Consider the following 57671-nt stretch of genomic DNA (forward strand, 5'->3'; position numbering starts at 1 on the left):
GTACTGCAGGGGGGACCCTGTGGGAGAGTAGGACACCGCCGGACTTCCTTTAAACGAAATGGCCACCCAACGTTGGGTGGCCATTTCGCGTTAACAACACACCCACGCACAACGTGGGCTGCACAGTGATTGCCCGCACGTAGCGGGTAGCGGGAGGATCAGATCATGGCCGACAACACGTCCGACGTACCCGACCGCGATCCATCCCGCAGTTCACGCCCTCCGCGCGATGGGCAGCGCTCCACGCCGCACGGCGGTTCACGTAAGCCGTACGCCAAGCGCGACGGCGACCGGAAGCCTTACGAGAAGCGTGACGGCGACCGGAAGCCGTACGAGAAGCGTGATGGTGATCGGAAGCCGTACGAGAAGCGTGATGGTGATCGGAAGCCGTACGCCAAGCGTGACGGTGATCGCAAACCGTACGACAAGCATGATGGTGATCGGAAGCCGTACGCCAAGCGTGATGGCGACCGCAAACCGTACGAGAAGCGTGACGGTGATCGGAAGCCGTACGCCAAGCGCGACGGTGACCGCGGACCGCGGCCGACTCGCGGCGGCGCCGGCCGTCCTGACCGACAAATGCGCGAGGGCGAGATTCGTCCCATGCGTCCGCGCTTCGATGCTCCGGAGATTCCCGAAGAGATCACAGCCCGCGACTTGCACCCCGCCGCTCGCAACGAGCTCAAGACGCTCAGCAAGGACAACGCCGATGGCGTCGCGCGCCACCTCGCGATGGCTGCGCGCCTGATCGACTCGGACCCCGAGCTTGCGCACCAGCACGCGCTTGCGGCATCGCGCCGGGCCGGTCGGATTGGCGTGACCCATGAGACTCTCGCCATCACCGCATACGCAACAGGTGACTTTGCGCTGGCGCTTCGTGAATTGCGCACTCACCGGCGCATCACGGGTCGTGAGGACCATGCGGCGCTTATGGTCGACAGCGAGCGTGGGATCGGTCGCCCTGACAAGGCGCTCGAGACCGGTCGCGCGGTCAACCGTGCCTCTCTTCCGACAGACGCGCGCGTCCAGCTGGCGATCGCGATGTCGGGTGCCCACCTCGATCAGGGGAACGCCGCACAGGCGCTTCGCGAACTCGACATTCCCGAGCTCGACCCCACTCGTGCGTTTGAATGGTCACCCGCGCTGTTCTCCGCCCGCGCGACTGTTCACGAGGAGCTGGGCCAATCCGAACTGGCCGACCAGTGGCACCACCGTGCAGAAGTTGCGGCAGACGCGCTGGACGCTGCCGGCGGTGACCAGGAGACGATCGAGGTGATGAGCATCGAGACCGCGGCCATCGATATCGTCGACGTCGAAGCGGTTGCCCGCGCCGACGAGGGTACGCCTGTAGCTGACGACGTCGAGCGCGCCGACTGATGCCGCTCTTCAGCCGCCGCGCCGCAGAACCCACGCCCCTCGATGGTGTCGACACTGTGCTCGCAGACCTCGACGGTGTGGTCTATGCCGGAGCAGGTCCGATCCCTCACGCCGTCGACAGTGTTACCCGTGCGCGGGAAGACCGGACGCTCGGGTACATCACGAACAACGCTTCGCGGACAGACGCGTCCGTGGCATCGCACCTGACGGAGCTCGGTCTCCCGACGGCCGCACACGAAGTCGTCACCAGTCCGCAGGCGGCCATGCGGCTCCTCGCCCAGCGCGTTGCTCCGGGCTCGACCATCCTCGTCGTCGGTGGCGAAGGACTCGTTGTCGAGGTCGAGAAGGCGGGATTCGTCGTCACACGCAGCGCCGACGACACACCCGCAGCCGTCGTGCAGGGATTTGCTCCCGAGGTCGGCTGGACACAACTCGCTGAAGCTGCCTTCGCGCTCAAACTGCCCGAAGAAGAAGGCGGCATCCCCTGGATCGCGACTAACACCGACTGGACGATCCCGCAGTCGCGGGGTGTCGCGCCCGGGAACGGCACACTCGTCTCCGCCGTGCACACCGCCATCGGTCGCTTGGCGACCGTCGCGGGTAAACCTGAGGTGCCGATCTTCGAAGAAGCGGTGGCACGGTTCGGCGCTCAGCAACCGCTCTTTCTCGGTGACCGCCTCGACACTGACATCCTCGGCGCAAATCGCGCCGGTATCGCCTCGGCGCTGGTGCTGACCGGAATTGACCGGCCTAAGCACGTACTCGCGGCATCACCAGACTCGCAACCGCGGTTCATCCTGGGTGATCTTCGCGAACTGCACGAGCCGTACCCTCGTGTCATCGTCGAGAACGGTGTTGCGACCGTCCGCGGCGCACGAGTCGCGATTGACGGCCCGGACGTGCGCATCGTCTCGCCCGGTGACCGCCCTATCGATCTGCTGCGCGCGGGCGCGGCAGCGATCTGGTCGACGGGCCGCGCGATTTTCGGGTTCCGCGTCCCTGAGGAGCTGTACGCGGATCCGTTCCATCGGCCGTGACATCCGGTCGCTCGCCGTTGCCCTGCGTATCCTGGGGGAATGGACGAGCGCAATCCCTCCGCGTCGAGTGACCTGCTGAGCAAACTCGAAGTCATCGAGGCCCAGCCGCTTGCCACGCGTGCGGCTGCCTACGAGTCGATTCACGATGCCCTCGCCCAGACCCTCGAGTCTGGGCCTACGGGCACACCGTGACGACGCGCCTCGATGCCGCCCTCGCGGCGCGGGGTCTCGCGCGATCGCGCACGGTCGCGGCATCCCTGATCGCACAGGGGGTCGTGAGCGTGGATGGGCGCGTTGTTGTGAAGGCTTCGGCGCAGGTCGCTGACGACGCCGACATCGCGGTCGCGGCATCCGACCATTACGTCAGCAGGGCAGCCCACAAGCTCATCGCCGGACTCGACGCGTTCGGGGTCGACGTGTCAGGGCGCGTGGCTCTCGACATGGGTGCGTCGACGGGCGGATTCACCCAGGTGCTGCGGGAACGCGGTGCTGATCCGGTCATCGCCGTCGACGTGGGTCATGGCCAAATGGCCGCCGACGTGGCATCCGATCCCGGAGTGCGCGCTGTCGAAGGTTTCAACGTGCGTTACATGACGCGCGCGTCGCTTGCCGAGGCCAGCGGCGTCGAGGTCGCACCCGAGGTGATCACTGGTGATCTTTCGTTCATTTCGTTGGGGCATGTCCTCCCGGCAGCGCGAGATGTCGTCGCACAGGGTGGCGAGCTCGTGCTGCTGATCAAGCCGCAGTTCGAGGTCGGACGCACGGCGGTCAAGGGTGGTCTGGTGACGAACCCGGTCTTGCGTGCGGATGCCGTGGCCACCGTGCTGTGGCGCGCATGGGATGTCGGGATGGGCACGGCGGGCATCGTCTCCTCCCCAATCGTGGGTACTCACGGAAATGCGGAGTTCATCGCCCACTTCGTGCCGGGAGGCGGATCGAATCCGACAGAATGGTTGAGCACCGTGAACCGACTGGCGGGGAGCACATGAACAACGCCGCACCGAACGCGACGCGCAACATCCTGGTGGTTGCGCATGCGCAGCGGGTCGACACGGTCGACGCCGCCGAACGCGTGGTGACCGCGTTGCGAGCAGCGGGCGCGCGTCCGGTCATCGCTGACGATCGCAACGAGCTTGCCGAGGTGCGGCCGAGCTTGGCTGACGTCGCCACGCTCGATGACGTCGACATCGCCGACATCGAGTTGGCGGTCGTGCTCGGCGGCGATGGCACGATTCTGCGCGCGGCCGAGCTCGTGCGAAACGGCACCGCGCCGGTGCTGGGCATCAATATGGGGCACGTCGGTTTCTTGGCTGAGATCGAACGCGACGACATGGACGATGCCGTTCGGCGCGTGATCGCCCGCGACTATGAGGTCGAGGAGCGGCTCGCCCTGCATGTGGAAGTGCGGGATGCCGCAGACGCGACGATCTACTCGACGTGGGCACTCAACGAGGCCACGGTCGAGAAGGCGAGCCGTGAGCGGATGCTCGAAGTGGTGGTCGGCGTCGATGGGCGACCGCTGTCGTCGTTCGGTTGCGATGGTGTGGTCATCTCGACGCCCACCGGGTCTACCGCCTACAACTTCTCCGCCGGCGGGCCGGTAATCTGGCCGACGGTTGAAGCGATCTCGGTCGTTCCCCTCTCGGCGCACGCGCTGTTTGCACGCCCGCTCGTCGTCGGGCCCGAGCACACGGTGTCGATCGATGTGCTCGAACGCACCGATGGGACCGGCGTGCTGTGGTGCGACGGACGACGTTCGCATGATCTCCCGCCCGGAGCCCGTGTCGTCGTCGGGCGATCGAACGTTCCGGTGCGCCTGGCGCGGTTGCACCCCGCATCGTTCACCGACCGCCTGGTGCGTAAGTTCCAGTTGCCCGTGGACGGATGGCGAGGTCCGGCCGCCGCGGTGGAGGCTCCGCAGTGATCGAAGAGATGCGCCTGCGTGACCTCGGTGTGATCCAGCAGGCCGTGCTCCCCATCGGCGCCGGCTTCACGGCGATTACCGGCGAGACGGGCGCGGGAAAGACCATGGTCGTCACGGGCCTCGGGCTGCTGCTCGGGCAGCGCGCCGACTTCGGAGCTGTGCGTGCCGGTGCGACGCAGGCGACGGTCGACGGCGTCTGGAATGTTCCCGACAGCGGACCAGTGGTCGAGCGTGTGCGCGACGCGGGGGGAGATATCGAGCCTCTTCCCGGGGGGCGTGCCGAGCTGTTCTTGGGGCGGTCGATCTCCTCGGAGGGACGCAGCCGCGCGTCGGTCGGCGGTCGTTCGGCGCCCGCCGGCGTGCTCGCCGACCTCGCGGACGAACTCGTCGTCGTGCACGGCCAGTCCGACCAGCTGCGTTTGAAGTCCGCGACCGCGCAGCGCGACGCCCTCGACCGTTTCGGTGGCGACGACGTGGCTCGCGCGGCGACGCAGTATCGCGCGGCGTACGAGACGCATCGCGCTCTGGCGAATGAGCTCGACAAGCTGACGACTGATCGAGACGCCCGCGCGGCCGAGGCGCAGAAGCTGCGCGAGGAGATCAGCGAGATCGAATCGGTTGCCCCGACCGCGGGGGAGGACGACGAGCTCGCGAAACGCGCGGAGCGACTGTCGCACGTCGAAGAACTGCGCGCCGCGGCGGCGCTCGCCCACGATGCGCTGTCGGGCGATCCGAACCTGCCCGATGTCATCTCGCTCGCCGCAGACGCGCGTCGCGCGCTTGAGCGCTCGGGTGACCGCGACGCGACGCTCACCGACTTCGCCGCGCAGGCGGCCGATATCGGGTACCGGGCAACCGACCTTGCGGCAGCCCTTGCTGGCTATCTCGCAGATCTCGACGACTCGGGCCCCCATGAACTCGCGGCTGTCGATGAGCGCCGCGCGCTCCTCGCGGGCCTCGTCCGCACCCATGGTTCGTTGGGTGCCGCGATCGCGCTGCTCGACACGGGTTCGGCGCGGCTGATGGAACTCGATGACGACGACGACCGGATTGTGCGGTTGACGGCCGAAGCCGAGGCGGCGGCATCCACTCTCGACGACGCCGCACACGCACTGACGCAGGCGCGCACCGAAGCGGCGGGCCGGTTGGGCGCCGCGGTGAGCGAAGAATTGCGCGCGCTCGCGATGCCGGATGCCCGCATCGAGGTGACCGTGTCGCCCGGTGCAGAGTCGGCTTCGGGCCGCGACGACGTCGCGATCCTTCTCGCGCCGCATCCGGGCGCCGAGCCGCGGCCGGTATCGCGCGGTGCGTCGGGCGGCGAACTCAGCCGTGTGATGCTGGCGATCGAGGTGGTGATCGCCGCTGTCGACCCCGTTCCCACGTTCGTCTTCGATGAGGTGGATGCCGGAATCGGTGGCGCAGCCGCGATCGAAGTGGGCCGGCGCCTGGCGCGGCTGGCCGAATCATCCCAGGTGATCGCCGTCACGCACCTCGCGCAGGTGGCCGCCTTCGCCGGGAATCACCTGTCGGTCGTGAAAGAAAGTGACGGGTCGGTGACGGCGTCGAGCGTGCGACGCCTGGACGGCGACGAGCGCGAAGCCGAGATGGCGCGCCTACTGTCGGGTCTGTCAGATTCGGATGCCGCGCTCACCCACGCGCGGGAGTTGCTCGCCCTGGCCACCAGCGACCGCTGATGGCGGTCGATCGCCCGGGCAACGAGCAGGACGCGCCGCCCGAGGGAGCGCGCCCGATCGAGCGGCCGCAGCCGACGCCGTTGTATGCATGGCTGTCGCGTCGTTTGCTCCGGGCGGAGGCATGGGCGCGCTCGCGCGGCTCACGCCGCGTGCGACGCGCGACCGCGGCGATATGGGTGATCGTCGCTCTCATCGGCGCGATTCTGCTTGTCGGGCCGGTGATCAACAAGCCGGCGACCCTGGAAGACATCACCACCGCGGCATCCGAGGTGACATCCGATTGGATCGCGCGCTCGTTCGACGCCGAATACACCATCAGTCGTGACGACGAGGGTCGCATGCAGGTCGAGGTGGTCGAGACGATCGACGCTCTGTTCCCGGACGGCGTCGAACCCGAGCCGATTGCCCGTGTGATCTCAAGTCAATACGAGGGGCACGACCTGCAGCCCACCCTCACCGCGGCGACCGTTGATGGCGCGGCCGTCACGCCGGGCATCGTCACACGGCCCACCACGACCACTTTCGTCGTGCCGGTGGGGGACACGGGCACGCGCGAGTACACGGTGGTCTTGACCTACACGTTGAGCGATGTCGCCTACCGGGCGTACGACGATTCCACACGGCTGACCGACGATCTGCTCGAGTGGGATGTGCTCGGCGGGGGATGGGCGCAAGGCATCGCGGAGAAGTCTCTGTCGATTACGCTCCCGCGCGACCTCGACGATGCGATGACTCGTCAGCCGACGGCGTCGCTCGCGTGGTTGTTGATCGGTGACACCCAAACGCTGGAGCCCGACAGCGAGACTGCGGCATCCGTCACGTACGTGGTCACGAACGACCAGAACATGCCGCCGTACTCGCAGTTCTGGTTCACGATGCATTTTGCCGACGGCACGTTCACGATGCCGCCGGAGTCGTGGATCTATTGGGTGCAGGTGATCGGCCCGTTCGCGCCCCTGATCCTGCTGGGCGTGGCACTGCTTTTCGCGCTCGCCGCGCGGGCCGTCGCGTGGAGCGACGCGCGGGGCAGGGCGTGGTTTGTTTCGCAGTACGCGCCGGAGCCGGACGTCTCGGTGCCGCTGGCGGCGCGGTTGTGGCGCGCGCCGCTGGCCGCGCCCCTCATGAGGGCGCTCGAAGAGTATCGCCGGCATCCGAAGACGGGCTCGGCACGACGTGGGCTGGTGCGCGAGGCGCGCCGCTTCAATCGGGTCGGCAACATCCCGCTGGCCTGGGGCCGCTACCTGGGAGCGGCTGAGTGGGCGGAGCAGTTCCGGCGCGGGTTGCGCCGCGTACCGCGCGGGTTCGTGCGCGACATGTTCATCGGCGCATCGCTCGCGCTCACGCTCGTGCAGTGGGGACTCGTGCGGCAGTTGTCGTACCAGTTCTCGCTCACCGAGTACTGGTGGCCGGTTGTCATTGTGTTCGCGTCCTCCGCGCTCGCCGCCGTGGTGCTCGTGATCGCGCTCAGTGCACGGCCCCTCACCAGACCGGGTGTGTTCGCGCGCGAACATCTCATGGGGCTTGAGCTATACCTCGAGCAGACGCAAGCGATCGAGCGCACCACCTTGCGTGACCCGCTGCTGCCGTACATCGTGATGTTCGCTCCCCGCCGGCGCGCCAAGCGCACGGTCGCGCGGCTGATCAAAGAAAACGGGCTCGCGCGCGAGGTCTCGCACGATCCCCAGTTCCTCACCGCTGGCCGCCTCGCGGTGCGCGGCATGTCGGTTCTGGCGCTGGTCGCCGCGATCGCCGTGGCGATCTGGGTTCCTGCCAGCACCACGTATCGCGACGAAGACGCGGTGTACTCCGGTGACCTGCCCGGCGACTACGGCATGTTCGTGCACACGTTCGACGCGCAAGCCATGGCGGACGTGGCATCCGATTCCTCCGTCTCGATCACCGTCACCGAGACGCTCGAGGTGAACGTCGGGTCGGGGTTCCGCGAGGTGCCCCAAGTGCTGCGGCAATGGCAGGATCGCGTGGACGGCCACGACACGGGGCTGACTGTCACCGGTGTGACCGTCGACGGCGCCGACGTTCCCTACACGCAGAGTCGGATGCAAGGGCAGGCGCTGCTGCAGACGCAGATCCCCGATGAGTGGCCGGGCGAGCACACCGTCGTGATCAATTACCGGATCGCGGATGCCGTCGGGACGACCGTCGACGGTGGCGAGCGACGCGATCAGGTGCGATGGGCCGCGCTGAACCCGGGATGGTCGTTCGCGTGGTCTGGCGTTGATGACGATGTCGAGCGGGTGCGGGCGCAGCTGACCGTCCCCACAGCCCTTGCGGACGCGATGATCGGCGACAGCGGCCCCCTCGACTACACGCTGTACAACGACGACGGCGTGCGGGTTCGCGAGTTCGACACGGTGCGCACCGCGGGAGATCAGGTGGTCTTCACCGAAGAGCGGGCGACCGAAGAAGACCACGACTGGCTTGACGACAACACGTTCCTCGGGTTCCAGATGCAGTTCGTCTCGGGCACATTCACCGGGGGAGGGATCGTCGAATGGTTCGGATTCGCCTTCATCGACACGATGCCCGTGTGGCTTCCGCTGACTCTCGGCATCGGCGCGATCGGGTTCGCCGCACTGGGTGTGCTCATCCAGCGCGTCCGCCCCGCGGCCGTTGCGCAGAGCGGATTGCTGCGTGACAGCATCCGCTGGATTCCGCCCTGGTTCACGGCGGCGCAAGTGGTGACGCTGTTCTGGGCGACCCTGACGCAACAAGGAGACGAGCCCGAGTTCATGCTTGCCATGACCCTGCTTGTGGTGAGTATCGTGGCATCCATCGTCGTACTCATCTCGACTCGGCGCCGGAATCCTCAGCGTTCACGCTGAGACGTGGGATAGGATCGAAGCCCGTGACGGACACTTCTGCAGCGGGACCACTGAGCGACACCACCAAGCACATCTTCGTGACCGGGGGTGTCGTTTCTTCGTTGGGTAAGGGCCTGACGGCCGCGAGCCTCGGCAACCTCCTGACGGCGCGCGGACTGCGCGTGGTCATGCAAAAGCTCGACCCGTACCTCAACGTCGACCCGGGCACCATGAACCCGTTCCAGCACGGTGAGGTCTTTGTCACCGACGATGGTGCCGAGACCGATCTCGACATCGGGCACTACGAACGCTTCCTCGACATCGAGCTGAGCCAGGCCGCGAACGTCACCACGGGCCAGATCTACTCGCAGGTGATCGCCAAGGAGCGCCGCGGCGAGTACCTGGGCGACACCGTGCAGGTGATTCCGCACATCTCGGACGAGATCAAGCGTCGCATGCGCCTGCAGGCCGACGAGACACCGAAGCCCGACGTCATCATCACCGAAATCGGTGGCACCGTCGGTGACATCGAGTCGCAGCCGTTCATCGAGTCGGCGCGCCAGATTCGTCACGAACTCGGCCGCGGCAACGTGTTCTTCGTGCACGTGTCCCTCGTGCCGTATATGGGCGCCTCGGGTGAGCAGAAGACCAAGCCGACGCAGCACTCCGTCGCGACGCTGCGCTCGATCGGCATCCAGCCCGACGCGCTCGTGCTGCGCAGCGACCGCCCCGTCACCGAGTCGAACAAGCGCAAGATCGCGCTGATGTGTGACGTCGACGAAGACGCGGTCGTCAACGCGACCGACGCGGCGAGCATCTACGACATTCCGACGATGATCAACCAGCAGGGCCTCGACGAGTACATCGTGCGCGCGCTCGGGCTCGAAAAGGCCAAGGACGTCGACTGGTCGCGCTGGCAGCGTGTTCTCGAGGCGGTGCACAACCCCAAGCACGACGTGACGATCGGCCTCGTCGGCAAGTACATTGACCTGCCCGACGCGTACCTGTCGGTCACCGAGGCACTCAAGGCCGGCGGGTTCGCGCAGGAGACCAAGGTGGCGATCACCTGGATTCCTTCGGACACGTGCGAGACGCCCGAGGGTGCCGCCAAGGCACTGAGCGCCGTGGACGGCATCATCGTCCCCGGCGGATTCGGCATCCGCGGCATCGAGGGCAAGCTGGGTGCGCTGAAGTTCGCGCGCGAGCAGGGCATCCCCACGCTCGGAATCTGCCTGGGCATGCAGTGCATGGTGATCGAGTATGCGCGCAACAAGGCGGGGCTTGCGGGAGCATCTTCGAGCGAATTCGACCCAGACACCGAGTTCCCGGTCATTGCGACGATGGCTGAGCAGGTCGACATCCTCGAAAGCGGCGATCTGGGCGGAACGATGCGCCTGGGCCTGTACGAGGCCGCGCTCGCCGAAGGGTCTCTCGCGGCAGAGCTGTACGGCTCGAACACGTCGCAGGAGCGTCACCGTCACCGCTACGAGGTGAACAACCGCTACCGCGACCAGATCGCCGAGGCGGGCATGGTCTTCTCGGGCCTCAACCCCGAGCTCGATCTTGTCGAGTACGTCGAGTTGCCGCGCGATGAACACCCGTTCTACATCGCCACGCAGGCGCACCCCGAACTGCGCTCACGCCCGACCGACCCGCACCCGTTGTTCCGCGGACTGATCGGCGCCGCTCTCGAGCGTCACCGCTCGAGCGAACTGTTCGACGTCGAGAATGACTGAAGCGCGCGTGTCGCAGGGCCTCCTGACCGACGACCCGGTGAGCGCCGAGGTCGCCCGCTCAGAGACGGTGTACGAGGGTCGCGTGTGGAACATCCGCCGCGATGAGGTGACCTACAACGGTGACACCATCGTGCGCGAGTACATGGATCACACCGGGGCGGTCGCCGTGCTCGCGCTCGACGATGAGGATCGCGTGCTGCTGATCAAGCAGTACCGGCACCCCGTGCGCGTGCGCGACTGGGAGATCCCGGCCGGCCTGTTGGACATCGCCGGTGAGAACCCGCTCGACAGCGCGCGGCGCGAACTCGCCGAAGAGGCCGACCTGGTCGCCGACCGGTGGAACGTGCTCGCGGAGTTCTACACGACACCGGGCGGGAGCGACGAGGCGATCCGCATCTACTTGGCCCGCGGCCTGTCGCCGGCGAGTGAGACCTTCGCGCGGGAAGATGAAGAGGCCGACATCGAGGTGAAGTGGGTTCCGCTCGACGAGGTCGTGGAGGCGATCCTCGCACGTCGCGTGCAGAACCCGTCGCTGGTGGTCGGCGTCCTCGCCGCGCACGCGTCTCGCCGGGACGGCTGGGTGAGCCTCGGCGCGCCCGACGAATCGTGGGAGCGTCGCACGCGACCGGTGGGTGTCGGCACGGAATGAAGCTCGATCGAGCGGTGGACGCATACCTGCGTCACATCTCGATCGAACGCGGTCTGTCCTCGCACACGGTCGAGGCGTATCGACGTGACCTGACCGGCTACGTTCGTTGGCTGCACGACCATGATGTCGACGACGTCGAGGGCGTCACCGATGCGTTGGTGTCAGAATTCGCGGCAGAACGCGCGTCGGCGCAGCCCGCACCCGCGGCATCTTCCCTCGCACGATTGCAGTCGTCGGTGCGCGGGCTGCACCGCTTTCTCGTGCGTGAAGCAGTCACCGATCACGATCCTGCGGGGCGTCTGCGCCCGCCGAAGCAGCCCGCTTCGTTGCCGAAGGCGCTCACGATTGCGCAGGTCGAATCACTGTTGGATGCCGCGGGCCCGGCGCCCGACGCGGTCGAAGCCGCCTCGCTCACGGCGATCCGCGACCGCGCTCTGCTCGAGCTGCTCTACGCCACCGGGGCGCGCGTGTCGGAGATCGTGCAGCTCGACGTCGATGACGTGATCGACACCGACGTGCTGCGGGTGCGAGGCAAGGGCTCGAAAGAGCGACTCGTGCCGGTCGGATCGTTCGCGCGCGCGGCGCTGGATGCCTACCTCACGCGCGCGCGGCCGGCGCTCGCCGCCCGTGGGCGCGCGACGCCGCGCCTGTTTCTCGGGGCCCGTGGCGCCCCGCTGTCGAGACAGAGCGCGTGGCTGTTGATCCAGGCCATCGCCGAGCGGGCGAAGCTCAGCGCCCATGTGTCCCCGCACACGCTGCGGCACTCGTTTGCTACGCACTTGCTGCAGGGCGGTGCGGACGTGCGTGTGGTGCAGGAGCTCCTCGGTCACGCGTCGGTGGCGACGACGCAGATCTACACGCACGTGAGCATCGATGCGCTGCGCGATGTCTATGCGACGTCGCATCCGCGCGCGCGGTGACTTCCCGGTTGTGCACGTCCCCGCGCCGCCTCGCGGGGAACCGGCGCGGCGTGGCTAGAATCGAGCGAACGACGTGAAGGCAGGAGAGTTCGTGGCGGGCAGTAAGCAGGGCGCGAAGACGACCCCAACCGGTGACACCCCGATGGGTCCGACGGGTCGCCCCTATCAGGGCTTCCCGACCCCGACGAAGCTCGACCGGCACGGCCCCGCCCGCATCATTGCGTTGTGCAACCAGAAGGGCGGTGTCGGAAAGACGACGACGACCATCAACCTGGCCGCCTCTCTCGCCAACTACGGGCGCAAGGTGCTCGCGGTGGACTTCGACCCGCAAGGCGCATTGTCTGCCGGGCTCGGCATCCAGACCCACGAGATTCCGACGATCTACGACCTGCTCGTCGACTCGAAGCGCGACCCGCGTGATGCCATCGTGAAATCGCGAGTGGAGAACCTCGACGTCATCCCCGCGAACATCGACCTGTCGGCCGCCGAGGTGCACCTCGTCAACGAGGTGGCGCGCGAGCAGACGCTGTCGCGCGCGCTGTTGAAGGTGACCGGCGACTACGACGTGATCCTGATCGACTGCCAGCCGTCGCTCGGGTTGCTGACCGTCAATGCGCTGACTGCCAGTCATGGCGTGGTGATTCCGCTCGAGTGCGAGTTCTTCGCGCTGCGCGGTGTTGCGATGCTCATCGAGACCATCGACAAGGTGCGCGACCGGCTGAACCCCACGATCACCCTCGACGGCGTGCTCGCCACGATGTACGACGCCCGCACCTTGCACTCGCGTGAGGTGCTCGAGCGTGTGGTCGACGCGTTCGGCGACGACGTGCTCGAGACGGTGATCGGCCGCACGGTGAAGTTCCCCGACGCGTCGGTGTCGGGCATGCCGATCATCGAGTTTGCGCCGGAGCACGCTGCCGCCCAGGCATACCTGCGACTGGCGCGGGAGCTGGTCGCGCGTGGCGCCGTCGCCTGACGACACTGCGTCGGCCCCGGAGGGCACAGCGGCGCCGCTCGAGGACAGCGGCTTCCGCGTCACGCTCGGCGTGTTCGACGGGCCGTTCGACCTCTTGCTCAGCCTCATCTCGAAGCACGAACTCGACATCACAGAGGTCTCACTGTCGAAGGTGACCGACGAGTTCATCGCGTACCTGCGCCAGCTCGGCCCCGACGAAGAGCTCGACGAGGCCTCGCAGTTCCTGGTCGTGGCCGCGACTCTGCTCGACATGAAGGTCGCCGGGTTGCTGCCGCAGGGGGAGTTGGTGGATGCCGAGTCGGTGGCGCTCCTCGAAGCACGTGACCTGCTGTTCGCTCGCCTGCTGCAGTATCGGGCGTTCAAAGAGGTTTCGGTGTGGTTCTCGCGGTGCCTGCAGCGCGAAGAGCGCCGGCACGCGCGCGCCGTGCGGCTCGACGCGAAGTACCGCAATGCGGTTCCCGAGCTCAAGTGGACGCTCAGCGCCGATGACTTCGGCGCGCTGGCGTTGCTGGCGATGACGCCGAAAGAGATTCCTCATGTCGGCCTCGATCACCTGCACGCGCCACTCGTAAGCATCCGCGAACAGGCCGCGATCGTGGTGACGCTGTTGCGGGATGCCGGAACCTTGTCGTTCCGTGAGCTCGTGGCCGGTGTCAGCCAGACCGGAGTCGTGGTGGCCCGGTTCATCTCTGTGCTCGAGCTCTACCGGCATGCGGCCCTGTCGTTCGAGCAGCTCGAGCCGCTCGGTGAACTGACGCTTCGGTGGAGCGCGCAGCGGTGGAGCGACGAGAACTTGGCGACGTTGGGAGCCGACTATGACCGATGATGACCTGACCCCCGAGCGGGTGGCTCGCCGCCTCGAGGCGATCCTGCTGATCGTCGAAGATCCGCAGAGCGTGGTGGCCCTCGCCGCCGCCGTCAACGCACCGGTGCCTACGGTGAAGCAGGCGATCGATGACCTGGTCGCCGATTACGACGGCGCGGCTGGCGGTCCGGTGCGAGGGTTCGAACTGCGAGAGGTGGGCGGCGGCTGGCGCCTGTACGTCCGCGAAGACTACGACGACCTCGTCAGCGAGTTCGTCAACCAGCAGGCGCCGTCGCGTTTGTCGCAGGCAGCGCTCGAGACGCTTGCCGTGATCGCGTACAAGCAACCGGTCACGCGCAGCCAAGTGGCATCCATTCGCGCCGTCAACGTCGACTCGGTCGTGCGCACTCTTGTTGCCCGGGGGCTCATCACCGAACTGTTCGCCGACGCCGAGACCGGCGCGATCAACTACGGCACCACCGATGCGCTGCTGACCCACTTGGGCATCAACTCGCTCGATGAGCTGCCCCATATCTCGCCGCTGCTCGATGACGGCGCCGACGGATTCGCAGAGGAGATCCACCGATGACCGATCCATCGACGGGCGATGCCACCGAGACCGTGCGGTTGCAGAAGGCGCTCGCGAACGCGGGGGTGGCCTCGCGCCGCGTGGCCGAAGACATGATCGTCGCCGGGCGCGTGCGCGTAAACGGCGTGGTCGTGACCGAACTGGGCTCGCGCGTGAACACCGACGTCGATCTGGTCGATGTCGACGGCACCGCCGTGCAGTTCGACCAGTCGAAGCGCTACGTCATGCTCAACAAGCCGACGGGCGTCGTCAGCTCGATGAAGGACGATCGCGGACGCCCCGATCTGCGCCGCTTCACGCGCGAGTTCGACGAGCGGTTGTACAACGTCGGTCGATTGGATGCCGAGACCAGCGGTCTGCTCGTCCTCACCAACGACGGTGAACTGGCGCACATTCTCGCCCACCCGTCGTTCGGGGTGACGAAGGTGTACATCGCCAAGGTCGAAGGAACCGTCACCCCGCAGACGATCCAGAAGCTCACGCGAGGGATCGAGCTCGAGGACGGGTACATCGCCGCCGACAAGGCGCGTCTGCTGTCGAGCTCGGCCGAGGGTGGTGGGTCGCTGGTCGAGCTGACCCTGCACTCGGGGCGCAACCGCATCGTTCGCCGCATGATGGCGACCGTCGGGCATCCGGTCATCGACTTGGTGCGTCGCCAGTTCGGTCCGCTGCACCTGGGAACGTTGCCAGCGGGGAAGACGCGGGAGTTGACTAAAGTGGAGCGGGGCGATCTGCTCACTCTCGCGCGCCGCGCGACGGAGGGGACCCCGGGGGACCAGGAGACCTAAGTGACCGATTCGACCGCGACAGCCGTGCGCGCGCGCCCCGCCGCGCGCGTGACCGGCACCGTGCGCATCGTCGGCGCGGGACTGCTCGGGTCGAGCATCGGTCACGCGCTGCGCGCACTCGGCGTCGATGTCGCCCTCGAAGACGCATCGCCGTCGCAACTGCGGCTCGCCATCGACTACGGCGCAGGCCGACAGGCGGCGGACGACGACGCACCGACCCTCATCGTGGTGGCGGTGCCGCCCGATGTCACCGCCGACGTGATCGAGCGCGAACTCTCGCGGTACCCGGACGCCGTCGTCACCGATGTCGCGAGCGTCAAACTCGAGCCGCTGCATGAGTTGCGCGCACGGGGGGTCGACCTCACGCATTACATCGGCTCGCATCCTCTCGCAGGGCGCGAGCGCGGCGGAGCCATCTCGGCGCGTGCCGACATCTTCGTCGGGCGGCCCTGGGTCGTGTGCCGCGACGGTGAGACCCCGGCGGCTGACCTCGCACTCGTCGAAGGGCTGGCGCTGGATCTCGGCGCCACGCCTATCGAGATGTCGCCCGAAGAGCACGACCGCGCGGTTGCGCTGGTCTCGCACGTTCCGCAGTTGGTGGCGAGCCTCCTCGCGGGCCGATTCGTCGACGCCGCCGATGGCTCCCTGCGCTTGGCGGGGCAAGGTGTACGCGACACGACGCGCATCGCGGCATCCGCCCCCGAACTATGGGTGCAGATTCTCGGCGCGAACGCCGCGCCCGTGGTCGAAGTGCTCGACGCGCTCGCCGCTGACCTCTCGTCGGTCGCCGATGCGCTGCGCGCACCCGATGAGCCCGGCGCGCGCCGGGCGGTCGCCGACACGATTCGTCGGGGCAACGACGGCGTCGAGCGCCTCCCCGGGAAGCACGGCCAGAACCGCCGTTTCGAGCAGGTGGTCGTCATGGTCGACGACACGCCGGGCCAGTTGGGCCGACTCTTCGGCGAACTGGGCGAGCTTGATGTGAACGTGGAAGACCTGCGTCTGGAGCATTCTCCGGGCGCTCAATTCGGCTTGGCCGAAATCAGTGTTGTGCCCACCGCGGTACGACGCGCTGTAGACGGCCTCGAGTCGCGAGGCTGGAAGATTGCGAGCACCACCAATGACTGACCCGATCATCGTCGCCATCGACGGCCCCGCCGGAAGCGGCAAGTCCAGCGTCTCAAAGCAGGTCGCACGGCGCCTCGGATTCGGGTACCTCGACACCGGAGCCGCATATCGCGCGCTCGCATGGCACGCGCTCGAGCACGACGCCGACACGTCTGACTCGGCATCCGTCCTCGACGTCGCCAGTTCGTTCGACTACGCCATCTCGCTCGACCCCGACGAGTACTGGGTGCGCGTGGGCAGCACCGACGTTACCGACGCGATTCGCGAGACGCGCGTGAGCGACGCCGTGAGCGGTGTGGCGCGCGTACCGGTCGTGCGCGAAGCGGTGAACAACATGTTCCGTGCCCTCGTGGCATCCTCTGGCCGTCCCGGTGTCGTCGTCGAAGGGCGAGACATCACCACGGTGGTCGCCCCCGACGCGCCCGTGCGCATTCTCTTGACCGCCGCGCCCGAGGTGCGCGCTGCGCGACGCAGTGCCGAAGTGACGACGCAGGATGCCGCGACCGTGGCGGCCGCGCTGCACAAGCGCGACGCGTCGGACTCGGCAGTGGTGGACTTTCTTACCGCCGCCCCCGGCGTTGAGGTCGTCGACTCGACCCACCTCGGCTTCGATCAGACCGTGGACGCCGTCCTCGACGTGATCCGCACATCTGTGCCCACCCAGACGGGAGCCGTTCATGGCAGCTGACGAACACACCGAAGAATTCGACGGCGGCGACGACCACCTCGCCGAGAACCTGTCGCAGATCGACGACGACCTCGCCGACAAGCGCGCCGCGGCCCTTCGCGTCGGGCTGGAAGAGTACGATCTCGACGACGAAGACGCCGAGCTGCTCGAAGGCCTCGTGCGCGGCGAAGACGGCATCGAGTACCTCCCGGCGCTGCCGGTGGTCGCCATCGTGGGGCGCCCGAACGTCGGCAAGTCGGCGCTGGTGAACCGCATCCTCGGTCGCCGTGAGGCCGTGGTCGAAGACACCCCCGGGGTGACCCGTGACCGTGTCACCTACAAGGCCGAGTGGATGGACCGACGGTTCTCGCTCGTCGACACCGGCGGGTGGGAGCCTGACGCGCGCGGCATTGACGCGTCGGTCGCGGCCCAGGCTGAGGTCGCGATCGACCTCTGCGACGTCGTGCTGTTCGTGGTGGATGCCATGGTGGGCGCCACGTCGACCGATGAGCAGGTCGTGCGCTTGCTGCGCAAGAGTGGCAAGCCGGTCTTCCTCGTCGCCAACAAGATCGACGACTCGCGCCAGGAGCCCGAGGCTGCGGCGCTGTGGGGGCTGGGCCTCGGCACGCCTCACCCGGTCTCGGCGATCCACGGTCGCGGTGTCGCTGACCTGCTCGACGAGATCATGAAGGTGCTGCCCGATGTGTCGGCGGTGGCTAAGCACGAGATCGGTGGGCCGCGTCGCGTGGCGATTCTCGGTCGCCCCAACGTCGGAAAGTCGTCGCTGTTGAACAAGGCGGCGGGCGAAGAGCGCGTCGTCGTCAACGATTTGGCCGGAACCACACGCGACCCGGTCGACGAGATCGTCGATGTGGGCGGCAAGCTCTGGCGATTCGTCGACACCGCCGGTATTCGTCGCCGCGTGCACCTGCAGCAGGGTGCCGACTTCTACGCGTCGCTGCGCACCTCGGCTGCTCTCGAAAAGGCCGAAGTCGCTGTCGTCGTGATCGATGTCAGCCAGCCGATCAGCGAGCAGGACGTGCGCATCATCGACCTGGTGCTCGAATCGGGCCGCGCGCTCGTCCTCGCCTACAACAAGTGGGATCTGCTGAACACGCCCGAGTACGAAGACGCAGAGCGTCGCCGCTACCTCGAGCGTGAGATCGAACAAGACCTCGCGCACGTCGCATGGGCACCGCGTGTGAACATTTCGGCGCGCACCGGGCGTCACCTCGAAAAGCTCGTCCCGGCGCTCGAGACCGCTCTGGAGTCGTGGGATCGCCGCATTCCGACCGGAAAGTTCAACGCGTTCCTGTCGGAGCTCGTCGCCGAGCACCCGCACCCGCTGCGCGGGGGCAAGCAGCCGCGCATCCTGTTCGGCACCCAGGCATCGACGCGCCCGCCGACATTCGTGCTCTTCACGACAGGCTTCCTCGACCCGGGCTACCGCCGGTTCATCCAGCGCCGCCTGCGCGAGCTGTACAGCTTCGAGGGAACGCCGATCGTCATCAACATGCGTGTGCGCGAGAAGCGCCAGCGCTGATCAGACACACGATCGAAGCCGCCGGACATCCTTCGGGAGCCGGCGGCTTCGTCGTATCGGGCGATCAGCGGCCCTGGCGGCTGGCGCGCACCATCACCATGCGGTCCGGCTCGGCGAATCCGAACTGCTCGTAGAGCCCATGCGCATCGTCGGTCACCAGCATCCATCGAAAGTCTCTTCCGGGTCCGTCGTCGATCATCATCCGCATCATGCGTTTGCTGAGCCCGTGGCCTCGGTGCTCGCCGATCACGAACACATCGGCGAGAAAGGCGAACGCGACGCCGTCCGAGACCGCGCGGGCGAAGCCGACGAGCTCGCCGGTGTCGTCCCGATATGCACCGACGACGCGCCACGCACCGTCGATCTGCGCGTCGACGTCGGCGCGAGTGCGCCAGCGACCCCAGTACGCCTCGGCCGACAGCCACGACCAGATCACGTCGCGTTGCAGTCTGCTCGGATCATCGCTCAGCGTGTAGGTCATGGCTGTCATTCTGGCGCGGATGGTCGCAGCACCGATCGTGCCGATCGCGACCCGGTGGCATGGGGGTGTGAAAGGCTGGCAGCGTGACGATCGAACCGCCCGGGGCTTCAGAGCCGCGCCGCCCGCACGGCCCCCGCGACGCCGGGGATGCGTGGGTGATCGCGCCGAGCGGTGAACGTTACTGGGGGCGCTTCGGCGCGGCCGGCCTGCTGGCCGTGGACCCCGCGCGCGGAGTATTGCTGCAGCACCGGGTGTCGTGGAGTCACTTCGGCGGAACGTGGGCGCTGCCCGGTGGCGCGCGGCACGAGGGCGAGTCGGCGATCGCTGGAGCGTTGCGCGAAGCGCAGGAAGAGGCAGGAGTTCCGGATGCCGCGACGACGCCGCGTGTGGTGAGTGTGCTCGACCTGGGTTTCTGGTCGTACGCCACGGTCGTCGCCGATGTCATGGTGCCGTTCGATCCCGTGATCAGCGACCCCGAGAGCTACGAGCTGACGTGGGTGCCGATCGATGACGTGGACTCGTACCCGTTACACCCGGGGTTCGCGGCTGCGTGGCCCGCGTTGCGTTCGATGCTCTCGGTGACCCCGGCGGTAGTGGTCGACATGGCGAATGTCATGGGGTCGGTGCCTGACGGGTGGTGGAAGGATCGCGCGGGCGCCGCGTCTCGCTGGCTCGAGCGAATGGACGCGCTCGTGGAGTGGGGAGTGGATGCCGCGGCCCTCGGCCTGGCGGGTGGAACGTGGTTTCCGCGGTGGAGCGTTGTCGTGGAGGGGCAGGCGCGTGATGTGCGAGCTGCCGCCTCGCGCACGGCCGGCCGGGGGTATGCCGGCGGCGACGTGCATGTGGTGTCTGCGGCGGGATCGGGTGATGACGAGATCGTCGCCGAGGTGGCGCGCCGTCTCGATGCCGGTGACACCGTGACGGTGGTGACCAGTGACCGCGAGCTTGCGACTCGCGTCGAGGCGCTGGGTGCCGGCGTGCGCGGAGCGCGGTGGCTTCGGGAGTTGCTCGAGGCGTAGCGCCCGGTGCGGTCAGTGGTCGGCGGTCAGTGGTCGGAGCGGCCGCGGAGTTTGTCGATGTCGCGGCGCTCGCGCTTGGTCGGCCGCCCGGCACCGCGGTCGCGGACGGGGACGAACGCGGTCAACTCACGAGGCGGCGGCGGGGGAGTGCGGTCGTCGACGGATGCTGCGACGAGCGCCGCGCCCACGCGCTTGGTGATGGGCTGCACGACAACGAGGATCCGGTCGAATCCGTTGATGCGGACGCGTAGTTCATCGCCCGGTCGCACAGCCTGGGCTGCCTTGGCCTTCTCGCCGTTGACGCGTACATGCCCAGCGCGGCATGCGGCGGTGGCGAGGGTGCGCGTCTTGTAGACGCGCACCGCCCACAACCATGCGTCGACGCGGGCAGTGGCATCCGTCATCCGTTCAGTTTTTCATATCGGCCGTGCCGCGGGAGCTGATCACCACCCCTGCGGCGATGAGGCCCTGACCGGCGCAATAGGTGAGCATGACGGCGGGGTCGGTCCAGTGCGGCATGGCGTCGGGAAGGAAGATGCGGAAGGCCAGGATCGAGTCGGATGTGAGGAAGAGCAGGCCGCCCCAGGCGGTCATCGGGTGGCAGCGTGTCGCGCTGGCGGCGGTGCCGACGAGGACGAGTCCGTAGACGGCGACGGCGATGGAGAGGGAACCCAGGTGCGGCCAGAGGGGGACGAGGAGCGCGCCCCACCAGAGCAGGTAGAGGGCCGACCACCCCGGCTGTGGGCGCAGTGCTGCGCGGCGCTGGAACAGCCAGATATAGACCAGGTGGGCGGCTCCGAAGAAGAGCAGCATCAGTGGCAGGGTGGGTGCGAAGGGGAAGAACAGGGCGGCCTCATCGCCGAGCCACGAGAAGAAGATCGCGAGCGTGAGCAGAGTGTGCGTGCGCGCCCAGCCGTGTGCTCGCGATGCCCACCAGACGCCGAAGGCGAGGGCGGGCATGAGGAGCAGTTTGGTGGGGGTGCTGACGGCGTCGCTGTCGAGGGCCCTCGCGAGGATGTGGACGAACGAGACGATGGCGAACGGAGCGAACGCCACGAGGAGTCGGGGCTTCACGGTCGTTGGGTGGCTCATGCGAGGCTCAGGTTGACGATGGCCCGGTGGGGAGCGGGGCGTGCGATCTCTGCGAAGCCGGCCGCCTCGAACGTCGAAAGAACTCCGGTGAACAGATTGTTGGCGGTGAGTTTCTTGCCGGCGTTCGGGTCGATCGGGTACGCCTCGATCACGCGCGCCCCGTTGTCGCGGGCGAACTCGATGGTGCTGGCGAGCAGGCGTGCGTTCAGGCCGGTGTTGCGATGTTCGCGGCGGACCACGAAGCAGGTCACGGCCCACACGGTGTCGTCTTCCCAGGGCGGGGTGGCGTCGTGGAATGCGCGTGTGCGGGAGAGTCGCTGTTGGGCTGTGCGGGGGCCGATGCGAACCCAGCCGGCGGGTTCGCCGTCGACGTAGGCGATGAGACCGGGAGTGGCGGATGCGACCTCGTGCGCAAAGATCGCGCGGCGTTCGTCTGCCGTCGTCGTGTTGAACTGCGTGTTGGTGAGCGTCCACCATTGGCACTGGCAGCTGCGCCCGTCCCCGCCGCCGTCGAGCGCGTGCTGGATATCGTCGAAGCGGTCGGCGCTGGCCGCGATGATGTCGATCATGGACGTGACGGTAGTCGTGGCATCCGACGCTCGCAACGCGTTCGCGCTGGTGGTTCGCGAGCACTCGCCGGAGCGGGTAGGATAGTCGAGTTGCCCGGATCTAGGTCCGGGCGGCGGGATGTGGCGCAGCTTGGTAGCGCACTTGACTGGGGGTCAAGGGGGTTTGCCCCCTCAGCGCCACCTCTACAACTAAATATTCACATCACGGGATGTGGCGCAGCTTGGTAGCGCACCTGACTGGGGGTCAGGGGGTCGCAGGTTCAAATCCTGTCATCCCGACGTAAAAGCCCTGGTGAGACTGCAAATCTCACCAGGGCTTTGTCATGTCCGGGCGTGGTCCCCCTCTGGTCCCCCCCGGTTGCTCGAAGCGTCGCGCTCGACCGCGATCGCGCCCCGGATCGGCTGCTCCCTGTGGATAAGGGGACCAAAAGGGGACCAGAAGCCGGATCGAGACCGGCTCCGGCCTGCCCGAGCAGTCACAGCCCGCGCTCCTGACGCCGCTTCGCCGCCGTCGACTTGGTCGTCGAACGGGACGACTTGCTGAGGAAGGCGTTGGCCTGCTCGGCGGCGGAGGCGAGGTGCCGGTCGCATCAGGCGCAAGTAGCGAATCCGCTGACGGATAGGAGGTAGTCATGCGTCCAGTCGTTCATGGCCGAGTAGCCACGGGCTACGAGCTGGTCTTGGAGAGATTCCGAGAGGTGATCGCCGACGGCACCGACTCGGCCGACTGTTGCGTCTATGTCGACAACGAACGCGTTGTCGACCTGCGCGCCGGGCGCAGTGCAGACAATGTGCAATGCATCTTCTCCGCGACCAAGGGTGCGGTGGCCGCCTGCGCGAACCTCCTCATCGAGCGCGGCGCTCTGGACCCCGATGCTCCCGTGACTATGGTGCTACGCCGGGCTGGACCGGGTAGATCGCCAGGAACGCCTCGACGGCTTGGGCGGCCCACTGGTCGATCTGCACGTCATCGGGGGAGTGATCCAAGCCGGTGAACATGGCACGGTTTACCGGATCAGCCATCAGCAACCAGTTGAATCGGGTGGCAGCGAGTGCGGGATCGTCCATCGCAACCTCGCCCGTGTTCGACCATCTGGTGAAGAGATCCTTCAGTACCTCGATGGTGCGCTCTGCGCCACGCTCGAAGAACGTTGCTGCGAGATCGGGGAACCGCTCGGCTTCCGCGATCACCGTTCGCCTCAGCCGCATCAACTCTGGCGTCAGCACGAGCCGGAGTTGAGCGCGACCGAGTGCGAGCAGGTCGCCGGCTAGATCGCCGGAGACCTGGAGACGGCTGACATGTTCGGCTACGGCATCGCCTGCTTCGTCAACCCTCGCCGAGAGAACGGCCACGAACAGCCCTCGCTTGTCACCGAAGACCCGATAGATGGACTGCTTCGAGACGCTCGCTCTCGCCACGATGCTGTCGATGCTGGCGGCGGCGAAGCCCTCGCTCAGGAACACCTCCTGAGCCGCCCGCACGATGTCGGCGTACCGGCGCGTCGGCCCCGAATCACTACCTGGACTCATGCCTGTATCGTAAGGTAACGTTCCGTACCGTACAACCGCGGACTTGGACGCTCATGGTGTGCCGGGGCCGACCCCGGTTGCGAAGAGAAGCGACGCGGAGCGAGGTGCGACGCAGAGCGGAGAGTGGACAGTGACCGAAAAGAGACGGCGAGGACTCCTGTGACTTCGGCCGAGGCCTCGGGCACGGCAGACGGTGTCCGTAACCTGCATGAGGCCCTCGCGGCGATCACCGAGCACTGGCAGCCGCATCGACTGACCAGCGTCAACGACTACGACGTCAAGGTGGTCAAACTGCAAGGCGAGTTCGTCTGGCACTCCCATCCCGACACCGACGAGTTGTTCCTCGTGGTGAGCGGCCAGCTCACGATCCAGCTCCGTGATCGCGACGTCATCCTGAACCCCAACGACGTCTTCGTCGTCCCGCGCGGAGTCGAGCACTGCCCGAAAGCGACCAAGGAGGCTCAGGTCGTCCTGTTCGAACCTGTGGGTACGACGAACACCGGCGATGCCGGCGGGGACATGACGACCGAGTTGCGGGAACTCGGTTAACGGACGCCGCAGCGAAGGATTGACGGATGAAGGGACCGGGACGGCGCGGTTATCTGCCGAGGACGTGGCCGGCGCTCGCACATGAACGGAGGAAGCGATGATCCGCGACAGCCTTGCCGACTGGCTCCTGGATTCGGACCCTGCACTGCGGTGGCAGGTCGAACGCGACCTCTTGGGCGCGCCCCAGGAGGTTTGGCGGGCGACCCGGGCGAGGGTCGCGACCCAGGGGTTCGGCGCAGACCTGCTGGCACGTCAGGACCCCGATGGGCAGTGGGCAGGTGGTGCGTTCTTCCCGGTCGGGTGGGACTGGGACGCCGATGAGCCGCAGCCCTGGACCGCCACCACCTGGGTACTCAAAGACCTACGCGAGTGGGGCCTTGACGCCGCAGCGCTGGGGGACACCGCGCAGAGGCTGGAGGCGAACGCGCGCTGGGAGTACGACGACCTGCCGTACTGGGGCGGTGAGGTGGACTGCTGCATCAACTCCTGGACCCTGTCCAACGGCCTATGGCTGGGGGTGGACGTCGACGGCATCGTCGCCTGGTTCCTGGAACACCAGCTCGACGACGGCGGCTGGAACTGCGAGTGGGTAGAAGGAGCGACCGTCTCCTCGTTCCACTCCACACTCAACGCCCTCATCGGGCTGCTGGACTATCAACTCGCCACCGGAGACGCCGACCGTGTCCGCGCGGCCCGCCGCGGCGGGGAGGAATACCTCCTCCGCAGGAACTTGTTCCGGAAGCTCTCGACCGGGGAACCCTTCAACGATTGGACGCTGAGCCTCGCGCATCCACGCCGCGCGTACTACAACGTTCTCGCCGCCGCTGACTACTTCCGTGCTGCCGCTCTTGCCGACGGCACATCACCAGACCGGCGTATGGCCGACGCGATCGAGCACATCCGTGCGCAACGACAGCCAGACGGGAGGTGGCTCCAGGGCCACCGGCTGCAAGGAAAGGTCTGGTTCCACATCGACGCTCCCACCGGCGAGCCGTCGAGATGGGTCACCCATCAAGCCATCCGCGTCCTCGAATGGTGGGACGCGCAAGGCTGACAGCATCCCACTGGCGCGGCACAAGTGGCTGTGATCCTTGAAGCTGTCGTGCCGGAGGGAATGGTGACGCGTGGGCGGGAGAGCGTCGACGTTGCGCACAGCGCTCCTGTTCATGGTGCTGCTCGTGGTCCTCAGCAGCGGATTCTGGCTAGCGGGCTTGGTGCTGGGTTCTCTCGAACCGGTCATCGGCGTCAATCTGCCGTTTTCGGCGGCTCCAAGCGGTAACGCCCACGATCGCGGCGGTGATCGCCGCGATCGCCGCGGGGCGATTGCTTGACCTACGACGACAGCTGAGCCTGCTGCCTCGACGGGCGTTGCCGTGGGCGCTGACGCTCGCGGTTCCCGTCGTGGCCGTTTTCCTTCCCGAAGTCGACGACTGGTCGGCACCAGGAGCGAACCCCTTCGCAGTGATGGCGCTGGCGGTCGTCTACCTCTTCGCCGCAGCCTGTGAGGAGATCGGCTGGACTGGCCTTCTGTTGCCGATGCTTGCCCGTCTCACCGATTTTCAGGCGGGACTAGTGATCGGGACACTGTGGGCAGGGTGGCACATCATCGGATACTCGCAGGCAGGCAATCCGCCGTCATGGATCGCGGGGCAATGCGTCTTCACGATCGCGTTCAGGGTGTTTCTTGTGCGGCTAGCGCGAGCCAGCGGAGGGGCGGTCTGGCTTGCGGTCTTGGGACACGCCGGCTACAACGTGTCGTGGTTCGTCATGTCCAGCGCGGTCGACGGATACGACCTTCGGGCCACCGCGCTCACGATGGCGACACTTACAGCGATCGTATTCGTCATCACACGTCGTGATGCCCGTGATAGGCGAGCGAAACCGGACGGCACCGACACGCGTGGATGAGGTCGCGACCCTGGAACGCCGTGAGTAGTCGTTGCGGACGACGAACACTGTGGGTCGTTTGTCGCGTGGACGTTGCGGTGTGGGCGTCGAAGATCTCAGCAGGCAGGTCGACCCCTCCACCGCCCGACAAACAGTGAGCCGGCGGCAGGTGCTCGTCGCCCTCGGCGTTCGGCTCGTGCACGAGGACTCCGGCGAAAGGTGATCCTGTCCGGGGTCCGTGCGAACTCGGCGCCAGGCTGGTCACCTGCCAGGTGCTCGTCGTGCCTCTCGTCTGTCACGAACGACCTGGTCAGTGTCGCTGCCGCTCCAAGCTCGACCACTCGTCTGAGCTACCAACCTGGCGCACTGCCGACCGTCGTCGTCGGCGACCCCAGCGTGGCGGGAGGGCTCACGTCGGTCTGGACCGACGACGCCTCGTCGGTGCGCTCCGCGCTGCGATATCTTGCTGAGCTCGGACACCGCAGGGTGGCGCGTGTCGCAGGCCTCGAAAGGCTCGCCCACACGGCGATCCGAGATGAAGCATTCCTCGCCGAGGCGAACCGGCTCGGCCTCGCCGGTGAACTGCTGCGCACCGACTACACCCCGCACCAGGGCGCTGACGTGACGCGCGCCGCACTGCAGTCCGCCGAACCTCCGACCGCATTCATCTACGACAACGACGTCATGGCTGTGGCAGGTCTCACCGTCGCCCACGAGCTGGGGCTTGAGGTCCCCACCGACGTGTCGATGATCGCGTGGGATGACTCGGTCCTGTGCGAGCACACGCTCCCGAGTCTGACCGCGCTGAGCCACGACGTCGTCGCCTTCGGCTCGCACGTCGCCAGGCGCCTGTTCGCGCTCATCGACGGCGCCGAGCCGGGGGCCTTCCTCGACTCGACGCCGTCACTTCGGGTTCGCGGATCGACGGGGCGGGTACTCGCGAGGGGGTGAGTACTTGCCCCGTCGCGATTGTAGAGAGACGACGCTCATCCGGCACCGTCCGGCCGGTGGTGCGAGGGCCGGCTGGATCACGTGAGTCGCGGGGGAGTGGGCCACCTTATTGCCACCTCATTCACCCGGAATCGATCCAAAGCAACCGGATACAATCGGAGAACTCGAACCGTCCGGTTCCCCGTCAACACAAGGGAACGCGAGGGTTCCCGAGACATCCGGTGAGACTCGGAAATCGCCCGAGCTCTCCAAGGGGTCGCAGGTTCAAATCCTGTCATCCCGACGGAAAAATCCCCGGTGAGAACGTAGAGATCTCACCGGGGATTCGTCGTCACCGGATCATCACCTGCGCCGGCGACTTGCCCTGGGCCGCGGCGATCGCGGTGATCGTCTCGTCCTGCATCACGCTACGCCGCTCGTCACCCCATGGCCCCCGGTAGAAGGTGATGCCCCCGATCGGCGACCACGCTTGGGTCAGGATGCCGAGATTGGCGTCCGTTTTCTGGGTCGCCGGCTGGGTGTTGTACGGGTGTAGTTCGATCTGGTTGACCGCGGGCACGATGGTCGCGGCATCCATCAATCTCTCGATCTGCTCGACGCCGAGCTTGCGTGAGGACTTCTCCTACGCGAGAAGAGTTTCTTCGCGGCCGTAGTCCGACACCCATACCTTCGTCTCGATGAACACGTCTTCGCGGGCGAGGCCGGATCGGCGGATGCCGACGCCCACTTCACGCTCGTTGCCGTAGGCTGCGGCGGTGTCGATATGCCGGTATCCGGCCCGGAGCGCTGTATCGACGGCAGCTGCCGTCTCATCGGGTGGACTTTGGAAGACGCCAAGCCCGAGGGTGGGCATGTGGACACCGTTGTTGAGGACTAGTTCGAGGCTCACTCCGCTCACGCTACGCCTGGTGGGGGAGGCGTGGGAGGCGCCCTCGGTACCCCTCTTGGGGCCCGCGGCGCTCCTCCGCCTACGGCCGCGCGATCGACCGCATGAAGGTCTCGAGCAGGGGGAGGACGTCCCGCGAGGGGTCGAGGAGTGCTTGGATGCGCAGGCCGTCCATCATCGCCAGGAGCAGGGTGACCTTGTCGTCGGCGGTCAGCGAGTCGCCGGTGCCGGCGATGCCGAGCGTGTCGGTCGAGAAGTGCTCCCGCATGCGCTCGCGGCGCGCGATGAAGAAGTCGTGTGCGGGATGCTCGGGGTTTGTCGCGGCGACCGTGATCGCCAACCAGTTGCGTTGACGTTCGGGGTGCGCGAACTCGTCTTTCAGCACGCTCGACAGCACGCGCTCGGCCGAGATGTCGGATGCCATGATCCGGCGGGCAAGCTCTTCGTCGTCTGCGTCACGAAGCGCGAGAGCGGCCAGCAGCAGATCATCCTTGCTGTCGAAGTGGCGCAACAGTGCCGCGTGAGTGACTTCCGCACGCGCAGCGATATCACGCAAGGACGCGCGCTCGTACCCGTGCTCGGCGAAGCTCGCCAGGGCCGCGCGCACGATCTGGGCGCGGCGCGCGGGGGTGGACGCATACGGCCCCCGGCGCCCCCGAGTGGGCTTATCCGTGGTGGTTGCCGCGTCCGGCGTCGCGCTCGGCGTGGTGGTCATGGGCGTCTCCTCGTCATCGAGTCTGCCAGCGTCTGGTGATGACTTGCCAATAGTAACCACTCCGGTTACTCTTTCCGAAAGATAACCACGTCGGTTACATTTACGTCGCCGATGCCGCTCCGCGTAGCCGCGGACCAGTCACCTGATGAAGGAGTCCCCGTGACGAAGACCCCCGACGCTGTGCCCTCGGGCGCGCAGCGAGTCGCCGAGGCCGAGCCCCTCACGGGCGTTCAGCCCGACAGTGCCGCACTCCTGGCACCGACCACGGGAGCCGAACCGACCGCCAAGATGAGCGGCGGATACATTTTCTGGCTGATGCTGGCGAGCTTCGGCGCCTCCATGGCGATGATGGTTCCGCTCTCGTACGGCATCGCCGTGCGCATCACCGAACTCGCGCCGGGGCGTGAAGAGGTTCTGGGCTACATCACCGGTACCGCGCAGTTGGTCTACTTGGTCATCAGCCCGCTCATCGGCATCTGGAGCGACCGCACCCGCTCGCGCTTCGGTCGCCGTTCGCCCTTCATTTACCTCGGCACGGCCATCGGGCTCATCGGCCTGGTTGTCATCGGACTCGCCCCCGATCTGCTGATCGTCGGGGCCGGCTGGATCCTCGGCATGTCGGGGTGGTCGATCGCCGGTGCGGCGATCCAGACCATCCAGGCCGACAAGCTGCCCGAGCAGCAGCGCGGGAAGGTCGCTGCCCTCACCGGCCTCATGACTCAGGTCGCTCCGGTGCTCGGAATTGGCGTCGCCTACGCCGTGTCGTCGAACACGATGCTCATCTTCATCGTTCCCGGCGTGATCGGTGCGCTGATGCTCGCACTCTTCCCGCTGATCAAGCCCGAGGGCAGCTCGAAAGACCTGCCCCGCACCGACACGGTCACGGTGAAGTCCGTGGTCACCAGCTACGGCTTCAACGTGCGCAAGTACCCGGACTTCGCCTGGAACTGGCTCGGCCGCTTCGTGTTCTTCATCGGCCTCTACTTCAACACCACGTTCGGCACCTTCTTCTACGCCCAGCGACTCGACCTGCCGGTGCGTGAAGTCGCCGGCATCGTGGCCACGGTCGGAATGGTGGGTGTGCTCGCCGCTGCCGGCGGTGCGATCCTGGGCGGCTTCCTGTCTGACAAGCTGCAGCGCCGTCGTCTGTTCGTGATGCTCGCCGCGCTGCTCTTCGTCGGTGGTGCGGTCGCCGAGGCCACCGCATGGTCGCTGCCGCAGATCATCGTTGGCGCGGTTCTCATGCAACTGGCCATCGCGGTGTTCGCCACCGTCGACCAGGCGATCATCTACGCGATCATTCCCGAGCGCGATCAGGCGGGTCGCTACATGGCGGTCACGCAGTTCGCGCAGAAGATCCCCAGCGCGATCGCGCCGCTGCTGGCCGGTGTCGTCATCACCATCGGCGCCGTCGGCGACGTGAAGAACTACACGCTGCTGTACCTGACGGGTGCGGTCTTCGCCCTCATCGGCGGACTCATCATCCTGCTCAAGGTCAAGTCCGTCCGCTGATCCCGACCGGAGAAACACCTTCATGTCGCACACCACTCCTTACGCACTCTCGGTCGACAGCGGCGGCGACGGCTTCGTCGTCACCGGCGACCGCCCGCGTCTGTCGTACATCAGCAGTGGCGGCCGCCACGTCATAGAGGCAATCATCGACGGCGGCACGCCGGTGACCGCAGAGGTCGACGGACACCGCATCATCGAATGGCCCTTCGCGCCGCTCGTCAGCGGCAACACCGTGCAGTGGCGGGTGCGACAGGCGGTGCCGGATGCCGCGTGGTCGGCGTCCGCTGCGTTCGAAGCAGGGCTGCTCGATGGCGATTGGACCGCCAAGTGGATCTCGCCGGCCGAGGGTGACGACGCCGGCTACGGTCTGCGCCCCGCGCACGTGCTCACCGGCACGTTCACCCTGCCGGCAGAAGCGGTCTCGGCGCGCCTGTACGCCACAGCACTCGGCGTGTACACGGCGAGTGTGAACGGACGCCGCGTCGGTGACGACGAACTCGCTCCGGGGACGACGTCATACGATCGCACGCTCTACGCGCAAGCGCACGACGTCACGTCGTTGCTGAGTATCGGCGCGAACCGCATCGAGATCGAGCTGTCGGACGGGTGGTACCGCGGACAGGTTGGCGCCTTCCGTCTGCCGGCCGGGTGGGGGACGACGATCGGTGTGCGCGCCGAGGTGCACGTGCGCCTCGCGGACGGCTCGACGACCGTGGTCAGTACGGACGGTGACTGGACCAGCGCAGCCTCGACCACGACCCGGGCAGATCTCATGGCCGGTCAAAGCGTCGACTTTTCGGCACCTCCCGCCCCGCCCACCCCGGTCCGCGTCGGGGTGGTCACAGACCCGCCCGCGATCTCGTGGTCGCCGGCACCACCGGTGCGCGTGATCGAATCGCGCTCGCCGGTGGCCGTGACCGAAATCAGCGACGGCGTCACCGTCGTGGACTTCGGGCAGAACGCGTCGGGATGGATTCGGGTGACCGATCTCGGTGAGCCGGGGACCCGCACCGTGATCGACTACGGCGAGTACGTCGACGCGTCGGGAGACCTGTCGACCTCGCACCTGGATTCGGTGCGCCCCGAGGGTCGCAAAGAGTTCGTCCAGCGTGACGAGGTGATCGCCGGCCCTGCGGGGGACGTTTTCGAACCGCGCCACACCGTGCACGGCTTCCAATACGCGCGCATCGCGCGCACCGGAACGCCGCTGGACGCGGCATCCCTCACCATGCAGGTCGTGCACACAGACCTCGAACGCACCGGCAGCTTCCACAGCAGCGACGCCGACCTCAACCGGCTGCACGAGGTCGCCGACTGGAGCTTCCGCGGCAACGCCGTTGACGTGCCGACGGACTGCCCGACGCGCGAGCGCCTGGCATGGACGGGCGACTACCAGGTGTTCGCCCCCACGGCGACCCGGCTGTACGACGTTCTCGGGTTCACTCGCAAGTGGTTGCGCTCGGTGCGCGATGACCAGCTCGACGACGGCCGCATCGCGAACTTCTCGCCTGACGGACGCCGCATCAAGCACAACCTTGACGACCAGTTCGCCATGATGACCGGGTCTTCGGGCTGGGGCGATGCGATCGTCGCGGTGCCGTGGGAGATGTACCTCTCCTACGGCGATCGCCTGGTTCTCGAGGAGAACTACGACGCGATGGTGCGCTGGGTGGAGTGGGCGCTCGAGAAGGCGCGCACCGAACGTCACCACGCTCGCGTGCAAGCCTCGCCCGAGCCGGAGCCGTTCGAGCAGTACCTGTGGGACGGCACCTTCCACTGGGGCGAGTGGACTGAGCCGAAGCAGCGCGATGCCGACGGCAACCGGATCGACCCGATCGCACACAACCCGATGGCCTGGTTCATGGCCGACAAGGGCGAGGTGGGCACGGCGTACCTGCACCGGTCGACGGCGACGCTCGCACGCATCGCAGAAGTGTTGGGCAAAGAGTCGGATGCCGCGACCTATGCCGCGACCGCGACGCGCATCTCGGGTGCGTGGCGTGAGGCGTACCTGCACGAAGACGGCACCACGGTCACCGATTCGCAGGCCGCGTACGTGCGCGCGCTGTCGTTCGGCCTGATTCCCGAGGCTCTCCGGCCTGCGGCTACCGCACGGCTCATCGAACTGATCGAGGAGGCCGGCATGCACCTGGGGACGGGCTTCCTCGCTACCGGCGATCTGTTGCCCGTGCTCGCCGACGCCGGTCGTGCCGACGTCGCCTACGCGCTCCTTGCGCAGCGATCGGCGCCGTCGTGGCTGTACATGCTCGACCGCGGTGCGACCACGATCTGGGAGGACTGGGAAGGCATCGACGAGCAGGGTGTCGCCCACGACTCGCTCAACCACTACAGCAAGGGCGCCGTCATCCGGTTCCTGCACACCCACACCCTGGGCCTGCGTCAGGACGCCGACTCGATCGCGTGGGAGAAAGTCGTGATCGCCCCCGTACCCGCACCGGGGATGACCTGGGCGCGCGGCACGCACGCGGGCCCGCAGGGCGAGATCGCCGTTGAGTGGCGCATCGACGGTGACAGCATCCGCATCACCGCCGACATCCCCGCGGGCACGACCGCGCGCGTGATCTTCCCCGACGGAACCGAACACCAGGCCCTGCCGGGCCGATTCGACCGCAGCGCCGGGCTTCCGGCATCCGACCCCACCGTCATCGCACGGTGACCGACACCCACACCGACGTGATCAAGGAGTATGACATGACCGCTTTTCCCGATGGCTTCCTCTGGGGTGCCGCAACCGCCGGGCACCAGATCGAGGGCAACAACGTCAACAGCGACTGGTGGGCGCGCGAGCAGATGATGCCCGGGATGGAGCTGTCCGGCGACGCCGTCGACAGCTACCACCGGTATCGCGAAGACATCCAGCTGCTCGCCGATGCGGGCCTCACCTCGTACCGGTTCAGCCTGGAGTGGTCGCGCATCGAGCCGGTGCGCGGGTACTTCTCGAAGGCTGAGCTCGCGCACTACCGCCGCATGATCGAGTTCTGCCTCGACAACGGCGTGACCCCGGTCGTGACGCTCCAGCACTTCACGACCCCGCAGTGGTTCGCGGCACTCGGCGGCTGGGACGGCCCCGAGGCGCAGGAGCTCTTCTGCGCGTTCGTCGAACAGGCGTGCACGATCCTCGACGGAGTCGAGTGGGTCGTCACGATGAACGAGCCCAACATGCAGGCCGCCATCATGACGGCGATGCGTCACCTTGCGGCATCCGGCGGCGACTGGACGAGCCCCACGGTCGAGGCCGAGGGCGACGACGAGAAGAAGCAGACGCACAGCGAGTTCCTCACCTACGCCGACCCCGAGATCGGGCGCATGTTCACCCGCATCCACCACGCGGCACGCGAGATCGTGCGCGCACGCACTGGCGCGAAGGTCGGCTGGACGATCGCCGCCGGCGCCTTGACCGCGGCCCCCGGGGGCGAGGAGAAGCTGCTCCAGATTCGTCACGGCAAGGAAGACGTGTACTGGGAAGGCAGCCGCGGCGACGACTTCGTCGGTGTGCAGGCCTACAGTTCGCAGGAGGTCGACGCGAACGGGCTCGTCCCGCACCCGCCGCACCCCGACAACACGCTCGTGGGCACCGCTTTCCGCCCCGACTCGCTCGCGATGGCCGTGCGCCACGCGTGGGAGGTCAGCGAGCACACGCCGATCATGATCACCGAGAACGGCATCGCCACGGCAGACGACGCCCAGCGCGTCCGCTACACCCGTGAAGCGCTCGAAGGACTGCTCGGCACCATCGCCGACGGGATCGACGTGCGCGGCTACCTGCACTGGTCGCTGCTCGACAACTTCGAGTGGGGCCACTGGGAGCCCACGTTCGGCCTCATCGCCGTCGACCGCGACACGTTCGTACGCACCCCGAAGCCGAGCCTCGGCTGGCTCGGCGAGGTCGCCAAGCGCAACGCTCTGTCGACGGAGAGCTGAACCGATGAACATCGCAGGCAAGACGTTCGTCGTCACCGGGGCTGGTAACGGCATCGGTCGCGAAGTGACGCTCCAGCTCCTCGGTGCGGGCGCATCCGTCGCCGGTGTCGACCTCAACGCCGAAGGGCTCGAGAAGACGGCGGCGCTCGCCGCAGCGGGGGAGCGGTTCTCGGCTCACACGGTGAACATCACCGATCGGGATGCCGTGGAGGCACTTCCTTCGGCCGTTGCCGAAGCCCACGGCCCGGCGGACGGCGTCATCAACGTCGCCGGTGTCATCCAGAAGTTCGTGAAGGTCGACGATTTGCCTTACTCGGAGATCGAGAAGGTCATGAACGTGAACTTCTGGGGAACCATGAACATGGTCAAGTCGTTCCTCCCGGTGCTCACCTCGCGCCCGGAAGCGGCCCTGGTAAACGTGGCCAGCATGGGTGCGTACGCGCCCGTGCCCGGGCAAGCCGTTTACGGGGCGTCGAAGGCCGCCGTGAAGGTGCTCACCGAGGCGCTCTATGCGGAACTGCTCGACACGTCGGTCGCGGTCACGATCATCTTCCCGGGCGCGATCGGCACCGACATCGCCGCGAACTCGGGTGTCGCTCTGTCGGGTGGGTCGCAAGACGCCCCGGCATACAAGACCACCCCGCCGTCTACCGCGGCGGCCGTGATCGTCGACGCCGTGATCAAGGGCAAGTACCGCGCCACGATCGGCAGCGACGCGGCGGCGATGGACAAGCTGTCGCGCCTCAGCCCGAAGCGCGCGACGACGCTCATCGCCAAGCAGATGGGTGCGCTGCTCAACTGAGCGCCGCTGCCCTCACCCCCCACTTCGCTGATTGTCAGCACGCAAAGGAGCACACATGTCTTTCCCGTTCGCCGATGTCTCGGACCGCCCGCTCTCTGACCTTCTCTCGCTCGCGGGGCGCCGCGCGGTCGTCACCGGCGCCGCCCAGGGCCTCGGCAAGGCCATCGCCGCACGTCTCGCCGAAGCCGGCGCCGACCTTCTTCTCATCGATCTCAACGAGGATGCCGCCGGCGCGGCAGCCACGGAGCTCGCTGACCGCTACGGTGTTCGCGTCGTGAGCACCCAGGCCGATGTGGCGGATGCGGCATCCGTCGCTGCTGCGGCTGACTTCGCGGTCGCCGAACTCGGCGGGATCGACGTGTGGGTCAACAACGCCGGAATCTTCCCCAACGCACCCGTGACGATGATGCCCGACGAGATGTGGGACGCGACGTTCGCGGTCAACGCGCGAGGGGTGTTCCTCGGCGCACGGGAGGCCGCGAAGCGCATGTCGCCCGAGGGGCCGGGTGGCGTCATCGTGAACATCATCTCGACCGCGGGCGTGCAGGTCGCGTTCCCGGGTATGGCCGCCTACGTCGGGTCGAAGCATGCGGCGCTCGGAATGACGAAGTCGCTTGCCGTTGACCTCGCTCCGCTGGGCATTCGGGTGCTCGGCGTTGCACCCAGCTTCGTGCCGACCGAGGGCAACCTGGCTGCGGCCAAGGCGGGCGCCGAGGCTGCGGCCGCGGCGGGGATCGAGATGCCCCCGCTCGAGGTGATGAACAAGAGCATGATCGGACGCATGGGCACCCCCGACGACATCGCCCGAGTCGTGCTGTTCGCCGCCAGCGACCTGTCGATGATCATGACGGGCAGCACGCTCATGGCTGACGCCGGCGAGACTCTCTGACCGCAATGCCTGCCACCCACCGGCCGCTGCGCGCGATCCAGCAGATTCAGATCGGGCGGGTCGCATCCTCCGAAGACCAGGCACGCGAAACCCTCGCGCGCCTGGTTTCGGCGGGGTTCGAGGGGATAGAGCTCAACGGCTTCATGACCCGGCCGACGCCGCTGTTCGTGCGCGCCCTCACGAAGGTCGCAGGGATGCCGGTGGGCGGCGGCGGACGACTGGATTGGCCGCGCCTGGTGCGCGGCTCGGGCTTGTCGGTCGTTGCGCTCCACGAAGACCTCGGGACCATCGAGCGAGAGCCGGCCGCCGTCGTGGCGCGGGCCGTCGAGTACGGCACCCGCAACATCGTTGTCACCGGCATGTACCGCTTTGACTACTCGGACGAAACGGCCGTCGACGCCCTCGCCCAGCGACTGAACGCTGCCGGCCGAAACCTCGCCGGTGACGGCATCCGTCTGAGTTATCACAACCACACCGCCGAGTTCCGGCGGCTGGCTTCCGGTGGCACCGCGTTTGCCAGGCTCGCAGAGCGAACGGATGCCGAGGCCGTGGCGTTCGAACTCGATTGCTTTTGGGCCGTCACCGCTGGCGCCGATCCGTTGGCTTTGCTCGACCGCCTCGGCGAGCGCGTGCGTCTTCTCCACCTGACCGATCGCGGATCGCGGCTTGCCGGGGCGACGATGACGCCCATCGTGAAGGTCGACAGTGTCGAGCTCGGCAGCGGGAACATGCCCATCGACGAGATCATCCAGCGCGCGACAGCCCTGCGTGTGGAAGCAGTGATCCTCGAAACCCACAAGAACTGGATCGGCGGCTCGCCGCTGCGCAGTGCTGAGCTCAGCGCCGAGGTACTGCGGCGCACGTTGCCGTGATCTTTGAGTGCCCGACGCTACGTATCTGAACGAAAGGAGCAACGATGCTCGCATGGGGAATCATCGGCACAGGAGATATCTCGGAGCGGGTGATCGCAGATCTCACCGGGCTGCCGGGGGTGCGGATCACCGCGGTGTGGGGGAGGACCGCCGAACGCGCAGACGAATTTGCGCGGTCGCACGGAATCCCGTTCGCGACGGCGTCGCGCGACGAGCTTCTCGCGCGCGCAGACGTCGACGTGGTCTACATCGCCACGCCAGCGCACACGCACGCCGACATCGCCATCGAGGCGCTCGCGGCCGGCAAACACGTGCTCATCGAGAAGCCGATCGCCACGAGTGCGGATGATGCGGCGCGTGTGTACGCGGCGGCAACGGCGGCAGGCCGTTTCGCAATGGAGGCGATGTGGATGCGGTTCAACCCGCTCCATGTCGAGGTCCTCGACCGCATTCGCGACGGAGCGCTCGGCGAGATCAGCAGCGTCCGTGCAAGCTTCGGGACGCCCTTTCAGGCGCGCGGTCGAGTCCTCACGCCGGCGCAGAGCGGAAGCATCCTGCGCGATCGCGGGATCTATCCGGTGACATTCGCGCATTGGTTCCTCGGCGCCCCGGAGTCGATCGTGGCGACGGGGGTCTTCGATGAGGGCGTCGACATCGACGGGCACACCACGACGGAGCACGGCGCGGCATTCGCGCAGCTCGCGTGGTCGGGCATCCGATTCCTCGATCTCACCGCGACGGTCAGCGGGGAGTACGGCTGGATCACGATCGACCCCATGTTCTGGGCCGGGTCCCGCGCCCGCGTGCACGCGGGCTCGGTGCAGAAGATCTTCGGCTCACCCGAGATGGTCGAGCACCCCCGGGAGGGGAACGGGTACGGGCCGATCCTTGCCGCAGTCACCGAGGCAATCGGCCGCGGTGAACTCGAGCACCCATGGCACACGCACGCCGAATCCCTCGCCATCACCCGCACTCTCGACGCGGTGCTGGCGACGATGACCGCCACAGCCAGAAGTGTGCGGTAGGCGCGATGCGCGCCGAAACGGTGCTGTTCGTGGCCATTCGGTTCTATTCGAGCGTCGATTCGTCGACTTAGCATTGCCGACGTCTCAGGTGGACGGTGGATCGATTTCCGTCGTCGGCCGTGAGAAAATCCCGAAGGAGTGTGAACGCGATGGCGCGTAACCCGAAGCTGACAGCCAGCGAAGTCGACGGCGTGGCGTACCGACGCGCCCGCACCTGGGAGATCGCGTTCTCCCAGTTGAACAACGGCTCAGCCATGATTTTCTACGTGCTTGTCGGTTTGATGAGCTATCTGCAGAACGCCGGCTACGGCATCGCCGTGGCGGTTGCCGGCATCATCCTCACGGTCACCCGAGTGTTTGACGGGGTGATCGATCCGCTGCTGGCACTGGTGATCGAGAAGGTGCGGTTCGGCTTCGGAAAGCTCCGCTTCTTCATGCTGACGGGCTGGGTGATTCGTTCACTCGCCATCCTCATGCTGTTCGTGTGGGGCTCCGACGCGGGTCTCGGAGCGGTGTTCTTCATCGCCGTGTACCTGGTGTACATCGTCGGATCCTCGATGAACGACATCGCCGGCCAGATGTCGGGTCCGGTTCTCACCAACGATCCGCGTCAACGACCCACGGTGCAAGTCTGGGCGACGGTGTACTCGTACCTCATTCCCTCGATATTCACGATCATCTCGACGGTGGTCTTCCTGCCCCGGCACGGAAACGAGTTCACGGTGGCGATGCTCAGCGAGACGGCGATGACCTACGTCGCCTGCTCACTGGTGTTCCAAATCCTTGCGTGCATCGGTGTCGCTCGAGTGGACAAGCCCGAGAGCTTCGCGCACACGTCGGTCACGCGCGAGAAGGCCGCAGTCACGGTGCGCGACATGTGGAACGTGCTCGCCCACAACGGTTCGTTCCAGCGCTACCTCATCAGCGGTGCGTCCGACAAGCTGGCGCAATCGGTGCGTTCGCAGGCTGTCATCGGCACCCTGATGTGGGGCATTCTGCTCGGCAACATGCAGCTCGGTACGGTGCTGAGCCTCATCGCGATTCTGCCGGGCATCGTCTTTGCGATCTTTGGCGCGCGTTTCACCGGCAAGCGTGGTTCCAAGGCGGCGACGGTGACATGGACGTGGATCTGCCTGATCCTCGCCGCCGTACTCGCCGTGTTCTGCCTCGTCGTCGACATGCGTTCGGTTCTCGGCAGTCTGCCGCTCGCCATCGGTTTCTTCCTTGTGTACCTGTTGCTCAATGGCGCATCCATGGTCGTCACGGTGGCATCGGGTGCCATGCGGGCCGACATCATCGACTATGAACTCGACCGGTCGGGCAAGTTCCTGCCCGCGACGGTGACGGCGACCTACAACATCGTGGATCAGATCATCTCGTCCCTCGGCTCAACGCTGGCGCTGGGCGCGGTCGCGCTGATTGGGTTCAGCGTGGTGATGCCTCAGCCCACTGACAGCCCGACACCCGAGATTCTCTTCATGACGATGCTGCTCTTCTTCGGGTTGCCGATCCTTGGATGGATTTGCACGCTCATCGCGATGCGCGGTTACAAGCTCGACCGCCTCGAAATGGTCGAAGTGCAAAAGCGCGTCGCCGGTCGCAAGGCCGAGCTGCAGGCGGAGACCCCCGCCGAAGCGACCGTCTGACGATCGAGCGGCCTCGTCATCTCGCGTGGAGATCGCGGTACGCGGTGGGCGTCATGCCGTACTCGGCGCGGAACACCTTGACGAAGTAGTTCGCGTCGTCGTAGCCGACGAACATCGCGATATCGCGCACGCTTTGTGAGGTCGTGGCCAGAAGGCGCGCGGCACGTTCGGCGCGACGCTGGGCGACATAGCCTGCCACCGTCGTGCCGGTCGCTTCTTTGAAGCGACGCGCGAGGGTCGAGGTCGACACTCCGAGACTCTCGGCGAGTTCGGCCGTGGAGGGGTGGTGGCTCAGGTGCAGATCGATTTCGTCGGTGACTCGACGCACGAGTGACGGGTAGCCGCGTTGGCGGTGGCGCCTCACCGCCTCGCAGAAGTCAGTGACCATCTGCGAGATGAAGCCGAGGGTGCGGCGCGGGTCGGAGGTATGGCCCACCCGGTGCAGGCGCTGGGCGTACTCCTGCGAGATCGCGTCGATCGTCACCGGGGGAACGCTGCCGCGCTGCGCCGCGACACGCGCCATGATGCGGAGGATCGTCGCGCCAAGAAAGGGCGTGTTGAGATACCCGGTGATGCGCGGCATCCCTGATAGTCCCTGCAACGCGGCCAGTGCCCGGTCGGTGGCTCCCTCGGCCACCGCGTCCATGAAGTCCTGTTCGTACCGGTAGCGCTCCTCGATCACGGCGAACGACCCGGATTGCGGGAGGTCGCCGTGACCGGGTGCGATCGTGCCGCCCTCGGCTTTGACATGCTGCAGTGCGCCGAGCGCGTCGTCGTGGCCTGCGGCTCGCAGTACCGCCGTGGCACTGCGGTGCACGTACTCGGCGTCCACGATGGCGTACCGGGTGCGGTAGAGCTTGTACAGCGACAAGTAGGCGGTCGGAATGGCGAGCCTGCTCATCACCTCTTCGGCGGTTCCCGGATACATCTGCGCGTGCGTGTAGGGGCCGATGAGGAGAAGTTGGTCGTCCCAACGCACGACGGCCACCGCCATGCCGAGTGGCTCTTCGATCTCGTGCACCACGTGCGCGGGCATCCCGTCGATGAACCCGCGCAAGGCGGCTGCCGTGAAGGCAGGTTGAATCTGCGGGTCGAGGCAGTGCGCGTCTTCGAACGCTGCCAACGTGGCGGCGACGTCGGTGGTGACCGTCACCGGCGAGCTCAGCACCTGACGGAGCGCCTCGACGATGGGGGCGAGGGTTTCGGTGGGCATTCTCGGGTCCGAGTTCGACATTGATGCAGAAACAGTGCTGTTCGTGCGTTACCAGTTCTATCATCCGTGCGATCGAGCCCCTAGCGTGAGATGAGCCCGGCATCCGCGCCGAGCGCCGGCATCCCGCCGAACATTGTGCGCCGAAGGAGACCACACATGTCGCAGCCCGCCCCCGCTTCTCTCCGTCGAATCGCGCCGATTCTCGACGACTGGGCATTCGCGCTCGAGGCTCTGCCTGAGGCGAGCTGGGACGACGTGCAGGTGGCCGGTTCGACCGTCACGGTGCCGCACACGTGGAACGCCGCGGACGGTCAGACGGGTGGCGGCTATCACCGTGGTCGGGCGACCTACGCGCGGCGAATCATTGCCGACGCGGATGCGGCTGAGACCTGGATTGAGTTCGCCGGTGTGAACTCGTCGGCCGAGGTGTTCGTCGACGGTCAGTTGCTCGCGCGCCACGATGGCGGGTACTCAACGTTCCGCGTTGACCTCACCGCACATCTCATCGCGGGGGAGGCCACCCTCGTGGTCGTCGTCGACAACGCTTCGAACGAGACGGTGTATCCGCAGCAGGCCGACTTCACGTTCTACGGCGGTATCTACCGCGACGTGCAGCAGATCAGCGTGGCATCCACCCACTTCGCGCTCGACGATCACGGCGGGCCCGGGATCACGGCGACGCCGACGCTCACCGACGACAGCGCGACTGTTGCGCTGAGCGCGAGCGTCGTCGGCTCGGCGGCCGCGGCATCCGTGAGATTCATCATCGATGGTGAGGGGACGATCACTGTTCCCGTCACCGAGGGTGAGGCCTCGTCTGAACTGACCATCGCGCAGGTGCGTCGCTGGCACGGTCTGCGCGACCCGCACCTGTACATCGCGCGGGCCGAGCTTCTAGACGGCGAGACGGTTGTCGACGTGGTCGAGGTGAGGTTCGGATGCCGCGAATTCGCCGTCGACCCGCAGCGCGGCTTCCTGCTCAACGGCGAGGAGTACCCTCTGCGGGGAGTCTCACGCCACCAGGACTTCGCCGGTGTCGGCAACGCGATCACCGAGGAGATGAAGCAGACAGATCTCGCCCTGATTCGTGAGATCGGTGCCACCACCGTGCGCCTTGCGCACTACCAGCACGATCAGCGATTCTTCGACCTATGCGACGAGGTCGGACTCGTCGTGTGGGCCGAGATCCCGCAGATCACGGTGTTTCTGCCGGGTGCAGTCGACAACGCCCGCGACCAGCTCGAAGAGCTCATCATCCAGAACCGTCACCACGCGAGCATTGTGTGCTGGGGGCTGTCGAACGAGATCACGCTCGCCGGCGCAGGCGACGACGTCGTAGCCGCTCACCGCGAGCTCAACGACCTCGCCCACGAGCTCGACCCCACGCGCCTCACCGCGATGGCGCACCTGTTCCTGCTCGAGACCGACCACACGCTGGTCACTCTGCCCGATGTCTCGTCGTACAACTTGTACTTCGGCTGGTACGTGGGCGAGGCGGCCGACAACGACGGGTGGCTCGACGACTTCCACGCGACCTACCCCGAGATCGCGATCGGCCTGTCGGAGTACGGCGCCGACGCGAACCCGCAGTTCCAATCGGCAGAGCCCGCGAAGGGCGACTACACCGAGAGCTACCAGGCCCTGTACCACGAGCACATGGTCGAGATGATCGAGGCGAGGCCGTGGTTGTGGGCTACCCACGTGTGGAACCTGGCCGACTTCGGTTCGGCCGGGCGCGACGAGGGCGGCGTCGCGGGGCGCAACCAGAAGGGGCTCGTCTCGTTCGACCGGTCACTCAAGAAGGACGCCTTCTACGTCTACAAGGCGGCGTGGGCGACCGAGCCGTTCGTGCACGTGGCCGGGCGCCGTCGCGCCGAACGGGCCGAAGAGGTGACCGAGGTTGTGGTGTACTCCAACCAGTCCGAGGTGGCGCTGAGCGTCGACGGTGTCGAGGTAGGCAATGTCGCGGGCGCGCGCGCCTTCCGGTTCAACGTGCCGCTGGCCGGCGAGCACGAGATCACGGCTCGCGCGGGAGAGGTGGCCGACACGATCGTCCTGCGCAAGGTCGACGAGGTCCCCGCGGCATCCATCATACCGACCACGACGATCTCGAACTGGTTCGACGAGGCGCCGCTGCCCGCGCCCGACGGCTTCTTCTCGATCCAGGACTCGCTGGGCGACATCAAACAGTCCGACGAAGGCGCTCGCGTGATCGCCTCGGTGCTCGAGGCCGTTTCGACCAGTCGCGGCGAGGTCGGTCGCGGTGTCGAGATTCCGCCCGCGATGCAGGCGATCGTCGACCGGATGAGTGTCGAAAAGCTCATCGCGCAGGCCGGGGGAGTGTCGACCGAACAGGTCGCGGCGCTCAACGCGCAACTCAACCTCATCGCGAAGTGAGCGCCGTGGACTTCCGACTTTTCCCCGCCGACGAGCGCGTTCGAGGTCTCGCTGCGGAACTCCATGCCGAGGTCGCCGAGGCGCCGATTCTCTCGCCCCATGGTCATGTGGACCCTCGGATGCTGGCCGACGACGTTCCGTTCAGTGACCCTGCCGAGCTCTTCCTCACCCGTGATCACTACGTCACGCGCCTGCTCCACGCGAGCGGGGTTCCGCTGGCAGACCTGGGTCTTGATCGCGACCATCCCGTCGACCCGCGCGAGGCGTGGCGCATCCTGGCGGCGCACTGGCATCGCTTCGCCGGAACGGCCAGTGGGTATTGGTTGACGGACGAGCTGGCGACGCTCTTCGGCGTCGACGAAGAGCTTTCGCCGGAGACCGCCGATCGTATCTACTCGCGTGTTTCCGTGGCGTTGGCGGAGCCGGGGTTTCGTCCGCGCGCCCTGTTCGACCGCTTCCGCATCGAGGTCCTGGCTACGACGGACGACCCGCTCGATGACCTGGCACCGCATGCGGCGCTGGCCGCCGACCCGACATTTCGCGGTCGCGTGCTCCCGACGTTCCGGCCGGACGCATACACCGACCCCGACGCGCCGGGGTTCGCCGAACGCGTGGGGCGCCTGCTCGGGGCGACCGGCAGTCCGGCGACATTCGCGGGGTACCTCGACGCGTTGCAAGCTCGCCGACACTACTTCATCGCTCATGGTGCCGTGTCGGCCGATCATGGCGTGATCGAGGCGCTTACGACGGATCTGGATCCCGCGGTTGCCGAGGAACTCTTCCGCGATGCGATCGCCGGAACACTGGATGCCGCGGGCAGCCGCGTCTTCCGTGGCCACATGCTGTTCCAGATGGCGCGCATGAGCGTTGCGGACGGGTTGGTCATGACCGTCCACCCCGGGGTGCACCGCAACCACCATCGAGCGACATTCGAGCGCTTCGGGCCCGATACGGGCCACGACATTCCCGTGCGCACCGAGTACACCGAGAACCTGCGCCCGTTGCTGAATGCCTTCGGAACCGAGCCGGGCTTCCACCTGGTTCTTTTTGCGGTGGACGAGACGGTGTACTCGCGCGAGGTTGCGCCGCTTGCCGGGTTCTATCCGAGCGTCTACATCGGGGCTCCGTGGTGGTTCCTCGATGCTCCCGATGCGATCCAGCGATGGCGCTCGGCGATCACTGAAACTGCTGGCTTCTATCGGTCGAGTGGCTTCATCGACGACACCCGGGCATTCCTGTCCATCCCCGCCCGACACGATGCGGCCCGGCGATCGGATGCGGCGTTCCTCGCACGATTGGTCTCAGAGGGGCGCGTCAGTCTTCCCACCGCGCGACGGGTCATCCGCGATCTCGTCGATGCGATCCCGCGAGAGGTTTTCAGACTGTGACACCCACGCGACTCACCCGTGACGCGCTCGCCCTCCGCTCCGGCGAGGTGGCGGCTGCCCCTGCGCCCGTGCGGATCATCCACTTGGGTCTCGGTCACTTCTTCCGTGCGCACCAGGCCTGGTACACGCATCGCGCTGCCGATGCGGCCGAGTGGGGCATCGCCGCCTTCGCGGGCCGCAGTAGTGCGGGCATCGACGCGCTGAACGCACAGGACGGTCTGTTCACGCTGGTCGAGCGCGGCCCCGAGGGTGATCGGCTCGACGTGATCGGCAGTGTGGTCGAAGCAGTCGCGGCGAGCGACATGGCGCGGCTCGAAGCACTCGCGCGCGACCCGCAGGTTGCCGTCATCACGCTCACGGTGACCGAGAGTGGCTACCGACTGACGAGTGCAGGACTCCCGGATTTCGACGACACGGACGTGCGTGACGACCTCGAGGCGCTCCGTGGCTCCCAGCCTGCTCCGGCGACGATTCTCGGTCGCCTTGTCACGGCGCTTCGTGCGCGTCGTGAGGCGGATGCCGGACCGATCGCCATCGTTCCATGCGACAACATTCCCCGAAACGGCGAGCTGGTCGCCCGCGGCGTCATCGCGTTCGCCGAACGTGTCGACCCGGGTCTTGCCGAGTGGATCGCGGCGAACGTGTCTTTCGTGAGCACGTCTGTTGATCGCATCACGCCGCACGCCGATGACGCCGCGGCGATCGCCGCGCAATCAGGCTGGATCGACGACCTGGCAGTGATCACCGAGCCGTTCTCGGACTGGGTGCTGGCGGGAGACTTCCCCGCGGGACGACCGCAATGGGAGAGCGCCGGTGCCCGGTTCGTCGACGACATCGAGCCCTGGGAGAACCGAAAGCTCTGGTTGCTCAACGGAGCGCACAGCCTGCTGACCTTCGCCGGGATGCCGCGCGGCTTCGGCACCGTTGCGGACGCCATTGGCGACCCCACGTGCCGCGAGCTCGTCGATGCGTTTTGGCGCGAGGCGGTCGCCGGTCTTCCCGACGGCACCGAGCACGTGCAGTATCGCGAGCAGCTCATCGAGCGCTTCGCCAACCCTCGCATCGTTCATCGTCTCGCCCAGATTGCCGGCGAAGCGACGACCAAGGTGGAGTTCCGCTTCGCGGCGGTAGCCGAGCGTTCGGTCGCCGCAGGTCGCGACGCATCCGCGAGTGCGCTGGCGATCGCGACGTGGATCGCATGGTTGCGGACGGACCCGGGTGCGGTCGATGCGCGCGCGGACGCGGTCACGGCGGCCGTGGCATCCGACGATTCTGTCGCCGCGCTCATCGAACTCGTTTCGCCGACCCTCGCGGACGTGCCCTGGTTCGTCGAGGATGTCCGCAGCCTCGTCGCGTCCGGCGCCACCGAGATGACTGTCGCTCGAGCCAACTGAGCCCGACACGTTTGTTCCATCGTTTCAAGGAGACTCACCATGATCATCGAAAAGGCTGAGGTCATCGTCACCAGCCCTGACCGCAACTTCGTCACGTTGAAGCTGACGACCGACGAGGGCCACACCGGTCTGGGCGATGCGACGCTGAACGGGCGTGAGCTCGCCGTGGTGGCGTATCTGACCGAGCACGTGGTGCCGCTGTTGATCGGCTCGGATGCCTCGAAGATCGAGGACACCTGGCAGTTCCTGTACCGGTCGGCGTACTGGCGTCGCGGCCCGGTCACGATGGCGGCGAGCGCCGCGGTCGATATGGCGTTGTGGGACATCAAGGGCAAGGCGGCCGGGATGCCGGTCTACCAGCTCCTCGGCGGAGCCTCGCGCACCGGTCTTCTCGCCTACGGTCACGCGTCCGGGAAGGAATTGCCGGAGCTGTTCGACAGCGTGCGTTCGCACCTGGAGCAGGGGTACAAGGCGATCCGTATCCAGACCGGTGTTCCCGGGCTGAAAGCGATCTACGGCATCGCGTCGCAGTCGTCCGACACCGGTGGTGGTGAGGCCCGGTACGACCACGAGCCGGCGCGTCGTGGTGCGAAGCCGGTGCAGGAGGACTGGGACACCCGGTCCTACATGCGCCACCTGCCGACGGTGTTCGAGGCGGTCCGTCACGAGTTCGGTCCCGAGATTCCGCTGCTGCACGACGGTCACCACCGGATGACGCCGATCCAGGCCGCGAAACTCGGCAAGTCGCTGGAGCCGTACGACCTGTTCTGGCTCGAGGACTGCACCCCGGCGGAGAACCAGGAAGCGCTGCGTCTGGTGCGTCAGCACACGACGACTCCGCTTGCGATTGGTGAGATTTTCAACACGGCGTGGGATTTCAAGGACATCATCCGTGACCAGTTGATCGACTACGTCCGCGGTGCGGTTACGCACATGGGTGGCATCTCCCCGCTCAAGAAGACCCTCGACTACGCGGCGATGTACCAGATCAAGTCGGGCATGCACGGACCCACCGACATCTCACCGGTCGGCATGGCCGCCGCGATGCACCTGGGTCTTGCCATCCACAACTTCGGCATCCAGGAGTACATGAAGCACGGGCAGAAGACCGACCAGGTCTTCGAGCAGTCCTTCACCTGGTCAGACGGCCTGCTGCACCCCGGTGACAAGCCCGGACTCGGTGTCGAGCTCAACGTTGACGAGGCAGGGAAGTACCCGTACGAGCGGGCCTACCTGCCCTACAACCGCCTCGCCGATGGCACGGTACATGACTGGTGAGCGGACATGACTGGTGAAGGGGGCGCCCGGTGAGCGGGCATGATGGGTGACATGCCCTCAGATGCCGCGCGGTCGATCGCCGCGGTCGTGATGGGCGTGGCGGGGGCCGGTAAATCGACCCTCGCCGCCGCCCTGGCCGAACGTCTCGGGGCGACCCTCGTCGAGGCTGACGATCTGCACTCGCCCGAGGCGAAGGCGCAGATGACCGCGGGAGTCCCGCTGGCCGACGATGATCGCTGGCCGTGGTTGGCCCGCGTCGCCGAGCGCGTGCGCGACGAGCACCGCGCGGGGCGCGACGTCGTCGTATCGTGCTCAGCGCTGCGTCGGTCATACCGCGAGGCGCTCGCCCGAGACAGCGGCGTCGACCTCGTGTTCGTGCACGTGCACGGCAGTGAAGACGAACTCGCCGCGCGCATCGGTCAGCGCACCGGGCATTTCATGCCGGCGACGATGCTCGCTTCGCAGTTGGCGACGCTCGAGCCCCTGGCTGCCGATGAGAACGGCATCCTGATCCCGCTCGCGCTGCCCTTGGAGGACGCCGCGGCCACCGCCGCGCGTGAGGTCAGGCGCCTGTTCCGCTGACGTGTCCGCCGGGCAACACCAGCCCGACGGCGGCGAGGAAGGCGTCCTCGTCGAAGGAGTCGAACAGCGTTGACTGGACGACGAACCCGGGAAGGATGCTGAGGATCACCGGCGTCGCCGCGCGCGCCCATTCTTCGGGCGGCAGGGGAGCGCCCTCCCCGGTGCTCCGAGCCCACTGCGTCAATGCATCGCAGATAGTCTGGCGCACGCGCCCGATCACCGACTGAGCGAGAGCGCGAAGTTCGGCGTCCACCGTCGCCTCGCCCCACACCTGCAGCAGCACCTGTAAGGGCGCCTCGCTGCGCAGCCCCGTGGTGATCACCCTCACGATCTCGGCGGGGGAGAGCGCGTGGTCCCCTTCCACCGTCGCGATCTCGGCGATACGCGCACCCATCACGCGCTCGGCGACGGCGAACAGCAGGTGTTGCTTGCTGGGGTAGTAGCCGTAGATCGCGCCCGCCGACAGGCCCGACTCCGCGATGATGTCGGCCATCGACGTGCCTTGATAGCCCGTGCGCGCGAAGCACCGCAACGCAGCATCCGTGATCTGCACGCGACGTTCGTTGCGCCGCGACTCGCTGATTTTCGGCATCCACCCCTCCGTCTTGACAACATTAGCGGCCCGACTCACAATAAAGAACGATCATTCGTTTTATATGTGAGGTTCTGTCATGAGCACTCCGCACTCGTCCGACGTCACCCCCTGGGGGCGTCTGCCGATCATTGCGATCGCCATCTCTTTCATCGTCGGCATGGTCCTTCTCGCCTTCTCGTGGCCGGCGGTCACGGCCGAGCCGCACGACCTTCCGATCGGGGTTGTCGGTACCTCCGACCAGATCGAACAGGTGACCGACGCCATCGACGAGCAGTCAGGCGGGGCCATCGCGCTCGCCGAGTATGAGGATCGGGATGCCGCTGTCGACGCCATCGAGCAGCGAGAGGTGTACGGCGCCATCGTGCTCCCGGGCGAGCCGACCGCGGCACCCGAGGTGCTCACCGCGTCGGCGGCTAGCACCGCTGTCGCCCAGATGCTCGACGGCATCGCTACGGCGCAGCAACAGCAGATCGATGCGCAGATCCACGCCACGATCGAGGAGAACCTCGCGACGATGCAGGAGAACGTCGCGCAGCAGATTCAGGCGATCATCCAGGCCGTCATGGCCGGCCAGATGCCCGAGGTTCCCTCCGAGGGCGCGGAGCCGATCAGCATCCCGACCGTGACCGTCGAGGTCACCGACGTCGTTCCGCTCGCCGATAGCGACCCGCGTGGCGCGGGACTGTCGGCGGCGATGTTCCCCATGGTGATCGGCGGGATCATCGGTGGTGTCGCCCTGACTCTGCTCGTGAAGCCTGGTGGCCTGCGCCGTGTCGTCGGCGTCGTGATCTACGCGCCGATCGCGGGGCTTGTGCTCGCGGGCATCCTGCAGGGCATGTATGGAGCGTTGCAGGGTTCGTACCTGCTGAACGCTTCGGCGATCGCGCTCGCTATCGCCGCGATCTCGAGCACCATCACCGGGCTCGCCGGCCTCATCGGGCCTGCCGGCGTGGGGCTCGGCGCGGCGTTCATGATGCTGATCGCGAACCCGTTGTCGGCCGCGGCGGTGCCCGTCGAGTTCATCGCGGCGCCGTGGGGTGCGTTCGGTCAGTGGTTGCCGCCGGGGGCTGCTGCCACGCTGTTGCGGAACCTGTCGTACTTCCCCAACGCAGACTCCTCATTCCCCTGGCTGTTGCTCGGGTGCTGGGCTCTTGCGGGTCTCGCTCTCACGCTCGTGGACGTTCCGGGGCGCCGGCTCGCCCGCGGAGAGAGTGCGGCCGAGCATCCGCTCACCGTCTGATCTTGCGCGCGGGTGCACAGTGTCGCGCCGCGGGCATATCGCCAGCAGAGCAAGGGGTAGCGGGCGCTGTTTGAAAGAATGGGCGGGTGACGACCGGGCCGATGAAACGCGTGGGGCGTGGAGTCGTGCACGTCGGTCCTCACGCCGGGGCGCATTGGGTGGCGCTGCGCGCTGCGCTGTCGCTCGCGGTGCCGTTGCTGGTGCTGTGGGCGATCGGGCGACTCGACCTCAGCATGTACGCGGCGTTCGGCGCATTCGCTGCGCTGTATGGCCGATTCGACGCATACGGCGACCGGCTACGCATGCAACTCGCGGCAGGGGCGACGATGCTCGCGTCGATGCTGGTCGGTACCTCGCTCTCGGTGCTCGACGCGCCGGCATGGGTGCGCGTCATCGGGGTGGCGGTGGTCGCCGCTGTGGTGTCGCTCATCGCTGCGGCCTGGCGGTGGCATCCACCCGGCGCCCTCTTCGCGGTGTTCGCCGCGGGAGCGAGCGCCACCATTCCCGCGACCGTGCACTCGTTCGTGGACGTCCTGGTCGTCGGCGGAGCCTCCGCGCTTTTCGCGGTGCTGATGACGATCGCGATTGCGGCGTTTCGCGGGGGACTGCGCGGTACGTCACCGCGCCGTCTCGCGATGGACCGAGAGGCGTTCGAGATCGCGCCCACGGTCGGTATCGGCGCACTGCTCGCCGGACTCACGGCGCTCGCGCTGATTGGTGACCACTGGTACTGGGCGATGGTCGCCGCCGTCGCGGCGCTCGGCGGCGCGCACGTCACGGCGCGTCTCGTGCGCGGTGCGCAGCGACTGGTCGGCACGCTCGCCGGTGTTCTCCTCGCGGCGGGGTTGCTTGCCCTCGATCTGCCTCCGCTCGCGACGATCGCCGTGGCGGTGGCATGTCAGGCCGGAGCCGAACTGTTCATCGGTCGCAACTACGGCATCGCGATGGTCTTCGTCACGCCGCTCGCGTTGCTGATGGTGGCGCTCGCCGTGCCGAGCGATCCCTCGGTCTTGCTCATCGATCGGGTTCTCGACACCGTCGTCGGAGTCGCGATCGGTACGCTGGTGGCCTTGCTGTCTGCGGCACTTCGTCGACCGCACCGAGGGGAGAAGTCATGACCGAGACCACGCCGGTCACGCCCTCGCCGACGCCCGCCTCGGCCTCGCCCGCCTCGGCCTCGCCCATCCCAGCCACGCACACCACCCGGCGCCGCATCACCGCGCTCATCGGTGTCGCGGTCACTGTCGCCGCCGGTCTCGTCGTGCACGGCGTCCTCCCCGACAACGCCCTCACCGACATCGCTGGCGACGCCCTGTACGCGGTCGCCATCTACCTCGGGATCGTCGCGATCCTCCCGCGCGTGCTGCCGGTGGTCATCGCGGGGATCGCCGCCGGGTGGTGCGTGGCGGTCGAGCTCTTCCAACTCACCGAAATCCCGGTCGCTCTCGCCCAACAGTTCCCGCCGTCCGTTCTTGTGTTCGGTACCGTCTTCGATCTGCGGGATCTGATCGTCTACGTCGTCGCGTGTGCCGCGCTGCTCGTCGTCGACTCCCTCGTGAAGCCCGCGTGGGGCGGATCGGCGGTCGCGGCATCCGAGCCCATCACCGAGGCAGAAGCAGTGACGGATGCCGCACCCGCACGTCCTGCACGCTCCACGCGCCCTGTGCGCGCGTGGCTCATCGCGGGCGGCGCGGTGCTCGTCGCGCTCGTCATCGGATTCGTGTGGTGGTTCGCTCGGCCGACGGCGCCCGAAGAATCTGCTGCCCCCGTCGTGTGGACGACACCCACCCCGACCGTGACGCCGACACCCACGCCGACTCCGACCCCCACACCGACCGGTTACCCGGCCAACACGGCGTCCTACGACGTGACCGCGCTGCCACAGGTCAACGTGTTCGCCGTGATCAGCGCGCTGCCGGTCGACGACGAACCCACGGCCGAGTTCACGGGGGAGACCGCGGTAGCACTCGGGGTCGGGGCGCCGGTGTTCGCAGACCCCGAGGGCGAACCCGTCGCCTACGTGCCGCGCGAGTTCGCGTACGACGGCACCACGCTGCCCGTCGTCGAGAAGCAGGAAAACTGGGTGAAGGTGCTCTTCACCGGGCGCCACGCGAAACCGTCGACGGGCGATCCGTCGCAGGTAAGCGGCTGGTTGCGAATGAACGACGTCGAGCTCGCCCCCAACGAGACGGTCGTGAAGGTCGACATCTCAGACCGCACCATCGACATCGTGAGCGATGGTGAGAGCGAGCGTGTCGCGACCGACTTCGGCTGGGGAACCGACAACACACCCACGCCGCTCGGGCGCACCTTCATCATGACCACGCGCGTCGTCGAAGAGTTCTGGTACACGCGTGGGCACCCGATCGTCTACCTCGCCGTGCAGTCACCGACGCTCGACGGCTTCGGCGGCGCGGACGTTGCGATCACCGCATTTCACTACCATGACCAGCGTTCGGGCTCGATCTCGAACGGCTGTATCCGCCTCGACGGTGAGGCGATCGACCGACTGGCAGAGTTGCCCGAGGGCACCCCGGTCATCATTCAGGAGTAGGACACACCATGCAGCAACGACCGCTCGCCCGCACTGGCCGCTCGATCTCGGCCATTGGCCTCGGCACCTGGCAACTGGGCGCCGACTGGGGTGCCGTGAGTGAAGAGGATGCCACCGCGGTCCTTCACGCGTCCGCCGAGGCAGGAGTCACCCTCTTCGATACGGCTGACGTCTACGGCGATGGCCGCAGCGAGTCGATCATCGGTGCGTTCCGTGCGTCGCACCCCGAGATCACGGTTGCGACCAAGATGGGTCGACGGATGCCGCAAGAGCCGGCGAACTACGTGCCCGAGAACTTCCGCGCGTGGACCGCGCGCTCGCGGGCCAACCTGAAGGTCGACACACTTGACCTCGTGCAGTTGCACTGCCCTCCCAGTGCGGTGATCGACGACGACGCGACCTACGACGCGCTCGACGCGCTCGTGGCGGAGGGCGCGATCGCCGCGTACGGTGTTTCGGTCGAAACCTGCGCGCAGGCGCTGGCGGCGATCGCGCGCCCGAACGTGAGCAATGTGCAGATCATCTTCAATCCGTTCCGGTTGAAGCCGCTTGACGAGGTGTTGCCGGCGGCGGATGCCGCGGGGGTGGCGATCTTCGCACGCGTGCCGTTGGCGTCGGGTCTGCTGTCGGGCAAGTACACCGCTTCGACCACGTTCGCCGAGAATGACCACCGCACGTACAACCGGCACGGTGAGGCGTTCGATCGTGGTGAGACGTTCTCGGGCGTGGACTACGAAGAGGGTCTGGCTGCGGCATCCGAATTGGCGGCTGCGGTGCCCGAGGGAGTGTCACTGCCGGCGGCGACGCTCGCATGGATTGCCTCGCGCCCGGGCGTGACGAGCGTGATTCCCGGTGCGCGCAACGTGCGTCAGGCAGAGTCAAATGCTGCGGCAGGAAAGCTGCTCGATTCGGGCTCGGTCGATGGCGGCTTCGATCTCGACGCGTTCGACGCCGTGATCCACGACGTCTACGACCGGCGCCTGCGCGAGGCCATTCACCCGCAGTGGTGATGCGTTCGCGGTGACGCCGACCCGGCTTCACCCACGCACGCCGACGCGCGCGACGCCCTACGCCGCGGGGACGTAGTCGAATCGCCGACGCCCGCCGGGCCGTGGGGTTCGCTGTGGGTCGACGTCCGGTGGCGGGATGAGCCACACGCGACTCGCCGCGCCCGTCCCCTCGACGGTGATCTGCCACCCGTTGTCGTGCACGCGATGATGACACGTCTCGCACAGCAGAACACCGTTGGATATGTCGGTCGCACCGCCATGGGACCAATATCGGATGTGGTGCACCTTCGTCATGTTTGGAGGGAGCCCGCAGTTGACGCACCCGCCGTCGCGCTCCACGAGAAAGAGCTTCTGGGCCTTCGTGAACAGCCGCTTGCGCCGCCCCCAGTCGAGGATCTCCGAGTCGGCGCCCAGCACGCACGGGATGACGTCGCCCCCGGCCGCGAGCCTGCGGGCGGCGCCGATGCTGATCGGTTGCTCCATCCCGTCGACGGTGGCGAATCCGGTCTCGCTCTTCAGGTCCTCGAGTGACACGCGCACCACGAGCGTTGCGCCGCCGAGCGGCATGTCGGTGTGATCGCATCCGAGGACGTGGCGCGCGAGCGTCGCGAGGGCGTCGGCTTGGCGCTGGGGGAGTGTGCGCAGATCCTCTGCGGCTCCCTCTCGTTCCGCGTCGCGGCCGGCGTTGAACTCCGCGGTCACGATCATTTCGATCGCCGCCTTCAGCGGGGCGCCCGTCTCAGCATCCATCGATGCGGCGAGATGCAGCTTGCCGTCTCGTTCCCAAATGCGCGCGGTGCGATCGCTGCGGGCTTCGGCTTCGCGGCGCGCAACATCGTCAGGGTCCAAGAACGCCTGCGCACGCAACAGCACCTTCGCGAGCTGGTCTGCGCTGAGGCCGACCGCTTGTTCGGTGAGTTGCTTCTCGGCATTGTCGATGAGTTGCTTGTCGATGCTGATGCTCAGTCGGTCAAGCATGGTGATGATGGCGGATGCCGCGCTGGCGCCGATCTGTCCGCCCTGCAACGCGCGCGCGACGTGAGGGTGCCGCGCAGGGGCTGGTTCGCCGCCGAATCGTGGGCGCGTCTGCGTGGCTTCGCCCACCTTGATGAGCTTGTTGGCGTCGCTCGTGCTCATCCCGTTGATGGCGGCGACCAGCTGTGTGGGGGAGCGGAAGCCCTCCCGCTTGGCAAGGCTTTCTGAGCCAAGGTCAGCGCTCGACGCGCGGGCGATCTCGGCGGCAACTTCGCACTGCACCGCATCAACTGCACGTCGGATCGCAGCGAGAGATCGGTTCAACTCGATCAGGTTCTCGCCGTGCCCCGTGCTACCGAGATCGCTGCCTTCATGTCGCGACCACTGCTCGCGCACCGCGTCGACGGCGGTGAGGAGGTGGTCGAGTGACTGCATGTATTTATAGTATCTTTGTTCGAAACTGAAAGCAAGAGCAGACGCAAAATATAGTAAAAAAAACTAAAGTGCAAGGTCGCGACGCATGACCACGCGGCGCTTGGTCGGGTGGCTGACCTCGGTGAATCCCGCAGCGGCGAACGGCCCGACGGGGCCGACGTTGAGCTCGTCCCAGATCACTTCGCGTCCACCGGTCACCATGGGGTAGCCCTCGATCGCTGCGGCGCCGCGTGAGCGGGCGAAGTCGACGGCGGCGGCGACCATCGGGTACGTGTAACCGCGACCGCGGTACCCCTTCCGAACGACGAGGCACGCGATGGCCCACACGGATTCGTCGTCTTTGTCTTCGAGGCGCCCTTTCCAGGGGACCGGCGAGCCACGCAGGCGTCCGAAGGTGGCGCGTCGGTCCACGGCGCACCACGCCACGGGCTCGTCCTCGCTGAATCCCACGATGCCGGTCGTCGATGTGGCGCGCGGGTCGTCGCATCCGCTCTCCGTGCGAAAGAGATCCTCACGTTCGGTCACCGGCATGTACCACCAGTCGCGATCGCCGAGTCTCTGGCGCTCGCATTGGCATTTCGCGGCCGGTCCGGTCAGCACGGACTGGAGGTCATCCCACGTGACCTCGTTCGCCGGAACAATGCGCAGCCGCTCCATACACGCACCCTACTCGGGGGCACTGACACTGCACGCGGGCTGCACTGAGCAAGGTCAGGCTCTGCATTCGATGCGTCGCTGAATCAATGTTGGATGCACGTGTGCATCGCGCTGGAGGGTGAAGCGTGGGCGCGGTAAACGCCGAAGTAGCAACGGTGAGAGCGATCTCACGCATTGAGCAGAATGCACGACGGTATCGTGTGCGGGCCGCTCGACGATGCGCAGATGTTTCGACTCTCGATGCATTCATGTGCACATTGTTCAGTTTCTGGGAGTTTCCTGGGCAAATCTGTAAACGAACGTTCTGGCTGGCTTTCAGATTGCGAAGAGCGCTAGCGTCGGCTCCGTCGTCGTGACGTGATCACCCGAAGATCGGTCGCGGCGATTCATCGAGTCGCAGGAGCACACCCCGCGGTGTGCTGCTCTCCCTGCGACTCGCTCAATGTCATGCCCGGGGGGAGTCATGAGAAGTATTCGTCGTGCCTGCGCGCCACGCGCTTGGGCGGCACTCGTCGTTGCCACGGGGCTCACCCTGGGTCTCGCCGTGCCGGCCACCGCAGCGCCGCGCCTTGCAGCAGCTCCGGCACCGAGCGCCACGCCGGCACCGTCCGCTGAAGTCACCGAGCCGACACCGTCGACCACCGCAACGCCAACGCCCACGGTCACCGCAACACCGTCGGCAACGGCAACGCCGAGCGTCACGGCCACCCCAGCCCCGCCTGCAGCCTCCCGTTCGACCCCGAGCACCGCGCCCGAGACCGAAACCCAGGCGAAGACCGAAACCCAGGCGAAGACCGAAACCCAGACCAAGACCGAAACCCAGGCCCAGATCCTGGCCGCCAACCTCGGCTGGGGCCCGGTCTGCCAGCCCGGGTACGTCTACTCGATCTCCTCTACCGGTTCGGTCCGCGAGGTGACCTCGAGTGGCATCGTCGACAAGGGTGCGTGGAGCGGCGGCTCGGCCTTCACGATCGACTCGGCGAATGGCCTGGCGATCGGTGCCAACGGCAGCGTGGTGTACGCCTACGAGCGCGAGAGCGGCACCGTCGGGACGACCACCTACACCAGCAGCGACGCGCGGATTCTTCGCTACACACCGGCGACCGGTGTGTGGGAGAGCGTGGGTGGGGTCTTCGACACCAACCTGCGCGGCTCGCTCGTGACGGGCGCGGTCGACCTGGCGACGGGCCGTTACCTCTTCGGCGGCTACGAGTTCGCCAATCGCAACGGCAGCAGCGAACTGCGGCTTCGCCTGTACCAGTACAACCCGACGACGAACACGACGTCGAGTCTCGGTCACATCTGGACCGGCATCACCAGCGACAACGGCGCCAACGGAGACATGGCTTTCGACGCCGCAGGCAACCTGTACGTCGTCCGCTCCAGCTTCCCGAACGCCAGTGGCGTGGCGAACGTCAACATCTACACCGTCAGCGCCGCTGCCCTCGCGGCAGCGAGCGGCGGGGCCATCGCCGCCACTCCCACCGAGACCCTCAGCCTCACCATCGCCACGGCCGTGAACGGTGTCGCCTTCGACGGTGACGGCACGATCTACCTCGGGACGGGCGGTGCGATCTACCGCTACAACCCTTCGACGTGGACCCGCATCTCGACCACCACGACGTCGATCACGAGCAGCACTGACCTTGCCGGATGCAACTCGCCTGCCACTCTCGCGCTGCGAAAGAACGTGGTCGGCCGGGTGGCGGCATCCGATCAATTCACCCTGCAGATCCGCAGCGAGTCGACACTCGTCGCACAGAACACCACGACGGGAACGGCGACGGGCGTGCAGTCGGCGCAGGTCGGCCCGGTGCCGGCTGTCGCGGGGCAGACGTACGCGATCTCTGAGGTGGCCGCGGGCGGCGCCACCCTGTCGAACTACGCCAGCAGCTACGTCTGCGTGAGCGGTTCGACCACGCTCGCCAGCGGTTCGACGAGCAATGGCTCGGTGACCATCCCGAACGCCGTTGCAGGTCAGCCCGGGGCGGCGGTGGTCTGCACGATCACCAACGCTCCGCTGATCACTCCGGTCACCGTAACCAAGACTGTGCAGGACGTCGACGGTGCGAACGCACAGCCAGGCCAGGGATGGAGCGTCACGGCCGCCACCCAGGCGACCACGGGCACGGTGACATCGACCCCCGCGCAGGCGACACAGACGACGGATGCCACGGGCACGGCCCGCTGGAGTCTGAGGCACTCCGCCACGACCGCGCGAGCCACGGTCACCGTCTCAGAGACACAGCAGACCGGGTTCCAGTTCGTCAGCGGGCAGTGCGTGGTCACGAGCCTGAACGGCACCACGCGCACCGTGACGCTGCCGAACGAAGCCGGAGCAGCCGTGACGGGTGTCGCGCCCGGCGAGAAGGTGGACTGCGCGATCGTGAACAAGGTCGCGCCGACGACGCTGACGCTGGTCAAGCAGGTGTCGTTCGGTGATGCCGCGCCGACGGCGTGGACGCTCACCGCGACCGGTCCGAGCAGCGCGGCGGCGGGCCCGAACGGTGCCACCGGCACCGAACAGGCCACAGCCCGCGTGACGCCCGGCGTCGCGTACGCCCTCACCGAATCCGGCGGACAGGCCACCTACGTGCAGGACGGCGCATGGGTGTGCCGCACCGCGACCGGCAGCACCGTGAGTGTGCAGCAGGGTGCCGTGACGCTCGCTCAGGGAACCGATGTCACGTGCGTCGTCACCAACGCGACCGCGTCGATCACGCTCCTCAAGCACGTCGTTGACGGATCAGACCTCGACCCGGCCGACTGGAACATCACCGCGACGCCCGCGGCGGGGGTGGCGCTGGCGTCACCAACCGCGGCCGGTGCCGAGGCGGCATCCGACCAGAACACCTTCGAGGTGCGCCCCGGCCACACGTACACCCTGACCGAGGCACTCGCCGAGGACACCGGCACGATCGCGTACCGCCA

At 67.1% G+C, this 57671-nt stretch carries 52 protein-coding genes, 1 tRNA gene and 1 pseudogene (1 of these 54 running past the window's edge); 43 read left to right on the plus strand and 11 right to left on the minus strand.

Annotation, left to right across the window (positions count from 1 at the left end; all coding sequences use genetic code 11):
* Positions 1–165 precede the first annotated feature (165 nt).
* The 17 genes from ON062_RS08345 (at position 166) to der (ending at position 18655) form a co-directional block, all read left to right on the plus strand.
* A complete protein-coding gene (locus ON062_RS08345) occupies positions 166–1377 on the plus strand; it encodes a hypothetical protein (RefSeq protein ID WP_274646680.1) in 1212 nt (403 codons plus the stop codon).
* Positions 1377–2414, plus strand: coding sequence for an HAD-IIA family hydrolase (locus ON062_RS08350; RefSeq protein ID WP_274646681.1), 1038 nt, complete (start codon positions 1377–1379; stop codon positions 2412–2414). The genes ON062_RS08345 and ON062_RS08350 overlap by 1 nt, the downstream gene beginning before the upstream one ends.
* A gap of 39 nt (positions 2415–2453) precedes the next feature.
* The gene (locus ON062_RS08355; protein ID WP_274646682.1) at positions 2454–2606 is read left to right on the plus strand and encodes a hypothetical protein; all 153 of its coding nucleotides are present in this window, start codon (positions 2454–2456) and stop codon (positions 2604–2606) included.
* Positions 2603–3403, plus strand: coding sequence for a TlyA family RNA methyltransferase (locus tag ON062_RS08360; protein WP_274646683.1), 801 nt, complete (start codon positions 2603–2605; stop codon positions 3401–3403). Before ON062_RS08355 ends, ON062_RS08360 begins: the two co-directional genes overlap by 4 nt.
* Positions 3400–4338, plus strand: a complete 939-nt coding sequence (locus ON062_RS08365) for an NAD kinase (protein WP_274646684.1) — start codon at positions 3400–3402, stop codon at positions 4336–4338. Before ON062_RS08360 ends, ON062_RS08365 begins: the two co-directional genes overlap by 4 nt.
* On the plus strand, positions 4335–6032 hold the full coding sequence (gene recN / locus ON062_RS08370) for a DNA repair protein RecN (protein WP_274646685.1): 1698 nt from the start codon (positions 4335–4337) through the stop codon (positions 6030–6032). The genes ON062_RS08365 and recN overlap by 4 nt, the downstream gene beginning before the upstream one ends.
* A complete protein-coding gene (locus tag ON062_RS08375) occupies positions 6032–8875 on the plus strand; it encodes a DUF2207 domain-containing protein (protein WP_274646686.1) in 2844 nt (947 codons plus the stop codon). The genes recN and ON062_RS08375 overlap by 1 nt, the downstream gene beginning before the upstream one ends.
* A 23-nt stretch (positions 8876–8898) precedes the next feature.
* The gene (locus ON062_RS08380) at positions 8899–10590 is read left to right on the plus strand and encodes a CTP synthase (RefSeq protein WP_274646687.1); all 1692 of its coding nucleotides are present in this window, start codon (positions 8899–8901) and stop codon (positions 10588–10590) included.
* The gene (locus ON062_RS08385) at positions 10583–11239 is read left to right on the plus strand and encodes an NUDIX hydrolase (protein WP_274646688.1); all 657 of its coding nucleotides are present in this window, start codon (positions 10583–10585) and stop codon (positions 11237–11239) included. Before ON062_RS08380 ends, ON062_RS08385 begins: the two co-directional genes overlap by 8 nt.
* Complete coding sequence (gene xerD / locus ON062_RS08390) at positions 11236–12159, plus strand: site-specific tyrosine recombinase XerD (RefSeq protein WP_274646689.1); 924 nt, start codon at positions 11236–11238, stop codon at positions 12157–12159. Before ON062_RS08385 ends, xerD begins: the two co-directional genes overlap by 4 nt.
* A gap of 142 nt (positions 12160–12301) precedes the next feature.
* Entirely contained in the window at positions 12302–13135 is an 834-nt protein-coding gene (locus ON062_RS08395) for a ParA family protein (RefSeq protein ID WP_274647043.1), read from the plus strand.
* The gene (locus ON062_RS08400) at positions 13119–13961 is read left to right on the plus strand and encodes a ScpA family protein (RefSeq protein ID WP_274646690.1); all 843 of its coding nucleotides are present in this window, start codon (positions 13119–13121) and stop codon (positions 13959–13961) included. The genes ON062_RS08395 and ON062_RS08400 overlap by 17 nt, the downstream gene beginning before the upstream one ends.
* Positions 13951–14529: an SMC-Scp complex subunit ScpB gene (gene scpB / locus ON062_RS08405; protein WP_274646691.1), complete on the plus strand. Its 579-nt coding sequence runs from the start codon at positions 13951–13953 to the stop codon at positions 14527–14529. The genes ON062_RS08400 and scpB overlap by 11 nt, the downstream gene beginning before the upstream one ends.
* Positions 14526–15317: a pseudouridine synthase gene (locus ON062_RS08410; RefSeq protein ID WP_274646692.1), complete on the plus strand. Its 792-nt coding sequence runs from the start codon at positions 14526–14528 to the stop codon at positions 15315–15317. The genes scpB and ON062_RS08410 overlap by 4 nt, the downstream gene beginning before the upstream one ends.
* Positions 15318–16445: a prephenate dehydrogenase gene (locus ON062_RS08415; RefSeq protein ID WP_274646693.1), complete on the plus strand. Its 1128-nt coding sequence runs from the start codon at positions 15318–15320 to the stop codon at positions 16443–16445.
* Positions 16438–17133, plus strand: a complete 696-nt coding sequence (gene cmk, locus ON062_RS08420) for a (d)CMP kinase (RefSeq protein ID WP_274646694.1) — start codon at positions 16438–16440, stop codon at positions 17131–17133. The genes ON062_RS08415 and cmk overlap by 8 nt, the downstream gene beginning before the upstream one ends.
* Positions 17123–18655 (plus strand): ribosome biogenesis GTPase Der, encoded by a 1533-nt coding sequence (gene der, locus ON062_RS08425; protein WP_274646695.1) that lies wholly within the window; start codon positions 17123–17125, stop codon positions 18653–18655. The genes cmk and der overlap by 11 nt, the downstream gene beginning before the upstream one ends.
* A gap of 64 nt (positions 18656–18719) precedes the next feature.
* On the opposite strand, the gene ON062_RS08430 is transcribed toward der, so the two are convergent.
* Positions 18720–19136, minus strand: a complete 417-nt coding sequence (locus ON062_RS08430) for a GNAT family N-acetyltransferase (RefSeq protein ID WP_274646696.1) — start codon at positions 19134–19136, stop codon at positions 18720–18722.
* Between the two features lie 83 nt (positions 19137–19219).
* On the opposite strand from ON062_RS08430, the gene ON062_RS08435 reads away from it, so the two are divergent.
* The gene (locus tag ON062_RS08435) at positions 19220–20155 is read left to right on the plus strand and encodes an NUDIX domain-containing protein (protein WP_274646697.1); all 936 of its coding nucleotides are present in this window, start codon (positions 19220–19222) and stop codon (positions 20153–20155) included.
* 26 nt (positions 20156–20181) lie between these two features.
* On the opposite strand, the gene ON062_RS08440 is transcribed toward ON062_RS08435, so the two are convergent.
* Genes ON062_RS08440 through ON062_RS08450 form a run of 3 tightly spaced genes read right to left on the minus strand, consistent with a single transcriptional unit; the run spans position 20182 to position 21816 of the window.
* The gene (locus tag ON062_RS08440) at positions 20182–20559 is read right to left on the minus strand and encodes an RNA-binding S4 domain-containing protein (RefSeq protein ID WP_274646698.1); all 378 of its coding nucleotides are present in this window, start codon (positions 20557–20559) and stop codon (positions 20182–20184) included.
* Positions 20560–20563: 4 nt separating this feature from the next.
* The gene (locus ON062_RS08445; protein WP_274646699.1) at positions 20564–21247 is read right to left on the minus strand and encodes a lysoplasmalogenase; all 684 of its coding nucleotides are present in this window, start codon (positions 21245–21247) and stop codon (positions 20564–20566) included.
* Complete coding sequence (locus ON062_RS08450; protein ID WP_274646700.1) at positions 21244–21816, minus strand: GNAT family N-acetyltransferase; 573 nt, start codon at positions 21814–21816, stop codon at positions 21244–21246. Before ON062_RS08450 ends, ON062_RS08445 begins: the two co-directional genes overlap by 4 nt.
* Before the next feature lie 205 nt (positions 21817–22021).
* Between ON062_RS08450 and ON062_RS08455 the strand changes: the two genes are divergently transcribed.
* Together ON062_RS08455 and ON062_RS13970 are read left to right on the plus strand one after the other, a co-directional pair.
* A tRNA-Pro gene (locus ON062_RS08455) sits at positions 22022–22095 on the plus strand.
* 353 nt (positions 22096–22448) lie between these two features.
* Positions 22449–22811 carry a serine hydrolase gene (locus ON062_RS13970; RefSeq protein WP_368859978.1) on the plus strand — a complete coding sequence of 121 codons (363 nt, stop codon included), beginning with the start codon at positions 22449–22451 and terminating at the stop codon, positions 22809–22811.
* Here ON062_RS13970 and ON062_RS08460 read toward each other — a convergent pair.
* Positions 22702–23346, minus strand: a complete 645-nt coding sequence (locus ON062_RS08460; RefSeq protein ID WP_274646701.1) for a TetR/AcrR family transcriptional regulator — start codon at positions 23344–23346, stop codon at positions 22702–22704. The two genes, ON062_RS13970 and ON062_RS08460, sit on opposite strands and share 110 nt — an antisense overlap.
* 159 nt (positions 23347–23505) lie before the next feature.
* Between ON062_RS08460 and ON062_RS08465 the strand changes: the two genes are divergently transcribed.
* The 5 genes from ON062_RS08465 (at position 23506) to ON062_RS08485 (ending at position 26733) form a co-directional block, all read left to right on the plus strand.
* The gene (locus ON062_RS08465; RefSeq protein WP_274646702.1) at positions 23506–23895 is read left to right on the plus strand and encodes a cupin domain-containing protein; all 390 of its coding nucleotides are present in this window, start codon (positions 23506–23508) and stop codon (positions 23893–23895) included.
* 97 nt (positions 23896–23992) lie between these two features.
* Complete coding sequence (locus ON062_RS08470; protein WP_274646703.1) at positions 23993–24949, plus strand: squalene cyclase; 957 nt, start codon at positions 23993–23995, stop codon at positions 24947–24949.
* A gap of 70 nt (positions 24950–25019) precedes the next feature.
* Positions 25020–25226, plus strand: a complete 207-nt coding sequence (locus ON062_RS08475) for a hypothetical protein (RefSeq protein ID WP_274646704.1) — start codon at positions 25020–25022, stop codon at positions 25224–25226.
* Entirely contained in the window at positions 25192–25803 is a 612-nt protein-coding gene (locus ON062_RS08480; protein WP_274646705.1) for a CPBP family intramembrane glutamic endopeptidase, read from the plus strand. The genes ON062_RS08475 and ON062_RS08480 overlap by 35 nt, the downstream gene beginning before the upstream one ends.
* 198 nt (positions 25804–26001) lie before the next feature.
* Entirely contained in the window at positions 26002–26733 is a 732-nt protein-coding gene (locus tag ON062_RS08485; RefSeq protein ID WP_274646706.1) for a LacI family DNA-binding transcriptional regulator, read from the plus strand.
* 334 nt (positions 26734–27067) lie between these two features.
* On the opposite strand, the pseudogene ON062_RS08490 reads toward ON062_RS08485, so the two are convergent.
* Both ON062_RS08490 and ON062_RS08495 read right to left on the minus strand, forming a co-directional pair.
* A pseudogene (locus tag ON062_RS08490) lies at positions 27068–27586 on the minus strand (aldo/keto reductase); the annotation flags it as partial.
* A 115-nt stretch (positions 27587–27701) separates the two neighbouring features.
* The gene (locus tag ON062_RS08495) at positions 27702–28334 is read right to left on the minus strand and encodes a TetR/AcrR family transcriptional regulator (protein WP_274646707.1); all 633 of its coding nucleotides are present in this window, start codon (positions 28332–28334) and stop codon (positions 27702–27704) included.
* A 159-nt stretch (positions 28335–28493) separates the two neighbouring features.
* Between ON062_RS08495 and ON062_RS08500 the strand changes: the two genes are divergently transcribed.
* The 8 genes from ON062_RS08500 (at position 28494) to ON062_RS08535 (ending at position 39022) form a co-directional block, all read left to right on the plus strand.
* Positions 28494–29846 carry an MFS transporter gene (locus ON062_RS08500; protein ID WP_274646708.1) on the plus strand — a complete coding sequence of 451 codons (1353 nt, stop codon included), beginning with the start codon at positions 28494–28496 and terminating at the stop codon, positions 29844–29846.
* 22 nt (positions 29847–29868) lie between these two features.
* A complete protein-coding gene (locus tag ON062_RS08505; RefSeq protein ID WP_274646709.1) occupies positions 29869–32523 on the plus strand; it encodes a family 78 glycoside hydrolase catalytic domain in 2655 nt (884 codons plus the stop codon).
* A 35-nt stretch (positions 32524–32558) separates the two neighbouring features.
* On the plus strand, positions 32559–33788 hold the full coding sequence (locus tag ON062_RS08510; protein ID WP_274646710.1) for a glycoside hydrolase family 1 protein: 1230 nt from the start codon (positions 32559–32561) through the stop codon (positions 33786–33788).
* A 4-nt stretch (positions 33789–33792) separates the two neighbouring features.
* Positions 33793–34590: an SDR family oxidoreductase gene (locus ON062_RS08515; RefSeq protein ID WP_274646711.1), complete on the plus strand. Its 798-nt coding sequence runs from the start codon at positions 33793–33795 to the stop codon at positions 34588–34590.
* A gap of 55 nt (positions 34591–34645) precedes the next feature.
* A complete protein-coding gene (locus tag ON062_RS08520) occupies positions 34646–35479 on the plus strand; it encodes an SDR family NAD(P)-dependent oxidoreductase (RefSeq protein WP_274646712.1) in 834 nt (277 codons plus the stop codon).
* A gap of 5 nt (positions 35480–35484) precedes the next feature.
* The gene (locus ON062_RS08525) at positions 35485–36351 is read left to right on the plus strand and encodes a sugar phosphate isomerase/epimerase (RefSeq protein ID WP_274646713.1); all 867 of its coding nucleotides are present in this window, start codon (positions 35485–35487) and stop codon (positions 36349–36351) included.
* Positions 36352–36395: 44 nt separating this feature from the next.
* Positions 36396–37376 (plus strand): Gfo/Idh/MocA family protein, encoded by a 981-nt coding sequence (locus ON062_RS08530; RefSeq protein ID WP_274646714.1) that lies wholly within the window; start codon positions 36396–36398, stop codon positions 37374–37376.
* 149 nt (positions 37377–37525) lie between these two features.
* Entirely contained in the window at positions 37526–39022 is a 1497-nt protein-coding gene (locus ON062_RS08535; protein ID WP_274646715.1) for an MFS transporter, read from the plus strand.
* A gap of 16 nt (positions 39023–39038) precedes the next feature.
* On the opposite strand, the gene ON062_RS08540 is transcribed toward ON062_RS08535, so the two are convergent.
* Positions 39039–40235, minus strand: a complete 1197-nt coding sequence (locus ON062_RS08540) for an AraC family transcriptional regulator (RefSeq protein ID WP_274646716.1) — start codon at positions 40233–40235, stop codon at positions 39039–39041.
* A gap of 156 nt (positions 40236–40391) precedes the next feature.
* On the opposite strand from ON062_RS08540, the gene ON062_RS08545 reads away from it, so the two are divergent.
* Genes ON062_RS08545 through ON062_RS08565 form a run of 5 tightly spaced genes read left to right on the plus strand, consistent with a single transcriptional unit; the run spans position 40392 to position 47274 of the window.
* Positions 40392–42632 carry a glycoside hydrolase family 2 protein gene (locus tag ON062_RS08545; protein WP_274646717.1) on the plus strand — a complete coding sequence of 747 codons (2241 nt, stop codon included), beginning with the start codon at positions 40392–40394 and terminating at the stop codon, positions 42630–42632.
* Between the two features lie 5 nt (positions 42633–42637).
* On the plus strand, positions 42638–44020 hold the full coding sequence (uxaC, locus tag ON062_RS08550; protein ID WP_274646718.1) for a glucuronate isomerase: 1383 nt from the start codon (positions 42638–42640) through the stop codon (positions 44018–44020).
* Positions 44017–45414, plus strand: coding sequence for a mannitol dehydrogenase family protein (locus ON062_RS08555; RefSeq protein WP_274646719.1), 1398 nt, complete (start codon positions 44017–44019; stop codon positions 45412–45414). Before uxaC ends, ON062_RS08555 begins: the two co-directional genes overlap by 4 nt.
* 39 nt (positions 45415–45453) lie before the next feature.
* The gene (gene manD, locus ON062_RS08560; protein ID WP_274646720.1) at positions 45454–46692 is read left to right on the plus strand and encodes a D-mannonate dehydratase ManD; all 1239 of its coding nucleotides are present in this window, start codon (positions 45454–45456) and stop codon (positions 46690–46692) included.
* A gap of 51 nt (positions 46693–46743) precedes the next feature.
* Positions 46744–47274 carry a gluconokinase gene (locus ON062_RS08565; RefSeq protein ID WP_274646721.1) on the plus strand — a complete coding sequence of 177 codons (531 nt, stop codon included), beginning with the start codon at positions 46744–46746 and terminating at the stop codon, positions 47272–47274.
* Here the strand turns inward: ON062_RS08565 and ON062_RS08570 are convergent.
* Positions 47255–47866, minus strand: coding sequence for a TetR/AcrR family transcriptional regulator (locus ON062_RS08570; protein ID WP_274646722.1), 612 nt, complete (start codon positions 47864–47866; stop codon positions 47255–47257). The two genes, ON062_RS08565 and ON062_RS08570, sit on opposite strands and share 20 nt — an antisense overlap.
* 79 nt (positions 47867–47945) lie before the next feature.
* On the opposite strand from ON062_RS08570, the gene ON062_RS08575 reads away from it, so the two are divergent.
* The 4 genes from ON062_RS08575 (at position 47946) to ON062_RS08590 (ending at position 52673) form a co-directional block, all read left to right on the plus strand.
* Entirely contained in the window at positions 47946–49109 is a 1164-nt protein-coding gene (locus ON062_RS08575; protein WP_274646723.1) for an ABC transporter permease, read from the plus strand.
* An 86-nt stretch (positions 49110–49195) separates the two neighbouring features.
* A complete protein-coding gene (locus ON062_RS08580; protein WP_274646724.1) occupies positions 49196–50227 on the plus strand; it encodes an FUSC family protein in 1032 nt (343 codons plus the stop codon).
* Positions 50224–51663 (plus strand): DUF2809 domain-containing protein, encoded by a 1440-nt coding sequence (locus tag ON062_RS08585; RefSeq protein WP_274646725.1) that lies wholly within the window; start codon positions 50224–50226, stop codon positions 51661–51663. The genes ON062_RS08580 and ON062_RS08585 overlap by 4 nt, the downstream gene beginning before the upstream one ends.
* Positions 51664–51671: 8 nt before the next feature.
* Complete coding sequence (locus ON062_RS08590; RefSeq protein ID WP_274646726.1) at positions 51672–52673, plus strand: aldo/keto reductase; 1002 nt, start codon at positions 51672–51674, stop codon at positions 52671–52673.
* 57 nt (positions 52674–52730) lie between these two features.
* Here ON062_RS08590 and ON062_RS08595 read toward each other — a convergent pair whose 3' ends face one another.
* Both ON062_RS08595 and ON062_RS08600 read right to left on the minus strand, forming a co-directional pair.
* Complete coding sequence (locus ON062_RS08595) at positions 52731–54083, minus strand: DUF222 domain-containing protein (RefSeq protein ID WP_274646727.1); 1353 nt, start codon at positions 54081–54083, stop codon at positions 52731–52733.
* A gap of 63 nt (positions 54084–54146) precedes the next feature.
* Positions 54147–54740 (minus strand): GNAT family N-acetyltransferase, encoded by a 594-nt coding sequence (locus ON062_RS08600; protein WP_274646728.1) that lies wholly within the window; start codon positions 54738–54740, stop codon positions 54147–54149.
* 463 nt (positions 54741–55203) lie between these two features.
* On the opposite strand from ON062_RS08600, the gene ON062_RS08605 reads away from it, so the two are divergent.
* Positions 55204–57671, plus strand: the 5' portion of a protein-coding gene (locus ON062_RS08605; protein WP_274646729.1) for a hypothetical protein. It continues 259 nt past the right edge of the window; the window shows 2468 of its 2727 coding nt (coding positions 1–2468); its start codon is at positions 55204–55206; its stop codon lies off the right edge, out of view.

Origin of the sequence: Microbacterium sp. C7(2022) (genome assembly GCF_028823665.1) — a bacterium.
Classification (GTDB): Bacteria; Actinomycetota; Actinomycetes; order Actinomycetales; family Microbacteriaceae; genus Microbacterium.

Coding starts and splice junctions, on each gene's coding strand:
- ON062_RS08385 (WP_274646688.1), top strand. CDS start 10,583: ATGACTGAAGCGCGCGTGTCGCAGGGCCTCCTGACCGACGACCCGGTG.
- cmk (WP_274646694.1), top strand. CDS start 16,438: ATGACTGACCCGATCATCGTCGCCATCGACGGCCCCGCCGGAAGCGGC.
- ON062_RS13970 (WP_368859978.1), top strand. CDS start 22,449: ATGCGTCCAGTCGTTCATGGCCGAGTAGCCACGGGCTACGAGCTGGTC.
- ON062_RS08570 (WP_274646722.1), bottom strand. CDS start 47,866: ATGCCGAAAATCAGCGAGTCGCGGCGCAACGAACGTCGCGTGCAGATC.
- ON062_RS08365 (WP_274646684.1), top strand. CDS start 3,400: ATGAACAACGCCGCACCGAACGCGACGCGCAACATCCTGGTGGTTGCG.
- ON062_RS08450 (WP_274646700.1), bottom strand. CDS start 21,816: ATGATCGACATCATCGCGGCCAGCGCCGACCGCTTCGACGATATCCAG.
- ON062_RS08445 (WP_274646699.1), bottom strand. CDS start 21,247: ATGAGCCACCCAACGACCGTGAAGCCCCGACTCCTCGTGGCGTTCGCT.
- ON062_RS08345 (WP_274646680.1), top strand. CDS start 166: ATGGCCGACAACACGTCCGACGTACCCGACCGCGATCCATCCCGCAGT.
- ON062_RS08520 (WP_274646712.1), top strand. CDS start 34,646: ATGTCTTTCCCGTTCGCCGATGTCTCGGACCGCCCGCTCTCTGACCTT.
- ON062_RS08510 (WP_274646710.1), top strand. CDS start 32,559: ATGACCGCTTTTCCCGATGGCTTCCTCTGGGGTGCCGCAACCGCCGGG.
- ON062_RS08495 (WP_274646707.1), bottom strand. CDS start 28,334: ATGACCACCACGCCGAGCGCGACGCCGGACGCGGCAACCACCACGGAT.
- ON062_RS08410 (WP_274646692.1), top strand. CDS start 14,526: ATGACCGATCCATCGACGGGCGATGCCACCGAGACCGTGCGGTTGCAG.
- ON062_RS08430 (WP_274646696.1), bottom strand. CDS start 19,136: ATGACCTACACGCTGAGCGATGATCCGAGCAGACTGCAACGCGACGTG.
- ON062_RS08395 (WP_274647043.1), top strand. CDS start 12,302: ATGGGTCCGACGGGTCGCCCCTATCAGGGCTTCCCGACCCCGACGAAG.
- ON062_RS08540 (WP_274646716.1), bottom strand. CDS start 40,235: ATGCCCACCGAAACCCTCGCCCCCATCGTCGAGGCGCTCCGTCAGGTG.
- xerD (WP_274646689.1), top strand. CDS start 11,236: ATGAAGCTCGATCGAGCGGTGGACGCATACCTGCGTCACATCTCGATC.
- scpB (WP_274646691.1), top strand. CDS start 13,951: ATGACCGATGATGACCTGACCCCCGAGCGGGTGGCTCGCCGCCTCGAG.
- ON062_RS08350 (WP_274646681.1), top strand. CDS start 1,377: ATGCCGCTCTTCAGCCGCCGCGCCGCAGAACCCACGCCCCTCGATGGT.
- ON062_RS08375 (WP_274646686.1), top strand. CDS start 6,032: ATGGCGGTCGATCGCCCGGGCAACGAGCAGGACGCGCCGCCCGAGGGA.
- ON062_RS08530 (WP_274646714.1), top strand. CDS start 36,396: ATGCTCGCATGGGGAATCATCGGCACAGGAGATATCTCGGAGCGGGTG.
- ON062_RS08565 (WP_274646721.1), top strand. CDS start 46,744: ATGCCCTCAGATGCCGCGCGGTCGATCGCCGCGGTCGTGATGGGCGTG.
- ON062_RS08470 (WP_274646703.1), top strand. CDS start 23,993: ATGATCCGCGACAGCCTTGCCGACTGGCTCCTGGATTCGGACCCTGCA.
- der (WP_274646695.1), top strand. CDS start 17,123: ATGGCAGCTGACGAACACACCGAAGAATTCGACGGCGGCGACGACCAC.
- ON062_RS08595 (WP_274646727.1), bottom strand. CDS start 54,083: ATGCAGTCACTCGACCACCTCCTCACCGCCGTCGACGCGGTGCGCGAG.
- ON062_RS08515 (WP_274646711.1), top strand. CDS start 33,793: ATGAACATCGCAGGCAAGACGTTCGTCGTCACCGGGGCTGGTAACGGC.
- ON062_RS08600 (WP_274646728.1), bottom strand. CDS start 54,740: ATGGAGCGGCTGCGCATTGTTCCGGCGAACGAGGTCACGTGGGATGAC.
- manD (WP_274646720.1), top strand. CDS start 45,454: ATGATCATCGAAAAGGCTGAGGTCATCGTCACCAGCCCTGACCGCAAC.
- ON062_RS08575 (WP_274646723.1), top strand. CDS start 47,946: ATGAGCACTCCGCACTCGTCCGACGTCACCCCCTGGGGGCGTCTGCCG.
- ON062_RS08505 (WP_274646709.1), top strand. CDS start 29,869: ATGTCGCACACCACTCCTTACGCACTCTCGGTCGACAGCGGCGGCGAC.
- ON062_RS08460 (WP_274646701.1), bottom strand. CDS start 23,346: ATGAGTCCAGGTAGTGATTCGGGGCCGACGCGCCGGTACGCCGACATC.
- ON062_RS08355 (WP_274646682.1), top strand. CDS start 2,454: ATGGACGAGCGCAATCCCTCCGCGTCGAGTGACCTGCTGAGCAAACTC.
- ON062_RS08440 (WP_274646698.1), bottom strand. CDS start 20,559: ATGACGGATGCCACTGCCCGCGTCGACGCATGGTTGTGGGCGGTGCGC.
- ON062_RS08525 (WP_274646713.1), top strand. CDS start 35,485: ATGCCTGCCACCCACCGGCCGCTGCGCGCGATCCAGCAGATTCAGATC.
- ON062_RS08590 (WP_274646726.1), top strand. CDS start 51,672: ATGCAGCAACGACCGCTCGCCCGCACTGGCCGCTCGATCTCGGCCATT.
- ON062_RS08545 (WP_274646717.1), top strand. CDS start 40,392: ATGTCGCAGCCCGCCCCCGCTTCTCTCCGTCGAATCGCGCCGATTCTC.
- ON062_RS08535 (WP_274646715.1), top strand. CDS start 37,526: ATGGCGCGTAACCCGAAGCTGACAGCCAGCGAAGTCGACGGCGTGGCG.
- ON062_RS08585 (WP_274646725.1), top strand. CDS start 50,224: ATGACCGAGACCACGCCGGTCACGCCCTCGCCGACGCCCGCCTCGGCC.